Genomic DNA, 57,671 nt, shown 5'->3' on the forward strand with positions numbered 1-57,671 from the left:
ACCGCCTTCTCCTGCCTCCTCCCTACGCCGCATACACCACTTCCGACGATAACTCCGGTCCGTGCGCATCCACGACAGCGTCGCGTCGATGGCCGTCAGGTCGGACACCGTCCGCCCGAGCTGGTAGTTCCACCCGAAGATGTGGCTGAGCGTACGGCCGTACTCGAGCGCGGTGGTACCGACCAGTTGCTGGTACTCGGAATCGGACAGCGTATAGCTGAACGTGTTGCGGCCCCACGGAACCGCAAACGAGCCGACAAGGGCATTGCTCTCGAGGCTGTCGATGTAGTTCAGGCTCAGGACTTCCTGCAGGCCGATGAGGTTGTCGGCCTCGATGCCAGCCCGGTAGCGCGTGATGCCGGTCGCCTGTGCGCCGTAGGTATCCACACCGAGCGTGCCGTACACGCTGTCACCGGGCGGGTTGCTGATCGCGACCACCGAGTCCCCCACGGTCTGGCCGGGCAGGATCTGGACGCTGGCCTGGTTGCGCCGCATGCGGTTGATCTGCGCCACGCCCTGGTCGATGTCGGACAGGCGCAGCGGGTCGCCCGGATCGGAGGGAAACGCGGACTCGTAGCCTTCGTCGGTGAACCACCCTCCACCTGCCGACGGCTCGTTCGTCGCGAGGCGATGGACAGGCTTGCCGTTGACCGTGAAGGCTTCGATGCGGCCCACCTCGATGGTGACCGCCAGCGTACCCGAAGCGAGATTCTGTGGACCGAGCAGCGCGCGCGTGGTCACATAGCCGGCCGAAACGTAGACATCGGTCAACCGCCTGAGCAGCACGTTCACTCGCCGGGAGCCCAGTTCATGACCGGTAAATGCGGCGATGACGGCATCGAGCCTTGCTTTCGAAACAGCGGTCTTTGCGGGCGGTTCACCCTTCGGCCCGGCAAGCACGATGTGCGCGACACGGAATGTCGGTCCCGATTCGGCAATCTGGTCGACTGGTGTATCCAGCGGGACGTCGAGTATGTTCTGACTGCCCTGCGGCGCCACGCTCACCTGTGCCGGGGGCTGGGCCAGTTGCTGCTGCTGGGCGGCGGCACGCTGCTGGTCGATCAGTTGCAGGCCCGGGTCCTGGATCGGGCGCGGAACGGCGGGCGGTGCAACCGGCGGCGGCGTCTGGGCAAAGATATTCGTTGAAACGGCGAGCGCCGCAGGCAATGCGGCACGCCGCCAGACTTTCTTCGTCTGCATGCTCAGTACCACCACCACGTCGTAAGACCCAGGTGCTGCCCGATCACGACCGGCGTGGTCGACGGTGCACGCACGGTCGTGATGCCGCCCGTCGCACTCGTGCCCTTGCCGCCCGAGATGTAGCCGCCGTTGATGGTCGCGTCGCCTGTGAGCGTCACGAGACCGTCGGCAGTGAATCCGCCCCCGACGTCGGTCGCGATGATCTCAGCCCAGGTGCTGCCGAAGAACGCCTTGAAACCGTGGTCCTGGTTGATCGCCGAATAGCCCAGCACACCGGTTGCGTAGGTGACCGGCGCGCTTACCGCGAGATTGCCTTGCGCGTAGACGTTGCCGCCCGTGTTCGTCGCGCTCGTACCCGCCGTGATGGACACGTTCTGCCCAGACTGGATCGCGCCGCCGTAGGGCGTCACGTCGCTCGATGCGTTGCCATGGCAAAAAATGAAGCAGCTTTCCGAATAGCCCGCCTGACCGGCGAACACCGCCGCGTTAGTGAAGGCTTGCTGCGCGTTGATCGTGATGTTGCCGTCGTCCGACTGGATAATGCCGCCCGAGTTCGTGACGCTGCGGCCGGAGACCGAGACGTTGCCCGCCGTCGAGGCGATGTACGCGAGCTGGTCGGGCTCCGTGACGGTGCCGTAGTCGATGTTGAAGCCGCTGGACGTGTGCTGGAAGAACAGGAAGCGGCCGCCCTCGGACGAGTAGGCAACCGGCGCGCCGCCGTCGACTCCACCCGTGTGATCGATGACGTTGTTCACGTCGCCCTGGGCCGCGAGCGTGACTGCCCCGTTGGCCAGGATGCGGGCGTTGTCGTTGGTGATGTTGCCCTGGGCGTTCAGCGTTGCCGCACCGCTGGCGGCGAACAGGATGCCGAGGCTGGTCGCATCCGAGAGGTTCGTGATGCTGCCGCCGGCGTTCAGCGTCAGGTCGCCCCCACTGGCCGTACCGCTCGCCGAAATCAGTCCGGCCTGCAGCTCGCTGCCGGTATTGCTGATATCGCCGGAAGTGGTCAGCGCAAGAGCGTTGTCGGCGGTGATCTTCGACGGGCCGGTAGCGTCGTCGGCAATCGTGATGCTGGCTGCGTTAAACGTTGTGTTGTTCGACGCGCCCACCTGCATGCCCTGTGCCGACAGTGCGCCGGTCGCGGTGAGGCCGACGTTGCCATCGGCCTCGATCTGTCCGTCGGCCAGCGACATCGCACCACCCGCTGTCATCGAGATGTCGCCGCTCGCCTGGATCTGCGTTCCCTGCATGCCGATCGCGCCGCCTGCCGTCAGCGATACGTCGTTCGCCGCGGTGATGGAGCCGCCAGACGTCGTGATGTCGCCATTGGCCTGCACCGTGGCATCGCCCGCCGTGGCGTAGATCGCTCCCGCGCTGCGCACGCCGGCGCCCTGGTCCGTGACGATGAGTTGCACGCGGCCGGCCGTCAGGCCTCCCGCTGCGGTGATGTCCACCGCGATACCGGGGTTCGTCGCGCTGGACGGCGTCGAACTGGTGAGCCAGTCGTGGCTGTTGTCCGAAGGAGAATATGCCGTGTCGTAGAGACTCGTGCTGCTGCCGATGAGCGCGCGGATGCCGCCCGTCGAACTGGTGAAACTGTTGGTGACCGGGCCGTTGACGTTCAGTTGCTTTGCGATCAGGTCGAGATTGACCAGCGTGCCGGAGAGACCGCCCGGGCCAATCGTGATCGCTCCCCGGTTCGTGGTGAGCACAACGTTACGCTGGGTCTGGCCCGGTGCGGGTGTGATGTCGTTAAAGCTCACTTCGCCGGTCGACAGAACCACGTGGCCAGCGTTCACGAAGGAGCCGCCGTCTACCGTGATGCCGCTGGGATTCGCGATGATCACGTTCGCGCGCGGGCCGAGCACGGAAATCGCGCCCTGAATCAGCGACGGATTCGTGCTCGTGACCTGGTTGACGATTGTGTTGGCGTTCACGCCGACGTTGTTCAGGTCTGCGCCGGCTGATGAAACGTTGAACGACGAGTACGTATTGTTCGAGACGCCGCCGACAGCAGGCGCAATGGTGACTGTCTGGTGGCCGTTGGCCGCCGTAGAAATTCTCGTCGCGGTGCCGCCGCCGGTTACCATGCCGGTGGCCCAGGCCCGGCTGACGAGCAGCGCAAGCAGCGCGCCGGTTGCAAGGCGAAACCGAAACCGTGTACCCCGTAGTCGAAAGAAGCCGTATTTATACATTTTTGTAGTCCTACATTAACGGCGGTTTCATCAACGCCATGCTGCCGTTTCCATACCCAAAGTCGCCTCAGTTGCCTTGCGCAGCGAAGGCCCTGCTTTCCTTCCGGGCTTCAATAGTCACAAACCCACCATGCGACCCGGGCCGGATTTTCGGCTTTGATGCTCGCTCTGTTCCAGACGGTTCTGGACTGCCGCGGCCCGAATGGCTTGTCGTCCAGACCGTCGTATTCTGGCAATGATCTTTTCGTGCGCGCGGAGCCGCCGACCTCGCCAAGCCACGGACCAGTCTTGATTTGAGAGAACATCAACGTGTTGTTTGTGGCCGAAAACCATCGCTGACGCGACTTCATCGCGTCTACTTGCTCAATTAATCCGCGATTAGGTCAAATTTCGGCACCGTGAACACATCTCCGATCGGACCTCGCTGCAGGCGATCGTAACCTTGGCCAGAAACAAAGAACGCGTTACTGTCAAAGTGATCTTTGAAGAGCTTGCGGCGGGCTTTCACTATTGGATTGTCTTCGACAACGTCCGCCATCCTTTCGGTTAGCTGAACATAAACCATTTCTGGCCCTAGCTCCTCTACAGCGTAGGCTGGGGCAGATAACAACAGATCTTTCCCAAATAGCCTCACGTACGCTGGCCCAAAGACGGTGCCCCAGAAAACGTCGGGAAGCCAATGCCGTAAGAGGTGCGTCACCACCATAAAACGCTCGCCAAAGGGTGCTGATCCATTCTCGATAGCGAAGTCTCTGTCCTGCTCGGCCAGCACATCAACTAATGCAAAATCCGCATTCGCGCGCAAGCTTGATAGCTTCAGGTAAGCGACGAGTGCAGCTTGTTCGACCTGCCCAAGTTCGACGCTGAAACTGATATTCGAATGCGTATCGTGAACCTTGGGGGATTTGCTGTTCCATCGAACAGCGAAAGAACCTTCAGCCTTTGGTCGCTTCCTGCGCTGCCAATAGACTGTCTCACAGTTCCCACTGTCCGGGATAAGCCTATCCAGATCTTGACCATCGAAGTCCCTATCAAGGGGCTCCCACCAGCCCCACTTGTCGGGGGATATGCTGGGCAATAGTTCGTGAAACGTCTGCACGGCATAGAGGAAATCCTCTGGCCGTCTAAACGCCAGCGGACTCAGCACGTTGACACTCACCGGAAGCTTAAATTTCACACGGCACCTGCTATTTCGATATCCACGGGCTGAAAGATCCAGTTGCTGGATTGAAGATTCGAATCGATCCACCTGAGCTGTTGACGAGATTCTGCAACGGCTGCGAAATCGACTGCGTGTTCGGGCTAACAATGAGTTGAATCGGATTGCCTGTCGCTAGATAGCCTCTGAATTGGTTGGAATTCGACAGATTCGTAACATCTTTGACTTCCACTATCGTTGAACCGTCCAAGGCATCGGGAATAACCGTCACCGGGGAACCATTTGGCAACGTAACCGTAATACGATCTGTGTTTTCCGGCACCCCGAGCGCCGATAGTGCGTCATCTTGGAATTGTATCCCGCGCTGAAACGGTGTCAGCCCTTCTGTGCTTGTAGAAGGTCCTTGATCACTTGTCGAACCGCCTTCGTCGCCACTGTTTCCGCTCGACAATATCGGTGCGCCGGGAGTAACAACGGGACTCACGACCATCCCACACGCGCCCGGGCCAGCCAGACACGGTGCGGGCGTTACCACCGCACCCGCTGTCGGTGGGGTATTGTTACCACCGCCGTTCGAGCCGGATAGCTGATTATTGGGATCGGCCGGTGGCGTCTGCCCCCCGTAGTTCGCCCGGATCTTCGAAATCAGCCCTTGGACCGTCGAGGAAACACCAGAGCCGATTGCCTGTGTTGCCGGATTACCCGGTAACCACGGCATCAACGAGTAGGCTACAGCCAGCGCTGCGCTGCCGAGTCCACCATTTTGTGCCGCATAGGCCGTATGAGCGGCACTTGCTGTGTCGTTGTTCAACGCCTCGTTCTGCGCGGCCATTGCGCCAGCAGTCACGTTCTGGCCCGCGAGGCCGGCGAGGCCACCGCCCAGCAACGTAGCGAATCCAGCCACTGCCGCCTGCTGGCCTGAATCCAGCGGTGCACCAGTCGGATCGATTGCACTGATAAAATCCGACGAGAACGCTGCGCTCGCCGCCCCACCAATCGCCCCGCCACCGCAACCCGTGCCTTCGGCCGCGCTCGCGGCGCAGCCTAGAGCCGAATGCAGACCAACGTAGGCCAGTTCGCCACCCACCGGGCCGAGATCTGCCGTCAGCGTCGGCGCCTCATTACCAATTGCGTACGCACCAGCGGCAGACGCATCGCTGGCAGCGCTGCTTTCCAGGTTGGTCAGGAAGCTGCCACCTGCAATCGCCGTCTGTACCCCCGCACTGATCGTTGCGGTTGCACCTAACGCAGCCAGTTCTTCCGGCAAGCTCTGCGCTGTTGCCTCTCCCGCTTGCGACACGGTTCCCGTCAGGGCATTACCAACGTTGCTGATACCTGCCAGCTGCCCCAACGTGCTGGTGTTCTGCGGCAGGCTGTTCAACCCCTGATCGAGATTGCCAAGTCCAAACGAACCGGTTGAGCTGTTATAGGTGATGCCATCCGTCAGGCCAGCGGTGAGCACCCCTATCGCGCCCGCCTCCAGGACCGACCCGATGTTGATGCCATTGCCGGCAACAAACTGGCTGGCGAGACTTCCGCTCATGCCGCTCACACCAGCAACAATCATGGCCTGGCCCAGCGTCATCTGTGCCAGGGTCGTGCTCATTGCTGCCGCGGCACCACCGGCAGTAACGATCGACACCACCACCGCCGCCACCATCGCAGCGATCTCGCCCCCCAGACCAACGCTATTGGTGTAGACCATCGAGGTGGTCAGATCGTTGCTGACGGTACTCTGCGTGAAGCTGCTGCCGAGCTGGCTTTTCAGGTTCGTGAGGAGTTGCGCGGTGGCAGCCGTGTTCTCGCTGCCATCCGCGTTCGTGACTTCGAGCGCGCCGCCGATCTGGTTGATGGCGTCTGCGTTCAGGTCGTAGTTCGCGGCGGTCATGTAGCCGCCCTGCTGCACCTCGGTACCCGTGGTGGCCGCCAGACCGGTGCTCACGTCCTGGTAGATGTCCCCGACGTTGGTCGAGCGCTGCTCGTTCGTCAGCGTGCCCGTGTTGACCGTCAGTGTTCCGGAAGCCGAGATCGAACCGGTATTGAGAATGCTGTTCGCGTAGTTGAGCGTAACGTTCGTGCCGGTGATCGTCCCGTCCGCGTTCACCGTCGCGAAGTTCTGCGGCAGCAGCACCTCGGGCATCAGCGCCTGAACCGTCGGGCAGGATGCGTTACCCGTGGCCGTACATCCCGGCTCGGGGACGGTCTCCTCGACGTACCACAGCATCGGCGCATTCACGAGCGCGAGTTGCTGCTGGCTCAACTGCGTGCCCAGCGCAATGTTGTTCTGCTCGGCGTACTGGAGCGCCGCGCCATAGAGCGCCGCCGTATCCTGGTTGTTGATCGACGCCTGACCGGTGCTGTCGGTCGCACTGGTCGTGCTGTAGAAGCTCGACTGGCCCGTCTCCTCAAGCGCAGCCTGCTCGACCTGCTGCGCCTGCGTGTACGGATCGTAGTAAAACTGCGTCGTATCGGGTTGCAGGCTCGCGGGCAACTTCGCGAGGAGCGCCGCAGGCGAAACGTCATCCGTCACCGCCGAAGCCGGGCTGTTTACAAGGTACGTCACGTTTTCCGTCTGACTGCCGACGGTCTGCACCGCAGTGCCGTTACCCACACCGTTAGCCGTTTCCGCCTGTGCCGTACCGGCCTGGGCGCCGATGGGCGCGTTCACGGTAACGCTGCCGGGCGCGACCGGCCTGCCCACCGTGGTCGTACCCAGCGGCAGGTTCGCGGGCGGCCCTGCCGTGCCCGTCACGGACACCGGCTGCCCGGCCATGTTCGTCAGCAGCCCCGCACTGTTGACCGTCGTTGCAGCGCTGGCCGGAACGGCCGGTGGTCCCAGCGTAATCACCTGTCCCGAAACAGCGGGCGGCGGCGTATAGACGGTCGGGTTCGTCAGCCCGTTGACCAGCGTTGCGCCCGTGAGGCTGACGGTCTGGCCGATCACGTTACCCGTGTTGGTCAGCGTCGGCGAATTCACCGACAGCGCGTTGCCCGCCTGGATGGTCCCCGGCACGAAATCCGGCAGTCCCACCGCATCGGGCAGCCCCGGCGGATTCTGCGTGTCGCCGGACACGTAGGCGCTGCCGTAAAGCTGCTGGCACAGCGACGTGTTCCCTGCGCAGCCAAACGCGATCGACGCCGGGTTGTTCTTGTCGTACCCGCCCCGGTAATACGCGTACAGGTACTGGTTGCTGCTCGCGGCGCTGCCCGTCGCGTTGATCGTGACGTTGTTCAGCGCCGTCACAAGGCTGCCGGTATTGCTGAAGGTTCCGGCCGTCAGGTTGACGTTGTGGTTGGCCGTGATCGTCGCCGGACTGGCTGACTGCACGTCGACATATGCCTCACAGTTCAGCGTACAACTGGTGAAAGGCGTGGCGCTGCCATAGTTCTGGTGGATCTGCACGGGTGCCGCGATCGTGTTCGTCAGCGTCGCCGCGTTGAGGTCCACGTCGTTACCCGCTTCGATCGCGCCCGAGGTGTTCGTCACGCTCGCCGCCTGCACGAGGTTCGTCGGCGTCGCGGAGGTGTCGCTCGCTGTCGTGCCTGCGCCGCCGATCACGACGTTACGACCTGCGACCAGATTCCCGTAGGTGTTGCTGACCGTGTTCGCAGCGATGACGACGTCGTTGGCCGCCGTGACGTTCGCGTTGATCTGCTGGTAGCTGTACGTCTGCGAGTTGTTGTTGCTCGTCGCCCCGGCGGTGCACCCCGAATACCCCGACGCACAACCGGCCGTCGTGGTCATCGTCCCGGTGTTGGCCCCCTGGTTCGTGAAGCTGCTCGCTGTGATGTTGACGTCGTTGCCCGCCGCAATGTTGCCGCCATTCGTAAGACTGCCGCCCGAGAGATTCACGTTATGACCGGCCACGATCTGGCCCGTCGTTCCCTGCTGCGTGACCGAAGACGACACCGACGGAATCGCGATCGCGCTGACCGCATCGAATGTAAAGGACGCCGGTGGCGCGGCGGGACCCGAGTTGTAGCCGCTCGAGCGGGATCCGTACTGCCCGCTCGAATTCCCGCGCCCCCAGACCGAGATGCCGCCTGAGGCCTGCATCGATGCCAGGGCGTTCATGAACGCCGTCAGCGACGCGGAATCGACAGCATCGGTGACGGTCGTGGTAATCGACGTGCCGCTATTCTCGAGCGACTGCACGTTCAGGTTCGCATCGTTGCCGGCGCTGATCGTTCCGCTCTGGTTATTGAGGCTGTTCGCCGTGAGATTCAGGTTGTTACCCGCTGCGATCACCGAACTGGCCGCGAACGACCCGGTGGTCGTCGTGGTTTCCGTGACGGTCGGGATCGTCAGCGTCCGCGTCGCCGCGGCGCCGGAGATGTCGCTGTTCTGCACGAACCAGAGGTCGGCGCTGCCGCCCGCCACCAGGGTTCCGACCTGCTCGAACGTCACCGTTCCCGAGGTCGCGACCGGCGCGCTCTGGGGACCTTCCGGGAAACCGTCGGCGCCTCCCCAATCGGGGTTGCTCGCGATTCCGTTCCAGCCATTCGCGGGAATCTCGCCGGTGGTGGCGAGCAGCCCACCCAGCGTGACGGGCTGGGTCACCGTCACCAGTTCCAGGCCACCACCAAACTGTCCGCCCCCGCTACCGGCCCCGTAAGCGGTCTCCGTGCCGATCACGGTGGACATCAGCAGCGGTGTGTTGACGACGGTCGTCGTGGAGGTGGTCGTCGTGGTGGACGTCGCGGCCGAATTGATGACGTTGTTCGCGTTGATCGTGAGATTGTTCGTGGCCGAGATCGTGCCGCCCGCATTGGTCAGATCGCCCGAGAGATTGACCGTCATGTTGCCGGCACCAGCTGCACTGCTGCTGTTGCCAACCTGGGTCGTCCCGTTCGAGTTGTCGTAGCTCGTGCCGGAAATCGTGAGTTCGTTCACGGCTTCAACCGTGCCCGCGTTCGTGCCTGAGCCGTTGAGCGTGAAGGCGTCGCCCGCCTGGATCGTTGCACCCGCAGCGTTCGCGAGCGAACCGTTGATCGTCAGATCGTTCGCATTGACGGTACCCGAATTGGTCACCGCACCGTTGAGCGTCAGCGAGCCGGTGCCCTGGTTGATCGTTCCCGCGTTGCTGATGCCCTGCGACGCGGTCACGTTGACAGTCGTGCCCGGCAGCGTCCACGTGCCCGAATTACTGATAGCCTGGGCCGAGAGGTTGAACACGTTGCCGCCGTTGACCGTACCGAATACGCTGGATGACGGATCGATCGTCTGGTTCGGCAGGTTCAGCGTGACGCTGTTCTGGCCCAGGATCTGGCCATTCGTGCTGTTGTACGAGCCATTGCCGCCCGTCACCGTCACCGAGGTATCACCCGTCGCGGCCGTAGGATGGTTCACGTCTCCGGCGAAGATCAACCCGTTGGTGTTGCTCAGGTTCGCCGTGGTGAGATTAAGCGCGTTCGTTGCCAGCAGGCCACCGGTGTTGGCGGTGGTGCCCGCTACGGTGAGATTCGTGGTCGGGCCGTAGATCGTGCCTGAATTGTTCAGGTTCGCAGCCGTCACCGCCATCGTTTCGAGCGACGACAGCGCGCCCTGGTTCGTAACGTTACTTCCCGAGACAGTCAGAGTGCCCTGTGCCATCTGGGTGCCAACGTTCGTCACCGTGCCGCCGGCGAGCGTGGCGTTGCCCATGTAAGCGGCGGTGCCGCCTGTGGTCAGGTTCGCGGTGCCCGTCGCGCTGTACGTGCCGCCGATCACCGCGTTGGCGGTTGTGACGTTCGCCCCGTTGAGCGTGGCATTGCCGTTCACGCTCAGCGTTGGCGCGCTCGCGCTGTAGGCCGCGTTCAGTTGACCGGCCGACGTGTCGAGGCTGTTGATCGCGGTGGCACTGAGATTGCCGCCCACGGCCAGCCCCTGCGTCGTGATGATCGTGCCGGTCAGCGTGGCATCGTTCGATACGGTCGTCTGTGCGCCCAGCGTCAGGCTCTGGCCCGCGTTCAGCGTTACCGATCCCGCCGACGATACGGTTGCGTTCGCTGTGAGGTTGCCGCCGTTCGCATTCATCGCGAGGTTGCCCAGCGACTGCACGGTGCCCTGCGCGTTGACGTTCATGCCCGCCGTCACGCTCATGGCACCGCCCGAGAGCGCGTTGCCGAGCGTCGCGCTGCCGTTGGTGGCGGTGAGCGTTTCGGTGCCGACGGCCGTTGTCGCGCCTACCGTGAGGTTCTGGCCAGCCGTCGCCGCCAGGTTGTTGCCCGTCTGGATTGTGCCGGTCAACGCAATGTTGCTGCCGGCTGTGAGCGTCGTGTTGTTCGCGACATTGACGGCCCCACTGCCGGTGAGGCTGCCGCCCGCGTTCACCGTGGCATTGCCCGTGCCGTCCGCTTCGAGACCGCCATCCAGCGCCACGTTGCCGCCGGCGCCGACAGTCGTATCGCTGCCGCTATGCACCGCGCCCGAGACGGTGGCGTCCTGCCCTGCCGAAATCGCAATCGTACCGGGGCTAGAGAGCGTGCCTGCCACGGTGACGCTGCCCGCACTGGAACCGATCTGCGCGTTGCCGCCGCTGGTGACCGTGCCGCCCAGACTCACGCCCTGCTGGCCGTTTGCGTTGAGCGCGCCGGCCGTCGTGACCGTCCCGCCCGTAGAGAGCGTGCCGCCGCTCGCCGAGAGGCTCATGTCGCCGACCGAGGCGACTGAACCGTCGATGGCAGCACTACCACCCGAGGTCACCGTGAACGCGCTGCCGCTCGTAGCGCTGCCGCCCAGGGTCGCGTTACCCCCTGCGCTGACGGCAATCGCACCGGGCGCTGTGAGGGTGCCGCCGAGCGAAGCGTTGCCGCCCGCTGTGGCCGTGACCGTCGAACCGGACTGCACGGCACCCGTCAGGCCGATGTTCTGGCCCGCGGCGAGCGACACCGCGCCCTGCGAGGAAGCGACGTTGCCATTACCCGAGATCGAGCCCGACTGCGCGCTGACCGTCACCGCCCCCTGCGCCTGCGTCGTGCCACCCAGCGCGACGCCCTGTCCGGCCGTGACGTTCGCCGCACCGTTCGACTGCAGGTTGCCGCTCACGGTGGCGGTGCCCGTCGTCGCGCTGATCGTCGTGTTGCCCATTGCGGCGATGGCACCACTCACCGCCGCATTGCGGCCTGCGCTGAGCGCCACCGTACTGCCACCGCTGACACTGCCGTTTTCGTTCACGTCGCGTCCGGCCTGGACCGTGATCGTTCCGGGAGCAGAAACATTCGCCAGCGACACATCCTGAGCCGCCGTCGCCGACACGGCCGCACCGCCCTGGACGGCACCGCTGTACGCGATGTTCCCGCTCGCCGACAGGTTCACATTCCCCTGCGTCGTGCCGATGGCACCGGTACCGGTCAGGTTGCCGTTCGTCGCGGCAAGCGTCGCATCCCCCGTGGTGGTGAGCGCGCCATTGACGACGACGCTGCCGCCGCGGACGCTCGCCGTGGCCGCCTGGGTCTGTCCGCCCAGCGTCGTGGTGCCGCCGGACTGTACCGTGATTTCCCCGGGCGTCACCGCCGTACCTGACAGCGTGGCGTCACCGTTCGCGGCCGTCACGCTCAGGGTTCCCAGTGCGGATACGTTCCCGCCGATCAGCGCGCTTTGCCCGGCCGAGACGGACAACGCCGCATTGGTGACGACATCGCCCGTGATCTGCGCCGTACCCGTCGTCGCGGCAATCGACGTATTGCCAACACCGCTCGCCGCGCCATTCACGCTCGCGTTATGCCCGCCCGTGAGCGTAACGGTGCTGCCGCCCTGCACAGCGCCATTGATCGTCAGATCCTGGCCGGCGTTTGCCGTAATCGTGCCCGGCGCGCTCAGCGCCGAGTTCACCGTCAGGTCACCTGTTGTGGCCTGCAGCGCGAGGCTCTGGCCCGACACCGAGCCGAGCGTCATCGAGTTGCCGGCATTGAGTGTCGTGCTGCCATTCGCAGCCACCGACGTGGCGTTCAGATTGCCACCAGCGGTAAGCGACGCACTCTGACCCGCCGAGACGCTGCCCGTCGCGTTGATGTCCCCGTTCGCGCTGACCGTGTAGTTCTGGTTGGCCAGTGCCGTGCCGGTAATGTTCGTCGCACCTGCGCTCGTGAGACTCACGTTCTGGCTGGCATACGTTTGCCCGACCGTGATGTCGCCGTTCGCATTGACGACGGCGTTGCCCGCCGTGGCGGCAAGCGGCCCCTGCATGTTCACGCCCATGCCGGCGGCAGTCGAAACGATAAACACCTGCCCGCTGGTGACCGAACCGAACTGGCTCGCGTCGATTGCAACACCACCATTGCCGATGGCCGACGCCGTGTTGGTCGTGCCGTTGGAAGCGGTGTCGTACGTGGTACCCGTAAAACCGGTGGCGGTAGGCGTGACGAGCTGGTTGCCCGAGATGAGGTTGACGCGGTTGCTGGCCTGAATGGGCGCGTTGACCGCGAGGGTCTGGCCGATGAGGTCGATGTTGCCAACGGTACCGGCAATGCCAGGACCGGGCGTGCCGTTGTTGCCCGGTGGCCCGTTGATCGAGATGTTGCCGGAGTTCACGCTGTACGCGAGCGCCCCGGCATTGGCATAGCTTGTCGCCGTGCCACCCGCGGCCGTGATGAACTGCGGCGTGCCGGTCGTGAGCGTGAGGTTCGAGATATTGGTGAGCGCCGTGCCGCCCGGGATGGATATGCCGTTTGGATTACTAATGATCAGAGACGCGGTGTTGCCAAAAATCTCCAGTGGCCCTGATATCACGGAAGCGTACTGGCTACCGGTGGACGTCACCTGCGCCAGGATCGTCGAGGCGGCGCGCCCCGCAAGGTTCGGGTTGGCGCCCACCTGGCCGCCCGTGAGCGACGTGCCCGCCACGAGACTGTTATTGAAGATCAGCTCTTCGCTGCCCGCCGAGAGACTCTGGAACTGCGAGACGGACAGCCCCTGAGCATTGGGCGCGGGAATGTTGATAACGGGTACGCCTGCCGAACTCTGGGTGACGGCTGGCTGGAACGGAACCGGTGCGTGCGGGTCGACGATCGGCGCGGCGTGCGCCGTCTGGTCTGCGAGCAGCACGGCCGGCGCGAAATACATCACGCCCGCCATGACGGCAGCCGTGACGCGCCGCCACAGCGCCGTGCCGGATTGCCCCTACCCCCGCATCCATGAACCGCATCCGGTCCGCAGCCGCCGCGCGCTGCATGGCGCCACGGACGATGTTATTTACCCCGTTGTGCATCTTGCCTACTGCCTGTTTGTTCTTGTTGACCCCTTACAGCGAATGACGGGATGTTACTGGAAACAGGGACGCACCATTGTTAACGATCGGCAACATCAGCGATTTTTCGGCGAAAAAACCGCAGAAAATGCGAATTGCATATTCAAATGCTGATTAACTACCTGGATATAGACCCGTTGCCCTGGCTCGCGACACACAGGCACGAACGCCCAGGCGGTGCGGCGAGTGCATGGCGCCGGGAAGCTGCACAGCGTCACCCGTTGACGCACAAGCGAGGATCAGCACAGGCAATGCGTGACGCCTACATCGAGCTAACCCTGCGAGGGACATCCAACCACGAAAGCTCAACATCATTCATGCCGATAAAACCCGGCGCGCGAGTGCGTGAGAACTGCCGATGTACCCTGCTATGCGTCGTTTGTGCCAGCCGGTAGCGTCCTGATTTCTGCAATCTTCTTGAACATCGCCAGATAGTCCCGGCGATGTTCGGACAGCCACAGCACGATCCGCGCGTCCGCCAGCAAATTCTGGAGATAATTGGTCAGCATCATCAGTTGCAGCGTGTCGCGCCCATAGCTCTGATCGTAAAGATGGGCTTCCGCCTGCAACGTTGCTACTTCCTTTTCCAGACGGGCATTGGCTTCGGCGAAGCCGTTACGTTTTGGCACCACCTGACCGCTCTCCACGAGCTGGTCGGGTGGTGAAGATTCCAGCATGGCCTGAGCGAACTTCGACGAGTAGTTGTTAAAGTCGACCATCCGTGTTGCCGCATCGATCTGGCGGAACGGTTTCATCTTCCTCAGTGCCTGAAACACCCCGAGCGCACACTGCTTGTCGCCGAGTATGGTGGCGGCTTCGTCACAGACGCCGTCGAGCAGGCGAAAGCGCACCTTGATGGCATCCAGCGATATCCCGAGCGCGCAGGCGAGATCTTCCGCCGGAACACCATGGTCAAGGGCTTTCACGATCATCCGGTGAACCTGCACGGCGGCCATCCCGTTGAAGTGACGGTTATAGGTAAAGCTCTCGTCGTCCAGCGCGACGAGACATACTGCAAAGCCGACACCGCACTCCCTGAGCGCATGAAGCCGCACATGGCCGTCGATAACGAGCCAGGCGCCGGCTTCGGCGGGATGCTGCCTGACCACGACAGGTTCGACCAGCCCGATGGCCTTCACCGAAGCGAGGATCTGCGCGTACTTCACGCTTTTCCATACGCCCTCGGAGAGCGTCTTGTTCGGACGCAGACACGCGAGATCAAGCCGTACGCAATGTTGCTCGAAGCCCAATGCAACGGGCTTCGGGGTTTGCAGCATGTTCATGTACCGACTCCCGCTCCGTCCTTTCTCAGGGCTGCCAGCTTCAGAAACTCCGGCATCGAATTACGGCTCTCCTCTGAGAGCAGATCGACGAATTCATCGACCTGCAGCAGATCGCGAAAGGCTTCGATGACGCCGATCAGCCGCGACTGCGTGAATTCTGCCCGCTTGACGACGGCCCGATGCCGGGCGGCCTCCTGCTCATAGAGCCTGCGCAGCTCGTCCGGCTTGTAGGCTTTGCTACGCGAACGGGATGAAACGTTGTTGCTCAACGTCTTGCCGGACTTCGCACGCAGTTCGAGAAGTTTGCGGACGACGGCGACCTTCCTTCCCCGCAATTCATTGCGGTTATAGGCGTCCATGAGCAGGGTCTGGCACTCGGCGTCGGGCGCTCGCGCGATATCGACCGCGAGACTGAGCGGCATCTGGCCCGCCTCAACAGCCGCCAGCAGGCGCTTTTCACCACGATCAAGGAGTATCCCAATTTCCTTGACCCACTCAGCAGAGCAGCCGATCTTGCGGCCGATTTCCGCATTCGAATAACCACGGTGCCGCAGGATCGAAATGTTTTCCAGCACCTCCACAGCGCGTGGCTGGCGTCTGGCGATATTTTCAACCAGACTCTTGATCAGGCACTCGCGCTCGGGCGCAGAGATCACCAGCGCGGGAATCTTCTTCTGCCCGAGAATCATGAACGCTTCCAGCCGGCCCTGACCGCACACAAGGTCATAGATTCCTGTATGGGCCGTCTCGTCAGTCCTGCATACGGTGATCGGCCTTTTCAGGCCGACCGATTCGATGCTGCGCACGATCTCCTGATGAACCCGGCGGTTACGTTCACGCGGGTTTAGTACCCGGATCCGGTCGACGTCGATCAGCTCGACGGTTTCGCCCACTTCATCTTTCATGCCGCCTCCCTGCAGGGTGTGCGTGCGCTCAGTCCATAGAAGATCGACAGATCGTCATACCGGTAGGCCTCAAGGAAAAAGTGGTTCTCTTCCCTGAGCACCTGCACGTCCTCGGGGAAGTCGATGGATGGCAACACGAAATAGTCATATGCGAACGTGTTCGTGGAATCCATGCGCACAATGATGGTGACGTCAGGCATCAGGGCTCGATCGAGATGCACCGCCCAACGCCGGCGTCCGGTGCACGTCGACCGGCAGCGGACGACAACCACCGACACGGTGAATTCGCCATTCACCAGCAGCAGGTCTGCAATTTCGCCACGCGCGACCCATCCCCCTGCCGCTTCGATGCCATGCACAATCTCGTCGACAACAGAGGGATGCAGACGGCGTAGCGCCTCGTTGATCACAAGGTATCGGTAGTCATGCGCGGGCCGAAAACCGACCAGCGAATAGGCTCGCAGCAGACCACCGAAGCGCGAGGCATAGGCCCCGCTTGAAGGCATGTCCTCATGTTCGTCGATGACCCAGCCCGAGAGGAATCCGGTTCGCGCGAGCAGCGAACGCAGCGCATCAAGCATCTCGTCATCGGTCATGCGGGCGTGGCGCGCGGCGATGATTTCCTGTGCCGCCCTGAACAGCGCCAGCGGGACGACCGGCTCGAATGCGCCGTCGCAGCGTACCCATTCCTCTGGAGGATTTCGCCGATGCTCCATTTTCAACCGGAACGAGGTCCGGTTCCAGACGTTGTTGCCGATGTACTTTTCGTTCGTGAGAACCTGGTGGACCGTCCCCCGGGTCCATGGTCTGTCCAGATCGGTACGGATACCCTGTTCATTCAGGTAACCCGCGATCTGGCGCTCGGTCCAGTGGCTGCCGACGAACCGCCTGTACATGTTCAGAACGATCGACACCTCCTCTGAGGGACCAGGCACGAGAATGACCCGATCAGTCTGGATGCTCTTGTGCTGTCGCAAGGCAAGGATTTCCTTGGGTTGGCGTTGCGCATCAACAAGCTGACGACGTATGCCAAAGCCCGCTGTGCCGCCCTGCCGGACCCTGAGCAGCACCAGCGTGCGCTGTCCTGCAAACACTTTCTGGGACAGGTTGCGGCTGAAGTCACCTGATGCCATCCGGCGCACCTGGCGAACGAGCCCGGCGACCGGACTGCCATCGTTGGCAATATCGTCCTCGCAATAGATGATCCGGATGCCCGCCCTGCGGCAGAGCTGCTCGTAAAAGCTGCTTTCGTCGGCATCCTGGAACCGCCCCCAGCGGCTGACGTCATAAACAAGAACTGCATGGAAATCGGCCCGGCCCTGTGTCACATCCGCAATCAGGGATTTGAGGCCTGGGCGCCCCTTGAAGGTCAGCCCACTCCTTCCCTCGTCGACGTAGGTGCGTACAACACGCATGGCGTGTTTGTCGGCGTATTCGGAAATCGCGGCGCGCTGGTTCTCCGTTGAGTACTGCTGGTGATCGGTCGACATGCGCAGGTATTGCGCGACCGGTTCCAGATCGTCGCGACCGTCCCTGCGTATCTCGCGAACCGGCTCCAACGCCATCTTCTTCTCCCACCAGCCCTTACGGAGCCGATGCTGCGACTCATCGCGTTTCAGTGTGATGACCGTTTCTGGGCATTTCGAAGAATGTCGGGGTGCCAGCTCCTGGTTTCAGAGGACGCACCGCGTTTCTGATGAAACGGCATCGCCGCGCAATATGCAGTCGCCCACATAAGGAACCACGGCTGCACGATTGAAGATATGGAGTAGCAGACGAGGGATCGAGTGATTTGCTTGAAAGTGATCAACAGCGCGGCTGAAATAACGCCGGAACGTGGGAATTAGAAACGCGCCGACAGTGCTTGCCAGAATGGCGGTCAGCAGGAAAAGCTGAAAGTCGCCGAGCAGACCATGCTCCATGTGATGAGCGATATCGAGCTCAACCCGCTTCGCTATGAATGGTCCCTGAAAGGAATTTGCCGTCCGGGAAACCAAGGCGATGATCCCGGTTCGACGGACGTGGGCAGCGGAAGGCTACCTGGCGTGCGCTTCGCCTCAAGAGGTGCAGCGACAGCAATCGGCTTCACCGCTTACGATCCGAAGATGAGTGAACGATGAGCTGCGACGCCTGCCGCAACGCCCGCGGCCGATGCGAACGTCGCGTTTGTCCAGGTACTCGAAGCGTCACCGGCGGCAAACACGCCCGGCACGCTCGTCTGCTTCCATTCGTCCACACGGATAACGGGGCCCATCGGTCCTTCTTCGAACGCGCATCCGAGCTGTGTCGCGAGTGGGCTCGCCATTCGCGTCCGGGGCGCGACGAAGAGTGCATCGATAGCGACGACCCGGTCATCGGCGAGACGCAATCCGGTTATGTTGGGGGAAGCTCCGATTATGTCGATGACGGGCGTCCGCTCGATGAGCACGTTACGGGTGTCGAACAGAGCAGCCTCTTCGGGCGTCGGTTGGACGATGCCTTGCGTGAACCATGTCGTCGGTCCCCAATCAGAAACGAGCATCGCCTGATGGACTGAAAGCGCGTGTGTCGCCAGAACGCCGAGCCGTTTGTCTCCTACTTCGTAGCCGTGGCAGTATGGACAATGCAGTACTGAAAATCCCCATCGCTCTTCAAGGCCGGGCACGGACGGTAGTTCGTCGCGAACGCCCGTGGCGAGAATCAGGCGATCCGCGCTCAAAGTGCTCCCATCGCCTTGTGTGACGAGAAATCGATCACCGATACGTTCTGCCGTGCTGGCTTCCCTCGCGACGATCCGCGCGGTCGGATACGCCGCCAGTTGGGCTGTCGCTTCGCCGATGATCTCGGCTGGCGCCTTGCCATCCTGTCCGAGGAACCCATGCGAGTGTGGTGCGAAGCGATTGCGTGGACGCCTGTCATCAAGCACCAGTACACGCCGTCTCGCGCGCACCAGTTGCATCGCGGCGGAAAGACCGGCGAAGCTGCCACCGATCACGATGACATCGTAATGTGCTGACATAGGTTTCCTCCTTCTCAAGTAACTTGTCTGGTTGCATGATAGCGCCGTGCTACACTATCACGCAACTCCAAATGTTTCATGAGATAGTCCCCCAGGATGAAAACCGATAGCCGCATATCACGGGCCCTGCACGCGCTGATTCACCTGAAGTATGCGGATGGCCCGTTGACTTCCGAAGCGCTCGGCAAGATGCTGGATACGAATGCCGTCGTTGTTAGACGCTTGTTTGGCGGTCTGCGCGACATGGGTTATGTCACGTCAGAAAAGGGGCACGGCGGCGGATGGGTATTGGGCAAACCGCTTGAGAACATTACGTTATTGGACGTCTATCGCGCAGTCGGTGAACCACCGCTTTTCTCGGACCTCGTTTCGCACGATCACCCGGAATGTCTTGTCGAACAGGCGGTGAATGCGCAACTTTCAGAGACGCTCCAGGAAGCCGAGACCGTCATGCTCGCGAGATTCGCGAAAGTCACCATCGCGATGCTCGCGCGCGACTTCGAAGCCTCCACGTCCAGGTCAACGTCGACGAAGCGCCGGTCCCGGTCGACGAGTCGGTGACGTTCGCGTGCCAGCGAGGGTTGATGCCAAGACGGGCAGCGATCGTTGCTCCAACGCTAGCCCCGCCGCATGGGCGAAGCACAGTTGCGCGTCAGGCTTCTAAATCGGACGACTCACAGAATCACCGTCACACCTGATGCATCGCGTATTGCGAGCGGGCGATTCGTCTGCTCGTGGACCTGGACGACGCGAAAACGAGTCTTCGCTCTCTCGTCGACAATGTGAATTTCACGGCGCGGCATCACGGGTGCCGCTGTGCGCGAGTTAGTGGCGCGTCCAACTCGCAAACTCCTTGGCACGGGGGGCAGCGCCGGCTCAAGCATGTGCGCTAGCAGGACGTCCGTTCTCGGCGGTTGAGATGCCGCCTGAGCGTCTGGTCGACACGCGCGGCGAACGCCTCTTAATGGCCGCTCACAAGCATTTCGTCGGCGGCTGCGTTTCAAAAGACTTCGACCGAACACCAGTCGGGCACAAACCCTTCGAAGATGAAAAAATCGTCGATGTACGCGAGATCGAGCTTTTCCAAAGACCTCATACACGCGTCTGCGGCATCTCCGCCGAAAAACGGACCAAGCGAGATCAGATTGCTAGATTCGTCAAAGTATGTCCGCAAATTAAATTCCGCCATAACCGTCGAGAGATCGACATTCTTGGCCGTGAGTGCGGCTCGTCGGACAACGATTCCGAAATCTCGCGATACCTTCATCTGTAGATGGCCGGAGCAAATGTGTAGCCACGATTGTTAACGATCTACGTGTCGGTGTCGACTGGCCGTTGGTGGCGGCCGACTACCGCCCGATGCAGTTGGCCGTAGCCGACCCGCATCGGCCGTTCCACGCACGGCCTGACGGATGTCTCTTGACGATGCACAGCGGTCCCCCCCAGGCTTTCGCATCAGACGACAACCGGAGACGAACCCGGATTCGAGCGCGACCAGAGGCCATGCGCCACGTCGTCGATTGCACGCACGAGGTGGCCGATATCGTCCTCGCGTGTGGTGTCGATACGCATGGGTCCGCCGATGGTGTCCAGGGTCATTCGCAACGAGATTCCGCCCGGCGCGAGCACCGGCGAAGTAATCGCCCAACTCTCACGTCAACGCCTCAAGGCCCGTCGCCCCAACGAGGAACGCCACGCGCGCAAGGAAGCCGAGGATCTAGACCTTTATCCATGTCGCGTTCCTTCATGCCTTGTTTGTCGCGTCGTCGTGCACGTGCCGCGCTTCATCCCGCCAGTCTTGCCGCGCCCGGCGCATGGTCGCGATGGCCAGACGTGCGACCTTGTGCCAGGCGTAAGGCCGCGGATCGGCGATCATGCTGAGTGCCCGGGCATAGTCGAGCGTGAGCCCTGGCGTCCAGGCCATGGTGACGGCGCGCTTGCGAATCTGCGCGGCAACCCACAATTCCGGCGTCACGATCATCCTGAACAAGGCGCCCCAGCCCGCGCGTGCGCCATACAGGCGGCCCGCCGCACCTTCCAGTGCCGCTTCGAGCGCGCGTGACACGCTGCTGGAACAGTTTCGATGCGTGAGGTTATAGGTCGCATCTTCCTTGTAGATGCGCCAGAACCGTTCGAGTCGCAGCGGATCGTAGTTGCGAATGCGCACGCGCACAGTGGAAGGACACCAGGCCTTCGACTCGATCGTATAGCTTGGCTGAAACGTGCCGGGCACATCGTTTTCTCGTGTCGCGCGCAGCAGACGCGCGAAATCATCTGGAGAACGATCTATCTCGATTGCCGGATAAAGACTCACATATATACCGCCCGGCGATTCGAGCGCGGCGTGTCCCGTCGAAATCACGCCGTTCCGGCCGACGGCCGCGATATACCGATCCACCAGCAAGCGCCGCTGCACTTCCTGCTTCGACGAACCTACCGGCGTCCACACATGCACCGTCAGCGCCGGCTCGTCGTCGGCAGGCGGACCGTCCCATTCGTGTTTGTCGAACGCGGGAAGCGCCGGTGCATCGTGAGCATTTTCGAGGCTCGCCGTTGCGGCGTCAGCTTCGCCCGATAGCGCGGGGTTGCGGGTGAGCTTACGCACGCGCAAGGCGATAAGAATCAGATTCCAGCCCGCGAAAATGCACAGCGCGCCGACGCAATACGGCACCGTGCCGATATAGTGCGTCGGATAAGGTTGAAACATGAAGACGGCCAGTGCGACTTCGAAGATCGCAAAGCCGAGCGCGGTGCGCCAGCGCCGATAACGCACCACCAGGGCGGATGCCGCCTGCAATACGCCATCGCTAAGAAATACCGCGCCGATCAACACAGAAAGAATGAAATGGCCATGATGCGATCCCTCCAGGATCAGCACCGCCGCGACGACGAATGTGATTCCCTTCGCATACCGCAGCCTGCGCTGCCCACCCACGCCCGACCATGCCACCGAAAGCGTCACGAGCCCCTCGGCGAGCAAAAGCCAGCCAACCCATGAAATGGGAAAGCCCAGCGCGCCGTCCAGTGCATCGATGAGCACGCCGATCCCAAGCAACGACAACAGCACGCCCGCCACCATCAGGCTGCACCAGCGATTGCGCAGAAAGTCCGTGCCTAGCAGAATCAGGATCAGTTTGACCATCTTTCTCGGCTCTCACTATCGGATGCGGCTAGAAACCCTCAATACGACGTATGGTATTGCAGGACAGTTACATTGCGCCATTTTCGCGCGGTCATTCGAAATCACCGCCAACCCCGACACTTGACGATGAGGCCGTCATGTTCGATCGATACCAATGGATCAACGCCGGTCTGATGGTGCGCGAAAGCGCGGAACGCTGGGTGAAAGCGGGTGCCGAATACAACGATGGCGCCCTAACCTTTCCTGTTCGGCAAAAAGATAACAGGTTGGCGTCTGAGCAGGACGGCTTTCACTATTTTGCGAACATGGGCGCTTCCTCTTTGCGTGGCGACGCTGCTATCTTCGCCACCCAAGGAATGGCGATTCCCAAACGCTCAGCCGCCGTTCGAGCGTCGGTTTAGTCGGTTCAACCAGTGTCCACTCCTGGCCGCGCTGCGTCCCCCGACCAAGTACAACAATCGCATCATACGCACGGACGGGCTGCTGATGCAGCGCCGAGCGATTCCGCCTCGGCCGCAACATCGCCACGACGACAAGGTGGTCGTAGCGCACAGCAATCAGAGTTGGTGCTCGGACGGCTTCGAATTTCGCTGTGACAACGTCGAACCGCGGCGCGCGACGTTTGCTCTGGATTGCTGCGACCGTGAAGCGATGAGTTGGGTGGCCGCGACGGCTGCTCACAGCGGCGACATCGTGCACGACGTGATGCTGGCTGCAGTGGAAAACCGGTTTGGCAACGAGTTGCATACACCGTCCGAAATCGAGTGGCCGAGCGACAACGGTTCGGGCTATACGGCCGACGACACGTCGGTTCGCGGTGGCCATCGGCCTGAAGCCATTGGCCACGCCGGTGTGCAGCCCGCAAAGTCACGGAATGGCCGGGAGCTTTGTCAAGACGATGAAACGCGACTACGTCGCCTTCATGCCGGAGCCAGATGCAGCGACCGCGGCACGCAACCTGGCCATCGCGTTCAAGCATTACAACGAGAAGCATCCCCATAGCGTGCTGAAATACTGCTCGCCCCGCGAGTTTCGGCGCTCGATGGATTCGGCAACTTTAGTGTGACGCTGTGTCCGGGATTACAGGGTCAACTCCAGCATCAATCGCCGCGCTCCTACGGAGCCGACCATTCCCCTTCCACTATAAACCGGCCCGCCCTTGCTGCTGCAACATCAAGAACATTCACACCGCCCCGCGCCAGACGACCTTATCCACCACGTTAAGCATGGTTTAAGGATTGCTTAAGGATGGCAGACCATAACCGAACTATGGAGTCGATGCGCCCCGGCATCCTTCGACGCTGTGGACGTGGGGGAAATACCATGAGTCTCGTCCTTCCCAGCGCGGTCTTCGCCATCTCGCTGATCATTCCGGCCGCATCGTTCGCCGACCAGTCGACGAGTGTGTCCGCTGCGTATCGGCAACGGTGCGATCGATCATTCGCCCAACGGATCCTCAATGCCCGAAAACCTCGATACATCCTCTCGGGCAGTTAGCGCTGCCCGCGCCTACCGGTACGAAAATGGTCCCGTTCTCACTGGCAATCGAATGCGCGCCCTTTCCAGTGGGAACGTTGCCTATCCATCGAACTCGGCGCGCGTCAATGATCCCGACAACGGGTCCACCGGGGTTACCTACCGCAGCCAGTACATAATGTCCCGACGCCGGGTCATACCAGATCTCGTCGGATCCACCGACTTGCCCAAAGGTCCGGCTCACTTCGTCGGTGTCCACATTGAGCAATAACGTTCGTGCGGGAAAGCCCGCACTCACGGCATCATCACTACATCCGACAAGCAATTGGTTTCCCGGCCCCACAGCGAGTCCGGCCGGCATGCACTTCGATACATGATCCATTCTGACAAGCCGCCCTTGCCTCGGATCCAGCACTGCGACTCCTCCATCGGCGGGCTTATTGTCGAGCTTCGGAATCGCAACATAAACCATGCCGCTTCTCGCGTCCCAGACCGGCTGCTCGATCCCGTCGCTTGCCATGGGTAATGTGATTTTCGAACGGACGGCGTATGGTGGCCGCGATGAAATCAGCGTCACGAAAGGCGGTTCGTCGGCGTTGTTAGCGGCAATCACCAGATGATCTCGCGGATCGTACGCGAGTTCATCCACTCGTTTGACACCCTCGGTCGAAACCGATGTAACAGTGTGCGCAGCGATGTCGATAATCTTTGCACTACTGTTTCCGTCCCCCGCCCAGACTTGATGGCCGTCGATGAGGAGCACACCGTTAGGGCCGCCACGGTCATCACTTTGCGCTCCTTCAAATCCACCAAGTCTTGCCACGAACCTGTGATTTCGTGTGTTGACGAGGTCGACTGAGGCATTTGACCGATCAGCCAATGCGTATAGGCCACCAGTTGCAAAGCCAATATCAAAGCTCTTCAGTGGCACGCCGGGTAAATCGATTCGGCCGACGAAATGTTCCAGCCCATTCGCATGAGCGGTAACGACACACGTCGCAGAGAATATGAGTGCGCCGATAGTTGAGATGTTGAATGGCATATTTGCACGGATAGGTTGAACAGTGCATGCAGTTGTCGGAAGCCAACAGACCGGGAAGCAACGCATCGAGATATCGGATCAACCGGAAGCCGGGCGATATTCCGGAGGAATTGAGTCCGCAGTCCCCGACGAAATCGCAGAATCGCGACAGTCTAGACGATCAAGCCTTATCTCAACCTTAAGCGCTGCAAGACACAAAAATTACGAGAAAAACCGCTGAAAATCAGTACGTGCCATGCCCGAAAGCCAGTTACTATCCGGCGATTGATAGTGGGCGTGCGATGAGGTCATTGTTAGCCGCCTTGCGATTCCCCACACGACACTGTTCGTGCGACAGCATTACGAAACATCGTGAGAAAGATTTTTTCCAATCCGGCTGTATTTTCAATTGCACTAGTCATCTCCGGATGCACGTCATACCAGCCGTTGCCGCTAGCGCAACACGCCCGGCTTGCGGAGCATATCGAGAACATCCGGCATACCCTTCCCGCGCTTGCGGGCGAGACTGCTGCGACCGACATCGACATCACCAGACCGCTGACCGTCGCACAGATTGGCTTGCTCGCTATACTCAACGCCCCTGAACTACAGACCGAGCGAGGCGAACAGGCAGTTGCCGAAGCCCAACTGATCCAGAGCGCGATGCTTCCCAACCCATCGGTCGGCCTCGGATATGCTGCGTTGCTCGGTGGCCCCGGCACCACCGGCGCGTACACGGCGTCCCTTTCCCAGGACATTGCCTCGCTCGTAACCTATCGCCGACGCGTTGCCGCCGCGCGCGCCGGCGTGGAACAGGTCAATGCCAATCTGCTCTGGAAAGAATGGCAGGTTGCGCAAAAGGCACAACTTCTCGCTGTCGATCTGTACTGGGGAATCCGTTCGATCTCCGCCATGGAGGAGGAACTCGCCCTGGTATCGCAAACGACTTCCGACGTGCGCAACGCGGTCGCCGCCGGCGACATGGGCCTTGCTGATCTCGCCCCCGTGCAGGATTCAAAGGCCACGACCGAGCGGTCGCTCGAATCGCTGCGCGAATCACAGTCGGCCAACTGGCAGAGCCTCGATGCGCTTCTTGGCATGAAGCCCGAGGTCCGGTTTGCCATTGCCAAACCCAACCTTCCCGCCCTTCCCGCCGATTCCGACGCGCTGGTAGCCAATGTCCAAAGCCGACGCCCGGACCTGGTTGCACTTCAGCTTGGTTATCGCTCTGCCGACGAAAGCGTGCGAGCAGCCATCCTCGGACAGTTTCCCGCACTGGTGCTGGGAGGAACCTGGGGCTCGGATACGTCGGACATCAGATCAGCCGGCCCGGTAGTAACCTTCGACCTTCCCATTTTCGACCACAACCAGGGGCAGGTCGCACAGACACAGGCAACCCGCCTGCTCCTGCATGAACAGTATCAGCAACAACTCGACGATACCGTCAGCAGCATTCTCGGCCTCCAGGCGAAAAGTCAGCGCATCGCCGCGACTCTTGAGACAGCCAGGCAAGCAGCAATGTCCGCCCGATCTCACGCCAATACGGCAAGGAGTGCCTACGAAAGCAGAGATATCGACCAGCGTACGCTTACCGACTACGAAACGACCTCACTGCAGAGAACGACCGAGGTGTTCGACCTCGAACGCGGACTCGACGAAGCGCGCGTCGCGCTCGCACTGGAACTGGGTCTCGGACTACCCTCGGCCCGCATTGCTCCGCTTGATCAAACGAGGTAATCACGATGCCTCTCAAACCCCTTGCCATCCTCACATTAGTCATGTTTTCAGCGCGTTGTCTGGCAGATGCACCAGGTCCCGCGCCCAGTGTGCTCGTCACGACCACCACACTGCACCACGCGAGCTTGCCGCACACGATCGATGCCTACGGCGTTGCGCAGATCCCCGCGCAGGCAATCCATAGTGTAACGGCCACTACATCGCAAGCCGTGAAAATAATTTTCGTCCGGGAGGCCGAGCAGGTCGACGCCGGCGCGCCACTGGTGCAGCTTGCGCCAAGCCCACAGACGACAGCGGGCTACACGCAGGCTCAGTCGGCGGCACGCGTCGCGGAGCAATTAGCGTCGCGTACCCGCCAGTTGTTCGCTCAACACCTGGCGACAGCCCAGCAACTCGCGGACGCGCAGAAGTCCGCAAGCGACGCCCACGCAAACCTCGCTGCACTCACTGCCGACAGTGCCGGTGCGATTACGATCATAAGGTCACCTTACAAGGCGATCGTCGTGCACGTTGCGGCGACCGCTGGCACGCTCGCGTCGGCGGGTACGTCTCTGGTCGAGCTCGCCAGGCCCGACGGCCTCGTCCTGAAGGTCGGTCTCGTGCCGCCCGCCGCGGTCGAGGTCAACCCCGGGAACCCGGCACAGATATCGGCCACTGGCCCGGGGAGGACGTGTTCCGGCACCGTCCGGCAGCGCGGCGCACTGATTGATCCGGCAACGGGTCTCGTCCCGGTGGAGATCGCGGCAAGCGCGAATTGCCTCCTCTCGGGAGAAACCGCACGGGCCACCATCACAGTCGGCAATCTGGAAGGGTATGTCGTGCCACACGCGGCGATTCTGGTCGACGACAAAGGGCATCCGTATATTGTGCAAGCCAATGGCATGACCGCCCGGAAGGTGGCTGTGACGATCGTCGGCATTCACGGCAAGGAAGATGTCGTCGCTGGCGACGGGCTGAACGCTGGACAGCCAGTCGTGCTGTCCGGCAACTATCAGCTCGACGACGGCGACCGGATTCGACTCGCTCCGTCCGACGCGGGGGCCCAATGAGCTTTGCCACCTGGCTTCAGCGCTATCGGCTTCCGGTACTCTGTGTGGCCTTCGTGCTCGCGCTCGCCGGTGTGTATGCCACCGTGAATTTGCCGGTAGGACTGTTTCCCGTCACCAGTTTCCCCCGCATCCGCATCGAGGTGGATGCGGGCAGCATGCCCGCCAGGCAGATGCTCGTCGACGTGACGGAACCTCTGGAGACGGCCGCACGTGCGGTGCCCGGGGCCGTGGACGTTTCGTCGACAACCTCGCGAGGATCGGCTGAGATCTTCGTCGACTTCCCGTGGGGATTCGACATGAATCAGGCATTGCTGAGCGTTGACGCAGCCTTCGCGCAGCGCATGCCCGATCTTCCCCAGGGAACAGCCTATAGCGCGATCCAGATGAGCCCGAACATCATCATGCCGTTTGTATCGTACGCACTGGTTTCCGGAAGTATTCCGTCCTCTGAACTGCGGCAGATCGCGTACTACCAGATCAGACCGCTGTTGACCGGCATAGCCGGTATTCGACGCATCGGCGTGCTGGGCGGCAAGACACCCGAGGTGCAGGTCTCAGTCGAGCCGCAAACACTCCAGGCCTATGGTCTTACGCTGGCCGATGTCACCCGCGCCCTGTCGGATACCAACACCGTCACAGCGGTTGGCCGGCTGGAGGATGACGATCGGCTCTATCTTGCCGTCGGCAACAATGCGTACACTTCGCTCGACGCGGTACGCAAGGTGACGATCCGAACGGGTAAAGGGGGGGTCGTGCCCCTCGCGCAGATTGCGCGGATCAATATGGGATCGGAGCCTCAATGGCTGCTCGTGAGCGATAACGGTCATCCCGCAGTCACGTTCGACGTATTTCAGCAGGATCATTCGGATTCGCTGGGCCTCGCGAAGCAGGTGACGCAGCGCCTCGATGCGTTTATGAAAACGCAGTCGAAAGAGATTCACCTCTACAAATGGTACGACCAGACCCAACTTGTCCGCTCGTCGATTTCAGCTCTCGAGGAAGCTATCGCCATCGGTCTCGTCTTCGCCGCAGGCGTGCTTTTCGCTTTCCTCAGAAACTGGCGCGTCACCGCGGTGGCCATGATCATCGTACCGATGTCCGTGCTGTGCAGCATTCTGATCCTGTCAATGTTCGGGATGACCTTGAACATCATGACGCTCGGCGGCATAGCTGCCGCCATCGGACTGCTCATCGACGACGTAATCGTCATGATCGAGCACATTGCCCGCCGCGCCGGCGCCCCGGATCAGCAAAACCCCGATGCAACCGTGCTTAAGGCCGCACGGGAATTTCTCTCTCCCCTGCTCGGCTCGTCACTCGCCACCACCATCATTTTCATTCCGCTCGCCTTCCTTTCCGGCGTCACCGGTGCGTTTTTCAAGTTCCTGTCGTTGACGATGGCGGTGTCGCTGATCATTTCCTTCATGCTCACCGCATTCGCCTCGCCGCTGCTCGCGCGGATGCTAATCGACTTCAGTAAATGGTCGGATCCGGGCCACGGCAGACAGACGCGGGCGCGGCAAGTTCATGCGCGGCTGCTCGACCAGTTGTTTCGCAGTCCCTGGCTGATTGCTCCTGGCCTGCTCGTTCTCGCTGGTGTCGGTTATGTGGCTTACCATCACGTCGGCACGGGTTTTCTGCCCCGCATGGACGAGGGCGGCTTTGTGCTCGACTACAACACGGCACCTGGCACGTCGCTGAGCGAAACCAACCGCGAACTCCAGCAGGTCGAGGCGCTGCTCAAACAAAGCCCCTACGTGGATACGTACTCGCGCCGCACCGGAGGAGGACTTGGGGGCGATCTCACGGAAACCTATCAGGGCGACTTCTTTGTTCATCTAGTGGATCCTTCAAAACGCCCCGACATCTGGAAAGTCATGGATGGCATATCCGGTGATATTGCCCAGCTCGTGCCCGGAATCGATTTCGACGCCCACCAGTTGATGGACGACATGATCGGCGACATGGTGGGCCGTCGGCAACCCGTCGTGGTGCAATTGAGCGCAAAGGATCCGGATGTCCTCGGTGAAGTCGCGAAGAAGGTGGCTGACTCCATCCGCAAGGTTCCGGGCATCGAGCCGGCATCAGTGAATGACGGTGTGATCCCCGCTGGCGACGCGCTCGAGATTCACGTCGATCCAGCAGCAGCGTCCCTCAAGGGAATGACATCCGCCGATGTCGAGGCACAGGTCTACCATTATCTGAACGGCAAGGTGGTCACCCGTTACCTCGGTACGACACAGGATGTCGGGGTCAGGCTTTGGCTGGACGCGCCGCATGACCCGATCTACAGGGACCAGCTTGGCGAACTCCCGATCACTACGCCGGATGGTCAGCTGTTTCCGCTTGGCACGGTGGCGACTGTGCAGTTCGTTTCCGGACAACCGCAGCTGACGCGTGACAATCTCGCCCAGATCGTCGCCGTCACGGCGCAGATCGGCGGGTCGCATGACCTGGGTTCAACCATTGCCACCGTCAGGCAGGCGCTCGACCAACCCGGCATCATTCCGCCCGGCGTGACCTATACGTTCGGTGGCGCCTGGCAGCAACAGCAGATGGCGGCCCGGGGAATGATCAAGGTGTTCGCGGTGGCGGTCGCCGCGGAACTGGTTCTCCTGCTATTTCTGTACCGGGAACTGGCCATTCCGCTGGTCATCATGGCCACCTCGCTTATTTCGACCGGCGCCGTGTTCATCGGCCTCTGGCTGACCGGCGTCGAGCTGAACATCACGGCCATGATGGGCATGGTGATGATCGTCGGCATCGCGACGGAGATGGCGATTTTTCTCGTTTCGGAGTACCAGATGCTGCGCAGAGGGATGAGCGCAAGCGTCGCAATACAGGAGGCGGCGCTCAATCGGCTTCGTCCGATCCTGATGAGCACCCTCGCGATGATATTCGCGCTCGTTCCGTTAGGTGCTTCAATCAGCGGATCGGGCGATCAGATGCTGCAGCCGCTGGCTATCGCGATTATTTCGGGGGCGCTCGTGCAGTTGCCGCTCGTACTGCTCGCCATGCCTGTGACAATTGGTCTCCTCGGACGCAACCGTGTCCGGAAGGAGGAGTCGTGAACTGCGTACCTGATCGGGCGCCCAGAAGTCGGGCACCGCAAACGGTCAACGTAGGACGCCCCCTGCAAGCAGTGCCACGCGAGGCACTACGGGCTCTTACAAATTTAACGAACGCAGGAGAGGCTGCCAGCAACGACGCGATCTGAATCTGCCGACTAACGGGGCTATGTGCCTCACGACACGAGCTTCTCGCACGGCGCAATGAAAGGCACCTGGAGAGTAGCCGCCGCGCCGCGCGTATGCCGGCGGATTTACCTCGTTCGCCTTTCCGCCGAAAACCTCAACTCACCCAAAAAATGAGTATCAGATGGAGCGCAAGATCGCGGGACTGTCTGGCACACTGGCCGGCCTTGCCACCCTGGGAAGTACGGGTGCACACGCTGCGGCCGATGTCGCTGCACCGCAGGCACCCTTGTCGGCGGCGTCCTATCCGACCTGCTTCAACCCATTCCGAACGCTGTCGAGACACTGAAAGCCCACAACGCGGAACTGGCACAGCAATCACGTAGAGCGTCACCGGAAATGGAACAGGTGCAATGGTAACCTTTGCCGAAAGCGCGAAATGGTGGCCAGTTCACACCAGTTTCGGGGTTAGGGCCGAACCTCCCTTCGAAGACAAATTGACCATCACGGCGGCTGACCCGAACCTCGCTGTCGTGAGGATAGAAGAGTTCAATCCCGTACTGTGCGCCTTCCACGAACGGCAAACAACGCCAACCCTGCTCGTGAGAGCCATCCCGCCGCGACTCCTTCGTTCCGCCCCAACCCGGTACTTCGATCCGTGTGCGGCGCGGTGCCAGACGAGGTTGCTATAGCCTGATTTTGACGTTGACCATGATAGTGCTCTGGCAATAAAGAAATGGATTGATACAAATCCACCGGAGGGTGACGCCTACACGCATATCCCCCAATTTATATCATCGGGTTCGTGCCTCGCGCGATTGTGGGTTAATCATACGTATTTCTGAAGTTCTGGTTCGATCGCCTCCTGATACGTGAATCGGCGAGATTGCCAGGATCGATGTGGACCTCCCAAAGCGTCCCCACCGCGCCTCCGCAGCTGAATTCGGACTGGTTCACATTAAATAAACTTCACCATCCTTCGAGAAACTGGCATGTCCCGGCCCTCTCTAATCAGGAAGGAGAGACGCACAATGTACAAACTCGTTCTTGCGGCAGGAGTATCAATACTACTGGCGGGATGTGCGCTGGACCAGGGCTATGGATATGACTATGGATATGGCTACGACCAACCATGGTTCACGAACTATTATGGCGACGCACCGGGCTACGAACCCGCCTATGGCGGTGTTTGGGGCGGCGGTGGCGGCTACGATCATTATGGCGGCCGGTATGGCCACGGCTACTGGCACGGTGGCGATGGTTGGCATGGCGGTAGTGGCTGGCATGGTGACCACGGGGGTCCGTGGGGTCACGGGCCAGGAGGTCGGGGCGGACACGGTGGAGGTCACGGCGGGGGCGGCGGGCACGGCAGCGGCCACTAGCATCGCCCGGTTGTGTCGAAGACGGCGTTATGAAAGGAACAACAACTACCAGAGTTGAACAGGCGCCAGAAAATCCTTCTGTACAACTCTCAATATACCGAATCCATTCCCGGTGGGCGGTGCTTGAAACGTCGGCGCACCCAGTAATACTGCTCTGGAAGCCTAATGATCTGCTCCTCGAGAAACGCATTCATGCGTCGCGCGTCGACCTCATCATTCCCCGACGGGAAATCTGCAAGTGCTTCGAAAATTGTCAGCTTGTACCCCTGATACTTCGGAAGCACCTCCGTCACGAACGGGACAACCCGCGCGCCGCCCAGTCTCGCCAGCCGCGAAACAGCCGTGAGTGTGCACGCGGGAACATCGAAAAAAGGCACAAAGACCGAACCGTCGACACCGTGGTCCATGTCCGCTGCAAGCATGACGGGCTTACCGGAACGCAGCAAGCCAACAATCTTTCGTGCACTGGTCGCGCGTTCAATCATTTCGGCGCCGAACCGACCACGTTGCCGCCTGGCCACATCGCATAAGACCGTGTTCGACATACGTGTGTACAGTGAGGCCACAGGGTAGCGGGTTGAGTAGAGCATGCAGCCGACCTCAATGCCTACAAAGTGAAAGCCCATGAAGATGGTGGGTGGTGCAACTTCGTCATCAAGATCGATCCTGCTCTCGATTTGCACGATGTCCCGCATCGACTGGGCATTGCCAAACCACTGAATGCCTCTCTCAAGATAGCTGCGAACAACATGGCGAAAATGAGCTCTTGCGAGTCTCCGCCGCTCACATCCGCTCTTCTCCGGGAAGCAGAGATGCAGATTCACATGGACGATATGCTTGCGGCGGCTCGGCAGCGCATATAACGCAGTTCCAACACCCACTCCGAGCCGCGCTACGAACCCATAGGGAAGTACGGAGAGTAGGCGCAGCAACGTCACGATAAGCGCACGATTGAAGTGTTTCAAAGCCCGTCCCTTATTGATGGCAAAGTCTCGAACGCAAGGTCATACACGACGCAGACGAGCCTCCTGTCCATCGCTGTTTCATTCGCGTGCTTTCGTTCCAGTCCGACATGCCATAATCGAATCGAATATTTACCGGAGTGCATGTACGACTGAACGGACGCAACGGTCCGGGCAATCTCGTCGAACGCACTGCCGTGAAAACCACCTAGTCCCGGCTGCCCCCCGTCTGCCGGCCGACCGGCTCGCTTGACCAACCAGAAAGGCCGACATGGAGCAGCACAAGTCTGCGCCGCATGCAGTGCTTTGAAACGGATACAGTGGGTGAGGCACCGTCGTAAAAAACGGCGTCCCGGTTTGCCAAAGCACGATCAAAAGCCCGTCGAGCAACGATCTTTACCCACACCACCGAGGCCACGATCAGGGAAATAGCGTAGAGCCTGAACGACTCGGGGAGTTGAAGTCCTGTCGATTTATTTGAAATCGCTGCCGGGACGAAGAGGATTAACTGGATGCAAATCGCAGAAAGCGAAGCCACGAAAAGGTGGGTGCGGAAAATACGAATCAACCTGGCACTCTTGTCATAGCGCACGGACACTCTTCCTGATGCTTGTTCGGCGACCGGATGGCACAGCTCAAACCCCGGCTGCAATTCGCAGTTCGAAATATGCACTGGTATGAAGAAAAATCTTTCCCCAACGCATACCATCCAACGATAACACCGGAAGCTTAAGGTACGCTGAGCTGTATCCTCCGATCGAGTGATTGTTTTCTTACTGTTCCATCTGTTCATGTTGGCGTTCGCGCAGGCGCTTTCCGCGGACCGTCCATTTTTTATTCAGCATTCGCAGCACAAACCGCTCGCTTCATCCGAACCACTCATCGCCCAGACACGCCGCCAGATGGCGAGCCGAGGCCATCTTCGCATCGGGAATCTGCGGCAGCACACCTGCTATGACGCAAGTGGCCTTGTCGCGCTCAGGAATGCAGTACGTATGGCGAAGGATTGCTGGCCAGAAGTGAGAAGCGGACGTAATGCTTGCTCAATGCGTTGAGCCTCTTCTCTGGTGAACGTATTGTGAAGCAACTCTCCAAGAGGCGGTGCCCATGGGAAAGGCGGATTTTTCAGCAGAACATCCCACGACGTGGTGGGCGAAGGACCTACGTCGATATGAAATTCCATGTGGATGTCTGTAAACCCCGCATCCATGGCATAGCGCACCAGGTCTCGTTCGTTATAGTTGGTGACCGGATTCGCTGCGATACCTTCGTCGGTACCGGGAAGGTGCGTGATTTTCCAGCGATAAAGCAGACGGGAAATATGATCGTCAGTACCGGCCGGAAGCGCGTCGACCGTCTTCTTCAAGGCAACTACGTCGAGCGCGTCATCACGACAGATAGGCTCGGCGATGGAAATCCGCCCGCCAGGCTTCACGACACGGTAAAACTCGCGCAGCACGGCAGGTTTGTCGGGTAGATAGGCCAGCACCGCACGGGTCGTAACAGCATCGACACTGGCGTTTCCAATGCCCTCAAGCGCCTCGGCTGAGCATTGGGTAAAAGTGCACTGTTCTCGAACCCCGCATTGGATCGCGGTTGCTTCGGCATGCTGAAGCAACGTTGCGGAAATATCAATCAGGATCGTTTGCAGAGAGGGGCCGATGCGGTCTATCGAGCGAAACGCAACCAGTCCATCGCCCGTGCCAACGTCGACAAGGGTCATGCCTGCCCCAAGCCTGGCACCGTCGATGACACGATCGGCATATCGACTGATATCGGCACGGAAAGCCCGTTCGTGAGCGGGATCGCCGGCAAATCGCTCACGCAGAAGCCAATTGGCCCAGAGGTCGGATTGGATGCCTTCTCGCTTGGTGTTCATCGATTGCAGGTCCACTAGAATGCCTGGAAATTCGCTGGATAAGCTGATCCCATTCAGGACCGAAACAAAGCGTTGTTCGGAGGGTTGTTTTGTAAGCCTGAACTATATCGGCCAGAACTTATGGCAACCTTAAGGGCTCCGTCCGTATTGGCGATGCTCATACCGTGAGCTGCGCGCGGCAGCTTCGCCAGTCAGACAGCCACCGGGGAAGAAGCAGGTGCTAACCGGACAGGCCCGGGAGTAGTCGGGTCGGTAGAGATGGATGGAGACGCGGGAACCCTGATTTTTCGCCGTCTCGCTGATTCAACATGGGGGCGGCAGGTGAACCGCAAGGAACGCTGCTGGGAAAGCGGGAGTGAGAACGCGCAAGAAGCGAAGGGTGCCCGTAACGAGTGGCATAAGGATTCAAAATTTGCTCCGACCTGAAAGGGTGCTGACATGCGCGTGGTGCGGCTATCGTAGGCCCGCATCAGGGATTCACTGAAGGGATGCTGGTGAGAGACCGGTTGGGCCACGGTTCAGCACCCTTGTCTCGGTAGCGGGACGAATCAACGATGTGACACCAGCGAAGATTGCCGATGCACGAGGCAACCGGCATCGGTGAGATGCTTAATGCCGCGCGCGAGCCGTATGCGGCGAAACTCGCACGTACGGTTCTTCGAGGCCGCATTTCCGGAAGGAAGCGCGGCTACCCTCTCGAAGCGTGAACAGACGACAGCGGCAGCGAGGGAGAGCAACGCAACATGAATGTCGAGACGACGCTCGAAACGAATGCGCAGTTTGCCGAAACCGGCAAACCAGGCATGAGCGCGTTCGACGACCCAGCGATGCCGCTCCTTGCTCTCTCCCCCTTTGCGAGCGATACGAGCCACGATTCCGCGCCGCCTCAGGTAACGCCGACAGCGGGCAAAGTCGTAGCCCTTATTGGGGGGCTGGCCATTCAGTCCAGACATCGCCGGGATGGCATCGACTGTCCACTCAAACGCCATCGAGTCGTGCCGGTTGGCCTCTGTGACCGTGACAGCAAGCGGAATACCTCGCGCATCTACGACGATGTGCCGCTTCGACCCGAGCTTGCCCCTGTCTGTCGGGTTGGCGCCGGGTTCCAGCCCCAGGGAGCTGGAAACGCTGGCCGCATCAAGGCTCGCTCGCTCCCAATCAACCTGGTCGTGCTCACGCAGTCGGCGCAGCATTGCCAGGTGCAACCGACCCCATACGCCTGCATGCTGGGCGGCGTCCCGGTCGGTCGTACAGGCATGCCCGAGGAAGTAGCGGAACTGACTGCATTTCTTGCTTCGGAGCGGGCAGGCTTCACTTGCGGCGTCGACTACGTCCTCGATGGCGGGACCATCCAGACTGCCTGACTAGCGATGCGAGGCAAAATCGTGCGAGGCGTCAGGTGAGCCATTCCTCGCTCAGGGTCCATAACCGCCGAGCCGCCTCCGTATCCCGCGCCCACGGCAGCACGCCGTTCAAGTCCGTGTGATCTGCATCGACAGCTACGGCAATATCGCAGTCTTCGCAATAGACTCCCCCCTTGCCGTCGAGCATCGGGTTCGTGGCGCACCATACCGTCGTCGCAGCACCCTGCGCGACGCTCTTGTATAAATGCCGCTGTTCGGCCGGAATCTCGCCCTGCTCGTTTCTGAACCCCAAGGCCTGCAAGTCGGCGAGGCTGATATGCCGCTGCAGGCCGGTCTCGATCCGCCCCGGATGGACCGAGAACGCCCGAATACCGTCAGCCGCGCCGCGCCGATCGAGTTCAACGGCGAACAGCGCCGTTGCCGTCTTGGCCTGTGCATAGGCGATCCACCGGTCGTAGGCGCGCCGATGGAAATGCGGATCGTCGAAATCGAACGCGGCCCTGCGATGCGCGCCAGAGGACAGCGCAACGACACGGGCACCCTGCGCGCGCTGAAGCACGGGCCACAGACGCGCGACCAGCCTGAAATGCCCGATATGGTTCGCGGATAACTGTAGCTCGTAACCCTTACCGTCCCGCGCAAACGGCGAAGCCATCACCCCTGCGCTATTGACCAGCAAATGCAGCGGACGGCCACTGCTCAGGAATGCCTCGGCAAAGGCATCAACCGAGAGCGGATCGAGCAGATCGAGCGCCGCGAATTCCAGGCGGTCGATACCGTCGAGTGCCTGACGCGCTTTGTCCAGATCGCGTGCGGGAATGACAACCGTGGCACCGGCCTGCGCGAGCGCCCGTGTCGTTTCCGTTCCGATACCCGAATATCCGCCCGTCACGATAGCAATTTTCCCAGTCAGATCGACGCCCTGTATGACATCGGCTGCTGCCGAATGGAATCCGAACCCAGAGTTCAGCGGTGCCTGCATCGTGGTCATTATCAAGCTCCTGTCTGTTCGGTCGAAGAAAGCACGGCAGCCGGCTCGTAGTATTCGGTGACAAGCCCATCCGGATGTCGGGCAAGCAGGTTGCGACCACCGGCGGCACTCTCATGAATGCCCTTGACGATCTCTGCACCCTGCGCCTCGAGCACGGAGGCAATATCGTCGAGCGAATCGACTGTGAGCACGGCCTGAACCGGACGTAACGGCTCAAGCGTAGCGTCGTCTCCAGCCAGCAACACGAAGCTGCCAACGACGGCGACATGGACTCCGGCTTGCGGCATTGCGATCCGGCGACGGCACCTAGTGGATTGAATGGCTTCGTAAAAGGTCACCATGGCGTCGAGCTGGTCGGAGGTCACATCGACGGAAGGCATAACTCAGGATGCTCATGCTTGCTCCTGATTCAGCATCACGACACACTCGAAACTGCCTGCCTTGGCCGCCATCCGCATCCCTCGGGGGAGTTCGTTGAACGGCAGTGTGATCGCCCGGATCGCGCCGAGATCCAGCAGACCGGCACGCACGAGATCGAACAAACGGCGGTACGCGCTGCGCGGATACATGAAGTTGCCGATGATCTCCCAGCCATTGAACATGACTTCCAGATAGGAGATCGGCAGCGGCACGGTCATCGAGCCCATCAGGACCAGACGCCCTTCGCGACGCAGACTGCGGAGCACGGCCAGCGTCATGTCCGGGCTGGTCGCACCGCCGACCATATCGAAGGCCAGGTCCGCGCCGCCACCGGCTTCGCGGATGCGGGCCGTGTCGGCCGCAGCATCGCCGGTCGCCGGCACCGTCACGACACGTGCCCCGCCCGTCCTGGCGATCGCGGCGAGCGCATCGGCATTACGACCAACCGCTACGACACGCCCCGCGCCCATCGCCAGGCCGAGCAACACCGCCGCAGTGCCATAAGCGCCCGTGGCGCCTGAAACCACCAGCGTTTCTCCAGCAGCAAGGCGGCCGCGCAGCAAACCACCATAAGGCACGATATAGCGCATGCTGCTGGCCAGACTGGCCGCATCGTGATCCTCTAGCCCGTCGATCGGCGTGACGGTCGTTGCCGGCAACAGAGCATATTCGGCCAGCGTGCCGTCCGACCAGTCCCGTTGCATGTCTTGTGCGACCGCACCGAGCGCCGTCACTCCCAGCAGAAACTGCCCGGGTTCGGCGACGTTCTCCTGCGCCACGACATGCGAGGAAACCACCACGCGCTGACCGGGTTTCAGGTGCCAGACGTCCGATCCCACGGCGTGAACAACGCCGACGCCATTGCCGCCCGGAATAAACGGCCGGTCGGGTGCATGGTAGATCGGCAGTTGTCCTGCCACGTAGGCATCCATATAGGACATCAGCACGGACGCTTCCATGCGAACGACCACGCTTCCCGCACGCGGTTCGGGCGTCGGAAGATCAACCTGCTGCAGCGTCGCGCCCAGTCTCTCGAGTTGCCATGCTTTCATCGCCATCTGCCCTGAAAAGGAACAGACGGCATGATGATCCGATTTGGTCTATATTTATATAATTAAAAATGCTATTTTTCTATTAGATAGTACAGATATGGATGCACTCTCGGACGTCCTCTCCACGCTGCGCGTCAGCAGCATGCTCTCGACCCGTTTCGAGGGACGCGGCGCCTGGGCCATGCACTTTCCGGCCTACGAGCACATCAAATTCGGCAGCGTGCTGTCGGGCCGCTTCTACTTATGGCTGGAAGACGGTACGCCGCTGGCCCTGGAAACTGGCGACTTCTATTTGATGACATATGGGCAGCCGTTCTATTCGGCCAGCGATCCGACGTGCCCGCCGCAAGACGGCGTGGCGGTCATTCGCAGCTCGCGCGGTGAAGACGGCATTGCCCGCTACGATGGCGGAGGCGAAGCCGCCGAGGTCAGCCTGGCCAGCGGCCGATTTACGTTCGAGGACGACGCGGCCGATTTGTTGTTAAGACATCTGCCGCCGTTGATTCATCTGCGCGCCGCCGATGTCGGGACATCTGCCCTCGCCTGCATACTCGATCTGCTGCGGCTGGAATCCAGTAGTCTGCATGTCGGCGCCGATGTCGCGAGCAGCAGCCTCGCTGCGCTCGCGCTGGTCAACATCCTGCGCGCGTGGCTGAATACGACGCCCCGTTCCGCCGGCTGGCTCGGCGCGCTGTCGGATGCGAAGATCGGCAAGGCCCTGTCCGCCATGCATGCGGAACCGGGCAGGCGATGGACGCTGGAAAGTCTCGCCGATCACGTCGCCATGTCGAGAACGGCGTTTGCCAACCGCTTCCGCAACCGGGTCGGACAACCGCCGCTCGACTACCTTCAGCATTGGCGCATGACGCTCGCGCGCGCGGCGTTACGCCATACCGACATACCGTTGCCCGAACTCGCTGCACGCTTCGGCTATCTGTCCGATACGGCCTTCAGCAGCGCGTTCAAGCGGCATACCGGCGTCAGTCCCGGTCGATTCCGAGCAAAAGAAAAGCGGGAGCAGCCGCGCCACCGAACCGGATAACTGCGAACCTGTTCAGGCACGCGCCGCAAGCGCTGCCGCCGCGATGCCTTCGACCCAATCCTGATGCGAATTCAGTGCGGGACGCGGCCGAAGCCGTGCCAACTCCCTGGCCGCAGGGCCGATCAGCGACTCTTGCCAGAGAACGCGCACGCGAGCGTCAGGCAGATCTTCAATCACCCAGCCGCAATGCGCGTCAACGATCTTCCGGCCGTCGTTCTCGACCCAACCATGCCATGCGAGGCGGCCTGGCCCGCCATCGGTCGGCGTAGCGTATTCGACGATCTCGGCCTGTACCAGCGCGCCACCAACGACAAACTGAAACCGCGTGCCGAAGCGCAGCTCAGACCCGCCGCCATCATGGAAGCGGATCTGCCAGATCTCCGCAGAACTCTCGGGCCAACGTGCCGTATCGGCCAGAAACGGCCATGCATGCGCGGCGCTCAGGCTCGCCACGACCGTTTCGTTCGACACGAAATAGTCGGTTGTGCCCGGCAGATAGCTCTCGGGCCAGATTACTTCGCTCATAACTGCGATTCCTGTAAGGTGGGTCGGATGGCGATGTTCCGAAGCGCGTGACCGCTGCCACGCAAACGCATCACTCGTGCGAAAACAGCTTGTCGCCAAACATGAAAAACACCAGGCCCGCCAACATCACGCCCAACCCGGTGAACTTCCACCAGGGCAACGGCCGCAATGGCATCTGGATCAGGCCCAATCCGTCGATGAACATCCCCGCAGTCAACTGTCCAACGATGAAAAGAAACATCGCGTTCGTCACGCCGATCCGCGGGGCAAGAAACACCGTGGTAAATACGAATGCCGCGCCAATGGCACCGCCCAACCAGCGCCACCACACCTGCTGCCCGATGTGAACAAAGACAGCGGGCCAGTCGGCAAAGCAGGCCGACACGCCCCCAAGACACAGCGCACCGATCGCAAACGAAAAAAAGGATGCGACAAGGGGTTGTCCGCCAAGGCCAGCACTCAAACGGCTATTACCTGCCGTGGGGAAATTGCAGGGGTCGAGGTGGAGTTAACCGAAAAATACAGCCATCTCCTGCACAAGTTCGTAGACGATGTCACCATGCAGCTATACATGGACGAAGCCCAAACGGGCCACTCCCCGCTGTTCACCAAGTTGATCATCGCAAGTACCAGCGAAGGAATCCTCAAGCAGTACCGGACAGCGTTTGCGCCGGGTCTGGAGACCCGGCAACCGGTCAAAAATGAAGCTGGCCGCTGGGTTTCCCGGCCAAGCGGCTGGAAAATCCCGCGCGACATCGATGGCAAAATCTCGTACCGACTCCTCGACTAACCCGGAGAAAACCGGCGCCTTCCGTGGTAAGCCGAGGATTAGTTACCTTGTCAATTCGACGCGCATTTGACGTTGACGAATTGCCCGGAAAGCCTTACTCCACGGTCGATACAGAGAGGTTCGAATCCTCTCACCCCGACCAGAATTTCGAAAAAACCGCGCAAGCATTGCGGGGTTTTTTTTCGCCTGCTGTCTTTTGCCAGGTACCGCGTGCCCGATAAGCGAGCACCACGGCCCGGCCTCAACCAGCCGTCGAAGGGCTGACAACGCCCCTCTGCTATAGTCTCCCCATCCGTTTCTCTCACTTTCGCGACGCGTGGACCACCTCCCGTTATGGGCGCAGATTGGCGCCGTCTTCGTCCTGCTCATCTGCTCCAGCTTCTTCTCCATTTCCGAAACGGCGATGATGGCGCTCAACCGCCATCGGCTGAAACATCTCGCCAACCACGGCACGCTTGGCGCGAAGACCACCCAGAATCTGCTCGGCCGCACGGACCTGCTGCTCACGGTCATCCTGATCGGCAACAACCTCTTCAACACGATCATCCCGGTTCTCACGACCTCGATCGCGCTGCGCACTTTCGGCCATAACAACCTCGTGCTTTCGGTCGCGACCGGCATCGTCGCGTTCCTGATCATCGTGTTCGCGGAGATCACGCCGAAGATCGTCGGCGCAACCTTCCCCGAGAAGATCGCCCTGCCCGCCAGCCTCCTGATCGCGCCACTCATGCGCGTAACCAAGCCGGTCGTCTGGTTCGTCAACCTGTTCGCCAACAGCGTCCTGCGTCTTTTGCACATCAACACGGCCAACGCGCACAACCAGCGCCTCTCGACCGAAGAGCTGCGCAACATCGTGCTCGAGTCCGGCAGCTTCATGCCGACCAAGCACCGCAGCGTCCTCCTGAACCTGTTCGACCTGGAGAACATCACCGTCGACGACGTGATGATTCCGCGCCGGCGCATCGAGGCGCTCGACTTCGACGCGCCGCTCGACGACATCCTCCATCAGCTCGAGACCTGCTATCACAACAGGCTCATCGTCTATCAAGGCGACATCGACCGCGTGCTGGGCGTCCTGCACGTGCGCAAGACGCTGTCCGCGCTGCACAACCAGGAGCTGGAACGAGAGACGCTGCGCGAGCTGCTCGACGAACCGTATTTCGTGCCCACCGGCACGCCTGTCTTCCAGCAGCTTCAGTACTTCCAGGAAGGCCGGCACCGCGTCGCGCTCGTGGTCAACGAGTACGGCGAGATGGAGGGCCTCGTCACGCCGGAAGACATCATCGAAGAGCTGATCGGCGAGTTCACCACGACCCTGCCGCGCAGCGGCGCGGGCCGCGGCGGCTGGAACGAGGATGGCGAATGCATCGTGCCGGGCAGCATGCCCTTGCGCGAGCTGAACCGCTGGCTGCATCTCACGCTGCCCACCGACGGTCCCAAGACGCTCAACGGCCTGATCCTCGAAATGCTGGAGGAGATTCCCGAAGGCGACGTGTGCCTGCAGATCGGCGACGCGAAGCTCGAAGTGCTGCGCAGCGACGACCAGGCCGTGCGCACGGTGAAGCTCTTCAAGCCCGGCGCGAAGCCGCGCGCCAGCACGCTGAAGAAGACAAAAAAGCGCTTGCCGGGCCGTTAGCCATCTGGCCGAGTGGCGCACGAGTCGCGCGTCGCTGGATGATGGAAGCCGTCCTCCATGAAGACGGCTTCGGCCGGATACCCATGTTTCGCATTCCCTACCGTGAGGCGGCGCGCCGTGCGTGCTCGTCCGCGCTGGCGACGGCCGGCGGCGGCGGTATCGCTCGCCCGGCGGCTCCCGCATCGCTTGCCGCTACCGACGTCGACGACGCGCCCGCGGTGCGACTCCTCACCGACACGCTGCGCGAAGCCGCACGACGCAATGCCTCCGATCTCCACGTCGAGCCGCTCGAGCGTGGCTGGCGTATACGGCTGCGCATCGACGGCGTGCTGCACGAAGCGGCGCGGCCGCCCGCCCATCTGCGCGATGCGTTCATCACACGCGTCAAGGTACTCGCGCGTATGGACATTGCGGAGCGGCGCATCCCGCTCGACGGACGGCTGCGTCTCGCGCCGCCCGGTTCGGCCCAGGCCGCCGAGGACTATCGCGTGAATTCGCTGCCCACGCTCTTCGGCGAGAAGCTCGTGCTGCGCCGGCTCGAAGCCTTGCCCGCGAATCTCTCCCTTGCCGCGCTCGGGCTCGACGAACTGCAGCAGCAGGCCGTTGCCGAGGCGATCGGCGCGCCGCATGGCCTCGTGCTCGTCACCGGTCCTACCGGCAGCGGCAAGACGCTCTCGCTCTACTGCTTCCTGCAGCGGCTCAACAACGATTCGCGCAATCTGTGCTCCGTGGAGGATCCCGCCGAAATCCAGCTCGCGGGCATCAACCAGGTCAACGTGCGCGAAAAGGCGGGGCTCACCTTTGCGGTCGCGTTGCGCGCGCTGCTGCGCCAGGATCCGGATGTCATCATGATCGGCGAGATCCGCGACGAGGAAACCGCCAGCGTTGCGGTGAAAGCGGCGCAGACCGGGCACCTCGTGCTTTCCACCCTGCATACCAACGACGCGCCCGCCGCCGCGGCGCGGCTGATCGATATCGGCGTCGAACCATATAACCTCGCCGGTGCAGTGAGGCTCATCACCGCGCAGCGGCTCGTGCGCAAGCTCTGCTCTCAGTGCCGCACGAGCGCCCGCGAATCGGCCGCGACGCTGCGTGCCGCCGGACTGGACGCCAACGAGGAAACCTGGAGCGCAAGCGGCTGCGAAGCGTGTCACGGCATCGGGTATCGCGGACGCATCGGGATTCATGAGGTGATGCCGGTGTCGGAGGTGCTGCGAGATCTGATCGTCGCGAAACAGGGGGCGCGAGCCATCGCGCGGCAGGCGCGTTCGGAAGGTGTCGCGACACTGCGCGACGCCGCGCTCGCCCGCGTGCGCGACGGCACGACGAGCCTCGCCGAAGCACTCGCCGCGACGGATACGCCATGACGCCCGCTCGCGAGGTCCACACCCGGCCACCAGCCGAGTGGCGCTACGCGTGGCAAGGCTTCGATGCTTTGGGCAAGCCGCAACGCGGCACGCTGATCGCAGTCGACGTGACTGCCGCCCGGTACGCGCTCAAACGCGAACGCATCACCGTCACGGCGCTCGCGCAGCGACGGCCCGCGCCACGCCCGCGGGCGAGCCACGCCGACGTCACGCGCTTCACGCGCCAGTTGTCGAGCCTGCAGCGCGCCGGCCTGCCGCTCGCGCCGTCGCTCGAACTACTCGCGCAATCGCCCGGCCCTGGCGGCATGCCGCGTATCGCAGGCGCACTCGCCCGCGACATCACGGCCGGCATGCGCTTTTCGGATTCGCTCGCGCGTCATCCCGCCCGTTTCGGCGTGCTCTACTGCCAGCTCGTCGCGGTTGGCGAGGCGTCCGGCACGCTCGCCGCCGTACTCGGGCGTATCGCCGACGACCGCGAGCGCGCCGCCGCACAGCGTTCGAAGGTACGGGCCGCACTCACCTATCCGGTTGCCGTCCTTTTGCTTGCCGTGGCCATCACGGCGGCGCTGCTGGTCTGGGTCGTCCCCACCTTCAAACAGATCTTCGACGGTTTCGGCGCTGCGCTGCCCGCGCCCACGTTGTTCGTCCTGATGCTCTCGGCCGCCGCGGCACGCTGGAGCGCGCCTGTCGCAGCATGCATCGCGGCGGGCGTTGCCGCAACACTCGCCACACTGCGCCGCTCGGCACGAGCCCGCATCGCTTTCGGCCGCGTCGGGCTCAAGCTGCCGGTCACGGGCTCGCTGCTCACGGCGCTCTGCGCGGCGCGCTGGAGCCGCGCGCTCGGGACCCTGCTCGCAGCGGGCACACCGCTCGCCGATGCGTTCGATTCGCTCACCCACGCGAGCGGCAACGCCTTCTTCGACCACGCGAGTGCAGGCATCAGCGCGCGCCTGCGGCGCGGCGAGCGGCTCGCGTCTGCAATGCGCGCCACAGGCTGCTTTCCCGCCGACGTCATCCAGCCTGTGGCCGTTGCCGAGGAGTCCGGAGCGCTCGACGCCATGCTGCTCGACGTCGCCTCGCTCGCCGACCGTCAGGTGGACGAAAAGATCGGCCTGCTTTCGAGTCTGTGCGAGCCGCTCGTGATCGTCGTGCTCGGAGCGCTGGTCGGCGGGCTCGTCGTGGCGATGTATCTTCCCATCATTCAACTAGGCAACGTGGTGTAGCATCGCTGCCAGATTCCCGCTCCGACCATGCCTCTTCATTTCCTGCCCGCTCCCGACCTCGCGGCCACCGGCCCGGCCAGCGCCATCGACGCCGCGCTCGCCACACTGCCGCCCGCCGTGCTGATGGTTTTTGCAATCGTGCTCGGGCTCGTCATAGGCAGCTTCCTGAACGTGGTCGTGCACCGGCTGCCCATCATGGTGGAGCGTGCATGGCGCGCGGACGCCGCCGAGACGTCGAGCCAGCTATTCGCCGACGACGGCCTGCCCGAACGCTACAACCTGTGGCTACCGCGCAGCGCCTGCCCGCATTGCGGCCACGTTCTACGCGCCTGGGAGAATATCCCCGTGCTTGGCTGGCTGGCACTGCGCGGTCGCTGCTCGCACTGCCACGCGCGCGTGAGTGCCCGCTATCCGCTCATCGAACTGGCTGGCGCCATCTGCGCGGTGCTTGCGCTCGCTGTGTTCGGCCCTTCCGGCAAGGCGCTGGCCGCGTTCGCGCTGTGCGCCGCGCTCATCGCCGCGAGCGCCATCGATCTCGAACATCAGATGCTCTACGACGAAATCACGCAGCCGCTGCTTTGGGCCGGACTGATCGTGAATCTGTGGGGCACGTTCGTCACACTGCACGAGGCCGTAATCGGCGCCGTCGCGGGTTATCTCGCGCTCTGGTGCGTGTACTGGCTGTTCCGGCTCCTTCGCGGCATCGAAGGCATGGGCTACGGCGACTTCAAACTGCTCGCGGCGCTCGGCGCCTGGCTAGGCTGGAGCGCTTTGCCGCAGATCGTCGTGATCGCCGCCGTCGCGGGCGCCGCTGTCGGCCTCGCTGCCACCTGGAGCGGACGCATGCGCTTCGAGGAGCCCTTGCCGTTCGGCCCGTATCTCGCCGCGGGCGCGCTCGTCACGCTGTTTGCGGGTACGCCGTTCTATTTCATGTGGGGGAACTGAGCGATGTTCTCGGTCGGATTGACAGGAGGCATAGGCAGCGGCAAGTCCACGGTCGCCGACCTGTTCGCGGCACACGGCGTGCCGATCGTCGATACCGACGTGATTGCCCACCGGGTCACGGCGCCGCATGGCGTCGCCATGGAGGCGATCCGCGAGCAATTCGGCCCTGAATTCGTCGCAGCCGATGGCTCGATGGATCGTGCCCGCATGCGCGCGCTCGTCTTCGGCGACGAAACGGCCCGCAAGCGCCTCGAGGCGATCACGCATCCGCTCATCCGCTCGGAGACCGAACGCGAATCGCTCGCCGCGCGTGGCCCGTACGTCATCGTCGTGGTACCGCTGCTCGTCGAGTCCGGCACGTGGAAAACGCGGGTCGACCGCGTGCTCGACGTCGATTGCAGCGTCGAGACGCAAATCGAACGCGTGATGCGCCGCAACGGCTTCACGCGCGAGCAGGTGCTGGCCATCATTGCGCGCCAGGCCACGCGCGATGCGCGCCTCGCGGCTGCCGACGACGTCGTCGTCAACGACGGCGCCACGCTCGAATCGCTGGCGAGAGACGTGGACGCCCTGCATGCACGCTACCTCGCACTCGCACAATCCGCCGGCACGCAAAGCTGAACGCCGCGGCGCGCAGGGTTGACGACAGGACAGGGATCACACCGCCCGCCGCTCCCGGGCGAGCCGCGGGCGTCACGCGCGAACGGGGCGCTTTACCCGCGATTGCGACCGTAGTCCCACGGCATTAGAATGTCCTGCAATCCTTCACCGACCACGCCCGAGGCGAGCGCGCTTGATTCTTTACGAGTATCCCTTCAACGAGCGAATCCGTACGCTGTTGCGCCTCGAAGACCTGTTCGAGCGCTTCACGTTTTTCCTGACCCAGGAGGATCCGAGGGAACATCACGTCGCGCTTACGACGCTGTTCGAAATCGCGGAAGTTGCGGGCCGCGCAGACCTCAAGTCGGACCTCATGAAGGAGCTCGAAAGACAGCGCCAAACGCTCGCGCCGTTCCGCGGCAATCCCGGCATCGAGCAGAACGCGCTCGAAACCGTGCTCGGCGAGATCGAGCAGACACTCGCGGGCCTCACGCAGATGCAGGGCAAGACCGGCCAGCACCTGGCCGATAACGAATGGCTCGCCAGCATCCGCAGCCGCGCGATCATTCCGGGCGGCACCTGCAAATTCGACCTGCCCTCGTACTACGCCTGGCAACAATTGCACCCCGACCAGCGCCGCCAGGACATCGCCAAATGGGTCATGCCGCTCCTGCCTCTGCGCGATGCGGCCGCAATCGTGCTGCGCCTCGCGCGCGAATCGGGTCAAGCGTCGAAGGTGATGGCGATGCAGGGCAGCTACCAGCAAATGCTTTCGGGCCGAGCCTATCAGTTGATGCAGGTGCGCGTGGCACCGGATTTGCGCGTCATTCCGGAAGCGAGCGCCAACAAATACATGCTGTGGGTACGCTTCACGGTGCAGGATGGCGATCTGCGGCCGCGCGCCGTGGACGTCGACGTGCCGTTCCAGTTGACGCTGTGCAGCCTTTGACGGCTCGAAGCGCAGATTTTGCCAGCAGCGTTTTACCAACCGTACCGGCGCCTCGCAGAGCGCGCCCGACTGATTGACCATTCAACCGCATGACCACTGTCGTCAAATGTCCGACCTGCGGCAAGGATGTCCGCTGGGTACCGGAAAACCGCTTCCGCCCCTTCTGCTCGGAACGCTGCAAGCAGATGGATCTGGGCGCCTGGGCCGCCGAAAAGTACCGCATCGGCGGCAACGACGAAGACACGCCCCCCGATGACGAGGCGCCGCCTACGGACACGCGTCAATAGCCGGTAGTCCAGGCCCGGCCGCACCAATGAAAAGGCCGCCGGGCGCAAAGCGCCGCGGCCCTTATAGTGCCCCCCCCCCCGGCTCCCCGGCGCCCGCAACCGTCCCGGCTAAAACCCCGGCTAGCCCGCGCCCGCCCCCACAAATAAACCGCCGGCGGCGCTACGCGCGCGGCGGCCTTTCTCGTCCCGGCCTCCGCTCAACCGCACCAAGGAGGGCGAGCGGAGAAGCCGCTCCGTTTCACCGTATCACTCGGCGGCCAGCCATTCGAGCACCGGAATCGTCGCCGGCAACAGCGGCTCGACGCTCGCCGGCAGCGACTGCCAGACGAACGCCTGACCCTCGCGCCCATGGGGCTCGCCGCTCCACTCGGTCACCTTGCAGAAATAAAGCCGCACGTAGGCGTGCGGATAGTCGTGCTCGAGCGTGTGCCAGAGATGGCACGCCTTCACGTCGATGCCCAGTTCCTCGTGCAGTTCGCGCGCGAGCGCCGCCTCGACCGACTCGCCGGCCTCCAGCTTGCCGCCCGGAAACTCCCAGTAGCCCGCGTAGGGCTTGCCTTCGGGGCGCTGCGCGAGCAGATAGCGGCCGTCGGGCTGCACCAGCACGCCCACGGCCACCTCGGTCACCGGGCGCGACGGCGTAGCCATGTTCTCCGCGTGCACGCTCATGCCTCTTGCGCCTTCTTGCCCGACCAGTCGCGCGCGAACTGCCACGCCACGCGGCCCGAGCGCGAGCCGCGCTCCAGCGCCCAGACGAGCGCGTCGCCGCGCGCCGATTCCACTTCGGCATCGGCGCAGCCGAAATGACGCAGCCAGTGGCCGACGATCGTCAGGTAGTCGTCCTGCTTGAACGGATAGAAGCTCACCCAAAGCCCGAAGCGCTCCGAAAGCGAGATCTTTTCTTCGACCACCTCACCCGGGTGGATCTCGCCGTCCGGCATGTGCTTGTACGACTCGTTGTCGCTCATGTACTCCGGCAGCAGATGGCGGCGGTTCGACGTCGCGTAGATCAGCACGTTGTCGCCCTGCGCGGCCACCGAACCGTCCAGCGCCACTTTGAGCGCCTTGTAGCCCGACTCGCCTTCTTCGAACGAAAGGTCGTCGCAGAAAACGATGAAGCGTTCGGGCCGGGTCGCGATCAGGTCGACGATGTCGCCCAGGTCGTGCAGGTCGTCCTTGTCCACCTCGATGAGACGCAGGCCGTCATTCGCGAAAGCGTTCAGGCACGCCTTGATCAGCGACGACTTGCCGGTGCCGCGCGCACCCGTGAGCAGCACGTTGTTAGCGGGCTTTTTCAGCACGAACTGGCGCGTGTTGCGTTCGATGAGGTCCTTCTGGCGGTCGATGTTCTGCAGGTCGTCGAGCGAGATCGACGACACCTGCGGCACCGGCTGCAGATAGCCGCGGCCCTGGCGCTTGCGCCAGCGAAACGCCATCGCGGCATTCCAGTCGACGTCGGGCGCGGCCGGCGGCAGCACCGCTTCGAGGCGGCCGAGCAGCGCCTCGGCGCGGGTCAGAAACTGTTCGAGCTTGTCCATGGGCTTGAAAGCGAAATCGGGAACGAATCAGGAGCGGTAGTCCGCGTTGATGCTCACGTAGTCGTGCGAAAGGTCGCAGGTCCAGACCGTGGCCTCGGCGTTGCCGCGGCCCAGCAGCACGCGGATCGTGATCTCGCTGTTCTTCATGACGCGCTGGCCGTCTTCCTCGCGGTAGTCGGGATTGCGGCCGCCCGCCTTCGCAACGAGCACCTCGTCGAGGTACAGGTCGATCTTGCCCACGTCGAGGTCGGTCACGCCCGCATAGCCGATCGCGGCGAGGATGCGGCCTAGGTTGGGATCGGAGGCGTAGAAAGCCGTCTTGACGAGCGGCGAGTGGCCGATCGCGTAAGCGATCTGACGGCACTCGGCCACGTCCTTGCCGCCTTCCACCTGCACGGTCATGAACTTCGTCGCGCCCTCGCCGTCGCGCACGATCAGTTGCGAAAGCGTCTGTGCGACTTCCGTCACGGCGTCGCGCAGTGCCGCATACGCGGGCGAATCGGTGGACGTGATGGCCGGCAGGCTCGACTTGCCCGAGGCGATCAGGATGAACGAGTCGTTGGTCGAGGTGTCGCCGTCGATCGTGACGCAGTTGAACGAGCGGTCGGCCACGTGCTTCACGAGCTCGTCGAGCACCGGCTGCGCCACGTTCGCGTCGAATGCGAGGAAACCGAGCATCGTCGCCATGTTCGGCTTGATCATGCCCGCACCCTTGCTGATGCCCGTGAGCGTGACCGTATGGCCGTCGATCGTGACCTGACGCGAAACGGCCTTCGGCATCGTGTCGGTGGTCATGATGGCCTGCGCGGCGTCGTACCAGTTCGCGGCCTTGCGGTTCGCCAATGCGGCGGGCAGGCCCGCGATCAGCCGGTCGACCGGCAGCGGCTCGAGAATCACGCCCGTCGAGAACGGCAGCACCTGCGAGGGCTCGATGCCCGCGAGGTCCGCCAGCGCGTCGCAGCTCGCGCGCGCGTTGGCGAGGCCCGGCTCGCCCGTGCCTGCGTTCGCGTTGCCCGTGTTGATCACGAGCGCGCGGATGCCCTTGCCGCCCGAGCGGACCTTTGCAAGATGCTCGCGGCATACCGTCACCGGCGCCGCGCAGAAGCGGTTCAGCGTGAACACACCCGCGACGCTCGCGCCTTCGTCGACGGAGATCACGAGCACGTCCTTGCGGTTGGCCTTGCGGATGTTGGCTTCGGCCCAGCCGAGCGTCACACCGGCGACCGGATGGAGTTGTGCGGGATCGATCGAGGGGAAATTGACAGCCATGGTGGCGACCTGTCGAAAAGGCAATGCCGGCCGAGGCACATCGGGCCTGGCCGGCATTGGGAATCAAAAGGCAGGCCCGGAACGCTTTCCGGGCCACCGGAATCAACGGCAGGACCGCATGCGCCACGCGGCGAACGAAACAGCGCGCGCGCCGCCCGACATCACGAGATCTTGCCGTGGCACAGCTTGTACTTCTTGCCGCTGCCGCACGGGCACGGATCGTTGCGGCCCACCTTCGGCACATTCTGGCCGTCGGGCGTTACACCTGCGTGGCTCATGGCCGCGCCGACCATTGCCGCCGCGGCGTCGGCCGCGGGCGCTGCCGCCGTGGGCCCCGCAGCCGCATCGGCTTCGGCGAACTCCGCATGGCGGAACTCGACGTTCTCGAGATGGCTGCCCTGCTCTTCCAGTTGCTCGGCGGCCTCTTCGAGCTGCTCCGGCGACTGGATCTGCACGTTCATCACGATACGCGTGACTTCGTGCTTCACGGCGTCGAGCATCGCGGCGAACAGTTCGAATGCCTCGCGCTTGTACTCCTGCTTCGGATTCTTCTGCGCATAGCCGCGCAGATGGATACCCTGGCGCAGATGGTCGAGCGCCGCGAGGTGCTCGCGCCAGCTGCGGTCGAGCGTCTGCAGCATGACCGAGCGCTCGAACGCGCTGAACGACTCGCGGCCCACGAGCGTGACCTTCTGCTCGTAGCTTTCGTCAGCGGCGGCGAGCACGGCTTCGAGAATCTCGTCGGCGTCGATCGAGGTCGACTCGTTGATCATCTCCTGGATCGCGAGGTCGAGCTGCCACTCGTTGCGCAGCAGTTCCTCGAGCTCGGGCACGTCCCACTGCTCTTCGATGCTGCCGTGCGGCACGAACTGACGCACGATCTCGGTGATGACGCCGTGGCGCATCGCCCCGATCGTCTCGGTGATGTCGTGCGCTTCGAGCAGCTCGTTGCGCTGCTGGTAGATCACCTTGCGCTGGTCATTCGAGACGTCGTCGTATTCGAGCAGTTGCTTGCGGATGTCGAAGTTGCGCGCTTCGACCTTGCGCTGCGCCGACTCGATCGAACGCGTAACGATGCCCGCCTCGATCGCCTCGCCTTCCGGCATCTTCAGGCGGTCCATGATCGCGCGCACGCGGTCGCCCGCGAAGATGCGCAGGAGCGGATCTTCGAGCGAGAGATAGAAGCGCGACGAGCCCGGGTCGCCCTGACGGCCTGCGCGGCCGCGTAGCTGGTTGTCGATGCGACGCGACTCGTGGCGCTCGGTGCCGATGATATGCAGACCGCCGGCGGCCTTCACCTGGTCGTGCAGCGTCTGCCACTCGTCGCTCAACTGCTGGATGCGGCGCGCCTTTTCGTCGGCCGGGATCAACTCATCGGCTTCGATGAACGACGCCTGCTTCTCGGCGTTGCCGCCCAGCACGATGTCGGTGCCGCGGCCCGCCATGTTCGTGGCGATCGTGATGCGTTGGGGGCGCCCTGCTTCGGCGACGATCGCCGCTTCCCGCGCGTGCTGCTTCGCGTTCAGCACTTCGTGCGGCAGACCGGCCTTCGTGAGCAGATGGGAGAGCAGTTCCGAATTCTCGATCGACGTCGTGCCCACCAGCACCGGCTGGCCGCGCTCGTAACACTCGCGGATGTCGCGGATCACGGCGTCGTAACGCTCGCGCGCGGTCTTGTAGATCTGATCCTGCTTGTCGATCCGCTTGGGCACGCGGTTCGTCGGGATCACCACGGTTTCGAGGCCGTAGATCTCGTTGAATTCGTACGCTTCGGTGTCGGCCGTGCCGGTCATGCCCGAAAGTTTCGCGTACATGCGGAAGTAGTTCTGGAACGTGATCGAGGCGAGCGTCTGGTTCTCGCTCTGGATCTTCACGTGCTCCTTCGCCTCGACGGCCTGGTGCAGGCCGTCCGACCAGCGGCGGCCAGCCATCAGACGGCCGGTGAACTCGTCGACGATCACCACTTCGCCGTTCTGCACCACGTAGTGCTGGTCCTTGAAGAACAGCGTGTGGGCGCGCAGCGCGGCGTACACGTGGTGCATCAGCGTGATGTTCTGCGGCGCGTAAAGGCTCTCGCCCTGGCCGATCAGGCCCCACTCGGCGAGCATGCGCTCGGCCTTTTCGTGGCCCGATTCCGTGAGGAACACCTGGCGCGCCTTTTCGTCGAGCGTGTAGTCGCCCGGCTTTTCCACGCCCGTGCCGTCGGCCTTCTCTTCGCCGATCTGGCGCTCGAGCAGCGGCGGCAGCGCGTTCATGCGCACGTAGAGTTCGGTATGGTCTTCGGCCTGGCCCGAGATGATGAGCGGCGTACGCGCTTCGTCGATCAGGATCGAGTCCACTTCGTCGACCACCGCGAAGTTCAGCGCGCGCTGCACGCGCGCCTCGGTCTCGTAGACCATGTTGTCGCGCAGATAGTCAAAGCCGAACTCGTTGTTCGTGCCGTACGTGATGTCCGACGCGTAAGCCTGCTGCTTCATCGCGTGGTCCATCTGCGACAGATTGATGCCGACCGTCAGACCGAGGAAGTTATAGAGACGGCCCATCCACTCGGCGTCGCGCTGCGCGAGGTAATCGTTCACCGTGACGACGTGCACGCCGCGCCCGGAGAGCGCGTTCAGGTAGGCCGCGAGCGTGGCGACGAGCGTTTTGCCCTCGCCCGTGCGCATTTCGGCGATCTTGCCGTAATGCAGCACCATGCCGCCGATCAACTGCACGTCGAAGTGGCGCATCTTGAGCACGCGCTTGCTTGCTTCACGGCAGACCGCGAAAGCCTCGGGCAGCAGCGCGTCGAGCGAAGTGCCCTTCGCGACGCGCTCGCGAAACTCGGTGGTCTTCGCGCGCAGTTGATCGTCGGTGTATTGCTCGATCTGCGGTTCGAGCGCATTGATCGCCGCGACCGTCTTCTGATATTGCTTGATCAGGCGCTGATTGCGGCTGCCAAAGATTTTCTGTAAGAAACCGGTGGTCATCGGATCGGTGTCTGCGTCGCGGCTTCGGCCAGGATTCCCGCGCGGGTTTTGGCGCCGCTTTCGGCGTTTAGCCTGCGCTACGCACCCGGATCGGAAGGACCTCGGCGGCTTAAGCCCAAATTAGTGGATTCGAATCGGACATTTTAGCACGCGCCCTTACCCCCGCCTGTGTCAGAGGCGAGAACGGACGCGCGCGCGCAATGCCCGCGCGGCAAGCCCGCCGGCTGCTTGCGCCCGGCTCGCGCCCGCTTTGCGAGCGCGGCCTGGCTGAACGGCCGGAGAGGCGTGGAAGCGCACCGGGCCGGCTACAATGGCACTATCTGTCCGCGCCCTCACGTGTGCGCATCCTACGCCTATCCGACATGAGCCGTTTCTCGCCGTTTTCAAGGCCATCTGCACCGCGCTACGCCCAGGCGGTCGCCGAAGTGCTGAGCCGCACCGACGCTTTTGCGCCACTGCGCGCCGGCGTCGAGCAGATGGCGGCGATGCGGCGCGATCTGCAGGCGCTCCTGCCCGACTATCTGGCAACCAGCGTGGAGCCCGGCTTCATCAAGGACGGCAAGCTTGCGCTCTTCGCCGCACACAATGCGCTTGCGGCACGGCTGCGGCATCTGGAGCCGCGCCTCGTCGCCGACCTGCAGGCGCGCGGCTGGGCAGTCGACGCGGTGCGCATCCGTGTGCGTCCGCAAGCGGTGAAAGAACCGAAGGCGCCCAAACAGGCGCGCATGACGCCCGTGGGCGCGGCAGCACTGATGGCGCTCAGCGAGGACCTGCCACCCTCGCCGCTCCAGGATGCGCTGGCACGAATGGCTGCGCGCCATCTGAACAAGCGCTGACCGGCAAGTGGCCGGAAATAAAAAAGGGTGGCGTCAAGCCACCCTTTTTCTTTGCCATTCCGGCCGCCCCTCTTGCAGGCGGTACCTCGTCCTCAGGCAAATGCCGTCTGCGCTTCGTAGCCGAAACCGCGCGGCGCCTTCTGCGTGTCCTCGAAAGTGACGATTTCCCAGGCGTCTTCGTGCGCCAGCAACTCGCGCAGCAGCGCATTGTTCAGGCCGTGGCCCGACTTGTACGCCGTGTAGGAAGCGAGCAGCGGATGCCCCACCACATACAGGTCGCCGATCGCGTCGAGCATCTTGTGCTTCACGAATTCGTCGTCGTAGCGCAGGCCGTCGTTGTTGAGAATGCGGTACTCGTCCAGCACGATGGCGTTGTCGAGACTGCCGCCGCGCGCCAGCCCCAGGTCGCGCATCATTTCGAATTCGTGCGCGAAGCCGAACGTACGGGCGCGCGCGATTTCGCGCACATACGACGTATTCGCAAAATCCACTTCGAGCACCTGGCCCGTCTTGTCGACGGCCGGATGACGGAAGTCGATCGTGAATTTCAGCTTGAACCCGAAATACGGATCGAGGCGCGCGAACTTGTCGCCATCGCGAATCTCGACGGGTTTCCTGACCTTGATGAACTTCTTGGGCGCGTTCTGCTCTTCGATGCCTGCCGACTGGATCAGGAACACGAACGAGGCCGCACTGCCGTCCATGATGGGAATTTCTTCGGCGGTCACATCGACGTAGAGGTTGTCGATGCCCAGGCCCGCGCACGCCGACATCAGGTGCTCGACGGTCGAGACGCGTGCGCCGTCCTTCTGCAGCACCGAAGCGAGGCGCGTATCGCCGACCGCCAGCGCCGATGCGGGGATGTCCACCGGGGTCGGCAAATCTACGCGCGAAAACACGATGCCCGTATCCGGGGCGGCCGGACGGAGCGTCAGATCGACCTTGCGGCCCGAATGCAGGCCGATGCCGACCGTCTTCACGATCGATTTGATGGTTCGCTGCTTCAACATGGTTCTCTGCTCATTGAAAATCCCAATCGGGACTTTTTAATTCATAGCACGAATTATACTCCAGAAGCGCGGAGTCCGTTGTTTTCCGCAGCGTGACAATCTGTTTCCCGTTGTTACGCCATCAGGACGAACGACGGGCCGATGACCGAAACGGAGGCGTTTCCGGTCATCAGCCCGCCCGGTGCCACGTAATAACCCGTCACATTTACGTCATCTGTCCGTTGCGTTGCGGCAACGTGACACGGGCATGAACGCTCATGCGGGACTCAACGTGGCGAGGATGCTCGCCGCATCGCTGACTTCAAACTTGCCGGGCGCTTCGACGAAAAGCGTCTTGACCACGCCGTCGTCGATCACCATCGCGTAGCGCTGGGAACGGATTCCCATGCCGCGCGCCGACAAGTCCTGCTCCAGACCAAGCGCCCGGGTGAAGACCGCACTTCCGTCGCCCATCATGCGCACCTTGCCCGCGGTACGCAGATCGCGTCCCCACGCGCCCATCACGAACGCGTCGTTGACGGATACGCACCAGACTTCGTCGATGCCGGCGGCGGCAAGCGCCTCAGCCTTCTCGACATAACCCGGCACGTGCTTCGCGGAACAGGTCGGCGTAAATGCGCCCGGCAATCCGAAGATCACCACGCGCCTGCCCGCCGTCTGTTCGCGCACGCTGAAGCTATTCGGCCCCAGCGTGCAGCCTTCGCGCGCGTCCTCGACAAACTCGTAAAGGGTCGCGTCGGGCAGCGCTTCACCCTGTTTGATCATGGCTCGTCCTTCGCATCAATGCGCAAGCATGTTACACGCGCAATCTCACAATTATCCGCCACCAGGCTTACAGGATTGTCAGGCGGCACACCGCCCTTGCCGCACGCCGAAGCGTTGCGGACAACGGTCCCTGCCGCTGATCCTCGCGGATGCGGCCCTGCTGGCCTTCATTGCGGCGCCACGCGCGCACAGTCCGTCTGCGAGCGGGCGCCACACCGGCACCGCGCCGCAGCCAGATGCAGACCGTGCTCAGTCCGCCTGCTTGCGCAGGAACGCCGGGATGTCGTACGTGTCGACGCCCTTCTCCTGCAGCGCCTGCACATGCGAGGCCGCGGTGTCGCGCGACGTGCGCCAGACAGCCGGCGTATCCAGCGCGCCGTAGTCCGCCGTCGTGCCCACCGACGGCTGCGGTGCATACGCCTGCATCGTCGGGATCGGATGGTTGTCCGTGCCGGTGCGCAGAAGCGTCATCGGCGCGGCCGACTGCTGCTTCTTCGCGGCGCGGCCAAGGCCCGTCGCCACCACCGTCACGCGCAGGGCGTCGCCCATCGCGTCGTCGTACACCGCACCGAAGATCACCGTGGCGTCTTCCGCCGCGTAGCTCTTGATGGTGTTCATCACTTCGCGCGTTTCCGAGAGGCGCAGCGAACGGCTCGACGTGATGTTGACCAGCACGCCGCGCGCGCCCGACAGATCGACGCCTTCCAGCAGCGGGCTCGCCACGGCCTGCTCGGCCGCGAGGCGCGCGCGATCGACGCCGGCGACCGTCGCCGTGCCCATCATCGCCTTGCCCTGCTCGCCCATCACCGTCTTCACGTCTTCGAAGTCGACGTTCACGAGGCCGTCGACATTGATGATTTCGGCGATGCCTGCGACCGCGTTGTTCAGAACGTCGTCTGCGCACTGGAAGCACTTGTCCATCTCGGCGTCATCGCCCATCACGTCGAACAGCTTGTCGTTCAGAACGACAATCAGCGAGTCGACGTGATCCTCCAGTTGCTGCGAGCCGGCTTCTGCCACGCGCATGCGCTTGCCGCCTTCGAACTCGAACGGCTTGCTCACGACGCCAACGGTCAGAATGCCCATTTCCTTGGCGATCTGCGCCACGACCGGGGCTGCGCCCGTGCCCGTGCCGCCGCCCATGCCCGCGGTGATGAAGACCATGTGCGCGCCGAGCAGTGCGTCGGCGATGCGCTCACGCGCTTCTTCAGCGGCGGCACGGCCCATCTCCGGCTTCGCGCCCGCGCCCAGACCCGTGTTGCCGAGCTGGATCACGGACGATGC

General features: G+C 62.5%; 43 protein-coding genes and 5 pseudogenes (1 of these 48 running past the window's edge). 20 read left to right on the forward strand and 28 right to left on the reverse strand.

What is annotated here, in order from left to right; genetic code table 11:
* The 4 genes from V8683_RS20460 to V8683_RS20475 form a co-directional block, all read right to left on the reverse strand.
* On the reverse strand, positions 1–1,200 hold a 1,200-nt coding region (locus tag V8683_RS20460; RefSeq protein ID WP_462880672.1), incomplete at its 3' end, for a ShlB/FhaC/HecB family hemolysin secretion/activation protein.
* Positions 1,201–1,202: 2 nt separating this feature from the next.
* A complete protein-coding gene (locus V8683_RS20465) occupies positions 1,203–3,395 on the reverse strand; it encodes a two-partner secretion domain-containing protein (RefSeq protein ID WP_411188447.1) in 2,193 nt (730 codons plus the stop codon).
* A 367-nt stretch (positions 3,396–3,762) separates the two neighbouring features.
* Positions 3,763–4,572 carry a hypothetical protein gene (locus tag V8683_RS20470; protein WP_411188446.1) on the reverse strand — a complete coding sequence of 270 codons (810 nt, stop codon included), beginning with the start codon at positions 4,570–4,572 and terminating at the stop codon, positions 3,763–3,765.
* A 10-nt stretch (positions 4,573–4,582) separates the two neighbouring features.
* A complete protein-coding gene (locus V8683_RS20475; RefSeq protein ID WP_411188445.1) occupies positions 4,583–13,609 on the reverse strand; it encodes a two-partner secretion domain-containing protein in 9,027 nt (3,008 codons plus the stop codon).
* On the opposite strand from V8683_RS20475, the gene V8683_RS20480 reads away from it, so the two are divergent.
* Positions 13,608–13,895: a hypothetical protein gene (locus tag V8683_RS20480; protein WP_411188444.1), complete on the forward strand. Its 288-nt coding sequence runs from the start codon at positions 13,608–13,610 to the stop codon at positions 13,893–13,895. The genes V8683_RS20475 and V8683_RS20480 overlap by 2 nt on opposite strands.
* A 254-nt stretch (positions 13,896–14,149) precedes the next feature.
* On the opposite strand, the gene V8683_RS20485 is transcribed toward V8683_RS20480, so the two are convergent.
* From V8683_RS20485 to V8683_RS20505, 5 genes and pseudogenes are all read right to left on the reverse strand, one after another.
* Positions 14,150–15,064 (reverse strand): plasmid partitioning protein RepB C-terminal domain-containing protein, encoded by a 915-nt coding sequence (locus V8683_RS20485; RefSeq protein WP_411188443.1) that lies wholly within the window; start codon positions 15,062–15,064, stop codon positions 14,150–14,152.
* Positions 15,061–15,969, reverse strand: a complete 909-nt coding sequence (locus tag V8683_RS20490; RefSeq protein WP_411188442.1) for a plasmid partitioning protein RepB C-terminal domain-containing protein — start codon at positions 15,967–15,969, stop codon at positions 15,061–15,063. Before V8683_RS20490 ends, V8683_RS20485 begins: the two co-directional genes overlap by 4 nt.
* Complete coding sequence (locus tag V8683_RS20495) at positions 15,966–17,534, reverse strand: recombinase family protein (RefSeq protein ID WP_411188441.1); 1,569 nt, start codon at positions 17,532–17,534, stop codon at positions 15,966–15,968. Before V8683_RS20495 ends, V8683_RS20490 begins: the two co-directional genes overlap by 4 nt.
* 177 nt (positions 17,535–17,711) lie before the next feature.
* Positions 17,712–17,978 (reverse strand): annotated as a pseudogene (locus V8683_RS20500) (lipid II flippase family protein); the annotation flags it as partial.
* Between the two features lie 83 nt (positions 17,979–18,061).
* Positions 18,062–18,967 (reverse strand): NAD(P)/FAD-dependent oxidoreductase, encoded by a 906-nt coding sequence (locus V8683_RS20505; RefSeq protein ID WP_411188440.1) that lies wholly within the window; start codon positions 18,965–18,967, stop codon positions 18,062–18,064.
* A gap of 96 nt (positions 18,968–19,063) precedes the next feature.
* Here V8683_RS20505 and V8683_RS20510 point away from each other — a divergent pair, with 96 nt between their 5' ends.
* The 3 genes and pseudogenes from V8683_RS20510 to V8683_RS20520 all read left to right on the forward strand — a co-directional run bounded on the left by V8683_RS20510 (position 19,064) and on the right by V8683_RS20520 (position 20,240).
* Positions 19,064–19,528, forward strand: coding sequence for an Rrf2 family transcriptional regulator (locus V8683_RS20510; RefSeq protein ID WP_411188439.1), 465 nt, complete (start codon positions 19,064–19,066; stop codon positions 19,526–19,528).
* A 75-nt stretch (positions 19,529–19,603) separates the two neighbouring features.
* Positions 19,604–19,731: pseudogene (locus V8683_RS20515) on the forward strand (LysR family transcriptional regulator); the annotation flags it as partial.
* Positions 19,732–19,886: 155 nt separating this feature from the next.
* On the forward strand, positions 19,887–20,240 hold the full coding sequence (locus V8683_RS20520) for a hypothetical protein (protein ID WP_411188438.1): 354 nt from the start codon (positions 19,887–19,889) through the stop codon (positions 20,238–20,240).
* Positions 20,241–20,422: 182 nt separating this feature from the next.
* Here the strand turns inward: V8683_RS20520 and V8683_RS20525 are convergent, their stop codons facing one another.
* Positions 20,423–20,566 carry a hypothetical protein gene (locus tag V8683_RS20525; protein WP_411188437.1) on the reverse strand — a complete coding sequence of 48 codons (144 nt, stop codon included), beginning with the start codon at positions 20,564–20,566 and terminating at the stop codon, positions 20,423–20,425.
* Positions 20,567–20,711: 145 nt separating this feature from the next.
* Positions 20,712–22,109 (reverse strand): HdeD family acid-resistance protein, encoded by a 1,398-nt coding sequence (locus V8683_RS20530; protein ID WP_411188436.1) that lies wholly within the window; start codon positions 22,107–22,109, stop codon positions 20,712–20,714.
* A 137-nt stretch (positions 22,110–22,246) separates the two neighbouring features.
* Here V8683_RS20530 and V8683_RS20535 point away from each other — a divergent pair, with 137 nt between their 5' ends.
* Together V8683_RS20535 and V8683_RS20540 are read left to right on the forward strand one after the other, a co-directional pair.
* Entirely contained in the window at positions 22,247–22,510 is a 264-nt protein-coding gene (locus V8683_RS20535) for a hypothetical protein (RefSeq protein ID WP_411188435.1), read from the forward strand.
* A gap of 58 nt (positions 22,511–22,568) precedes the next feature.
* Positions 22,569–23,175, forward strand: a pseudogene (locus V8683_RS20540) (DDE-type integrase/transposase/recombinase); the annotation flags it as partial.
* Positions 23,176–23,565: 390 nt separating this feature from the next.
* On the opposite strand, the gene V8683_RS20545 reads toward V8683_RS20540, so the two are convergent.
* The gene (locus tag V8683_RS20545) at positions 23,566–24,627 is read right to left on the reverse strand and encodes a YncE family protein (protein WP_411188434.1); all 1,062 of its coding nucleotides are present in this window, start codon (positions 24,625–24,627) and stop codon (positions 23,566–23,568) included.
* A gap of 351 nt (positions 24,628–24,978) precedes the next feature.
* On the opposite strand from V8683_RS20545, the gene V8683_RS20550 reads away from it, so the two are divergent.
* From V8683_RS20550 to V8683_RS20560, 3 genes are all read left to right on the forward strand, one after another.
* A complete protein-coding gene (locus tag V8683_RS20550; RefSeq protein WP_411188433.1) occupies positions 24,979–26,343 on the forward strand; it encodes a TolC family protein in 1,365 nt (454 codons plus the stop codon).
* Between the two features lie 89 nt (positions 26,344–26,432).
* On the forward strand, positions 26,433–27,392 hold the full coding sequence (locus V8683_RS20555; protein ID WP_411188432.1) for an efflux RND transporter periplasmic adaptor subunit: 960 nt from the start codon (positions 26,433–26,435) through the stop codon (positions 27,390–27,392).
* Positions 27,389–30,463, forward strand: coding sequence for an efflux RND transporter permease subunit (locus V8683_RS20560; RefSeq protein ID WP_411188431.1), 3,075 nt, complete (start codon positions 27,389–27,391; stop codon positions 30,461–30,463). Before V8683_RS20555 ends, V8683_RS20560 begins: the two co-directional genes overlap by 4 nt.
* Before the next feature lie 1,594 nt (positions 30,464–32,057).
* On the opposite strand, the gene V8683_RS20565 is transcribed toward V8683_RS20560, so the two are convergent.
* From V8683_RS20565 to V8683_RS20580, 4 genes and pseudogenes are all read right to left on the reverse strand, one after another.
* The gene (locus V8683_RS20565) at positions 32,058–32,933 is read right to left on the reverse strand and encodes a lipid A biosynthesis lauroyl acyltransferase (RefSeq protein ID WP_411188430.1); all 876 of its coding nucleotides are present in this window, start codon (positions 32,931–32,933) and stop codon (positions 32,058–32,060) included.
* Positions 32,934–33,138: 205 nt separating this feature from the next.
* A complete protein-coding gene (locus V8683_RS20570; RefSeq protein ID WP_411188429.1) occupies positions 33,139–33,522 on the reverse strand; it encodes a hypothetical protein in 384 nt (127 codons plus the stop codon).
* A gap of 360 nt (positions 33,523–33,882) precedes the next feature.
* Positions 33,883–34,809: a class I SAM-dependent methyltransferase gene (locus tag V8683_RS20575; RefSeq protein ID WP_411188428.1), complete on the reverse strand. Its 927-nt coding sequence runs from the start codon at positions 34,807–34,809 to the stop codon at positions 33,883–33,885.
* Between the two features lie 698 nt (positions 34,810–35,507).
* A pseudogene (locus tag V8683_RS20580) lies at positions 35,508–36,038 on the reverse strand (IS5 family transposase); the annotation flags it as partial.
* On the opposite strand from V8683_RS20580, the gene V8683_RS20585 reads away from it, so the two are divergent.
* Positions 36,033–36,173 (forward strand): SDR family oxidoreductase, encoded by a 141-nt coding sequence (locus V8683_RS20585; protein WP_411190489.1) that lies wholly within the window; start codon positions 36,033–36,035, stop codon positions 36,171–36,173. The pseudogene V8683_RS20580 and the gene V8683_RS20585 sit on opposite strands and share 6 nt — an antisense overlap.
* 31 nt (positions 36,174–36,204) lie before the next feature.
* On the opposite strand, the gene V8683_RS20590 is transcribed toward V8683_RS20585, so the two are convergent.
* From V8683_RS20590 to V8683_RS20600, 3 genes are read right to left on the reverse strand one after another with little or no spacing between them, the layout of a single operon-like run.
* Complete coding sequence (locus V8683_RS20590; RefSeq protein ID WP_411188427.1) at positions 36,205–37,164, reverse strand: oxidoreductase; 960 nt, start codon at positions 37,162–37,164, stop codon at positions 36,205–36,207.
* Between the two features lie 2 nt (positions 37,165–37,166).
* Positions 37,167–37,544: a VOC family protein gene (locus tag V8683_RS20595; RefSeq protein ID WP_411188426.1), complete on the reverse strand. Its 378-nt coding sequence runs from the start codon at positions 37,542–37,544 to the stop codon at positions 37,167–37,169.
* A 12-nt stretch (positions 37,545–37,556) separates the two neighbouring features.
* Positions 37,557–38,636, reverse strand: coding sequence for a quinone oxidoreductase family protein (locus V8683_RS20600; protein ID WP_411188425.1), 1,080 nt, complete (start codon positions 38,634–38,636; stop codon positions 37,557–37,559).
* 97 nt (positions 38,637–38,733) lie between these two features.
* On the opposite strand from V8683_RS20600, the gene V8683_RS20605 reads away from it, so the two are divergent.
* Positions 38,734–39,678 (forward strand): AraC family transcriptional regulator, encoded by a 945-nt coding sequence (locus V8683_RS20605; protein WP_411188424.1) that lies wholly within the window; start codon positions 38,734–38,736, stop codon positions 39,676–39,678.
* Between the two features lie 12 nt (positions 39,679–39,690).
* On the opposite strand, the gene V8683_RS20610 is transcribed toward V8683_RS20605, so the two are convergent.
* Both V8683_RS20610 and V8683_RS20615 read right to left on the reverse strand, forming a co-directional pair.
* Positions 39,691–40,203 carry an SRPBCC family protein gene (locus tag V8683_RS20610; RefSeq protein WP_411188423.1) on the reverse strand — a complete coding sequence of 171 codons (513 nt, stop codon included), beginning with the start codon at positions 40,201–40,203 and terminating at the stop codon, positions 39,691–39,693.
* Positions 40,204–40,273: 70 nt separating this feature from the next.
* A pseudogene (locus V8683_RS20615) lies at positions 40,274–40,672 on the reverse strand (DMT family transporter); the annotation flags it as partial.
* A gap of 102 nt (positions 40,673–40,774) precedes the next feature.
* On the opposite strand from V8683_RS20615, the gene V8683_RS20620 reads away from it, so the two are divergent.
* The 8 genes from V8683_RS20620 (at position 40,775) to V8683_RS20655 (ending at position 48,000) form a co-directional block, all read left to right on the forward strand.
* Positions 40,775–40,993: a hypothetical protein gene (locus V8683_RS20620; protein ID WP_411188422.1), complete on the forward strand. Its 219-nt coding sequence runs from the start codon at positions 40,775–40,777 to the stop codon at positions 40,991–40,993.
* Positions 40,994–41,309: 316 nt separating this feature from the next.
* Positions 41,310–42,629: an HlyC/CorC family transporter gene (locus V8683_RS20625; protein ID WP_411188421.1), complete on the forward strand. Its 1,320-nt coding sequence runs from the start codon at positions 41,310–41,312 to the stop codon at positions 42,627–42,629.
* 83 nt (positions 42,630–42,712) lie between these two features.
* On the forward strand, positions 42,713–43,996 hold the full coding sequence (locus V8683_RS20630; protein WP_411190488.1) for a GspE/PulE family protein: 1,284 nt from the start codon (positions 42,713–42,715) through the stop codon (positions 43,994–43,996).
* Positions 43,993–45,219: a type II secretion system F family protein gene (locus tag V8683_RS20635; RefSeq protein WP_411188420.1), complete on the forward strand. Its 1,227-nt coding sequence runs from the start codon at positions 43,993–43,995 to the stop codon at positions 45,217–45,219. The genes V8683_RS20630 and V8683_RS20635 overlap by 4 nt, the downstream gene beginning before the upstream one ends.
* Positions 45,220–45,246: 27 nt before the next feature.
* Entirely contained in the window at positions 45,247–46,164 is a 918-nt protein-coding gene (locus tag V8683_RS20640) for a prepilin peptidase (RefSeq protein WP_411188419.1), read from the forward strand.
* Between the two features lie 3 nt (positions 46,165–46,167).
* Complete coding sequence (coaE, locus tag V8683_RS20645) at positions 46,168–46,785, forward strand: dephospho-CoA kinase (protein ID WP_411188418.1); 618 nt, start codon at positions 46,168–46,170, stop codon at positions 46,783–46,785.
* A gap of 172 nt (positions 46,786–46,957) precedes the next feature.
* A complete protein-coding gene (zapD, locus tag V8683_RS20650; RefSeq protein ID WP_028228657.1) occupies positions 46,958–47,713 on the forward strand; it encodes a cell division protein ZapD in 756 nt (251 codons plus the stop codon).
* Positions 47,714–47,802: 89 nt separating this feature from the next.
* Positions 47,803–48,000, forward strand: coding sequence for a DNA gyrase inhibitor YacG (locus V8683_RS20655; RefSeq protein WP_027794401.1), 198 nt, complete (start codon positions 47,803–47,805; stop codon positions 47,998–48,000).
* 246 nt (positions 48,001–48,246) lie between these two features.
* Here the strand turns inward: V8683_RS20655 and mutT are convergent, their stop codons facing one another.
* The 4 genes from mutT to secA form a co-directional block, all read right to left on the reverse strand.
* Complete coding sequence (mutT, locus tag V8683_RS20660; protein ID WP_411188417.1) at positions 48,247–48,669, reverse strand: 8-oxo-dGTP diphosphatase MutT; 423 nt, start codon at positions 48,667–48,669, stop codon at positions 48,247–48,249.
* The gene (locus V8683_RS20665) at positions 48,666–49,538 is read right to left on the reverse strand and encodes an ATP-binding protein (protein ID WP_411188416.1); all 873 of its coding nucleotides are present in this window, start codon (positions 49,536–49,538) and stop codon (positions 48,666–48,668) included. Before V8683_RS20665 ends, mutT begins: the two co-directional genes overlap by 4 nt.
* Positions 49,539–49,565: 27 nt before the next feature.
* Positions 49,566–50,807, reverse strand: coding sequence for a bifunctional glutamate N-acetyltransferase/amino-acid acetyltransferase ArgJ (argJ, locus tag V8683_RS20670; protein ID WP_411188415.1), 1,242 nt, complete (start codon positions 50,805–50,807; stop codon positions 49,566–49,568).
* Between the two features lie 161 nt (positions 50,808–50,968).
* The gene (gene secA / locus V8683_RS20675) at positions 50,969–53,776 is read right to left on the reverse strand and encodes a preprotein translocase subunit SecA (RefSeq protein WP_411188414.1); all 2,808 of its coding nucleotides are present in this window, start codon (positions 53,774–53,776) and stop codon (positions 50,969–50,971) included.
* A 362-nt stretch (positions 53,777–54,138) separates the two neighbouring features.
* Here secA and V8683_RS20680 point away from each other — a divergent pair, with 362 nt between their 5' ends.
* Entirely contained in the window at positions 54,139–54,612 is a 474-nt protein-coding gene (locus V8683_RS20680) for a DciA family protein (protein ID WP_411188413.1), read from the forward strand.
* Between the two features lie 92 nt (positions 54,613–54,704).
* Here the strand turns inward: V8683_RS20680 and lpxC are convergent, their stop codons facing one another.
* The 3 genes from lpxC to ftsZ form a co-directional block, all read right to left on the reverse strand.
* A complete protein-coding gene (gene lpxC / locus V8683_RS20685) occupies positions 54,705–55,622 on the reverse strand; it encodes a UDP-3-O-acyl-N-acetylglucosamine deacetylase (RefSeq protein ID WP_411188412.1) in 918 nt (305 codons plus the stop codon).
* A 255-nt stretch (positions 55,623–55,877) separates the two neighbouring features.
* Entirely contained in the window at positions 55,878–56,387 is a 510-nt protein-coding gene (locus V8683_RS20690) for a peroxiredoxin (protein ID WP_411188411.1), read from the reverse strand.
* Positions 56,388–56,636: 249 nt separating this feature from the next.
* Positions 56,637–57,671, reverse strand: the 3' portion of a protein-coding gene (gene ftsZ / locus V8683_RS20695; RefSeq protein ID WP_411188410.1) for a cell division protein FtsZ. 165 nt of this gene lie beyond the right edge of the window; the window shows 1,035 of its 1,200 coding nt (coding positions 166–1,200); its start codon lies off the right edge, out of view; its stop codon occupies positions 56,637–56,639.

It is taken from the genome of Paraburkholderia sp. AV2 (genome assembly GCF_054968425.1).

What these genes read in the sequence shown, in the direction of transcription:
- V8683_RS20465 (WP_411188447.1), bottom strand. Translation starts at nt 3,395, where the DNA reads ATGTATAAATACGGCTTCTTTCGACTACGGGGTACACGGTTTCGGTTT.
- V8683_RS20480 (WP_411188444.1), top strand. Translation starts at nt 13,608, where the DNA reads ATGACGGCAGCCGTGACGCGCCGCCACAGCGCCGTGCCGGATTGCCCC.
- V8683_RS20475 (WP_411188445.1), bottom strand. Translation starts at nt 13,609, where the DNA reads ATGGCGGGCGTGATGTATTTCGCGCCGGCCGTGCTGCTCGCAGACCAG.
- V8683_RS20485 (WP_411188443.1), bottom strand. Translation starts at nt 15,064, where the DNA reads ATGAACATGCTGCAAACCCCGAAGCCCGTTGCATTGGGCTTCGAGCAA.
- V8683_RS20490 (WP_411188442.1), bottom strand. Translation starts at nt 15,969, where the DNA reads ATGAAAGATGAAGTGGGCGAAACCGTCGAGCTGATCGACGTCGACCGG.
- V8683_RS20495 (WP_411188441.1), bottom strand. Translation starts at nt 17,534, where the DNA reads ATGGCGTTGGAGCCGGTTCGCGAGATACGCAGGGACGGTCGCGACGAT.
- V8683_RS20505 (WP_411188440.1), bottom strand. Translation starts at nt 18,967, where the DNA reads ATGTCAGCACATTACGATGTCATCGTGATCGGTGGCAGCTTCGCCGGT.
- V8683_RS20510 (WP_411188439.1), top strand. Translation starts at nt 19,064, where the DNA reads ATGAAAACCGATAGCCGCATATCACGGGCCCTGCACGCGCTGATTCAC.
- V8683_RS20520 (WP_411188438.1), top strand. Translation starts at nt 19,887, where the DNA reads ATGCCGCCTGAGCGTCTGGTCGACACGCGCGGCGAACGCCTCTTAATG.
- V8683_RS20525 (WP_411188437.1), bottom strand. Translation starts at nt 20,566, where the DNA reads ATGACCCTGGACACCATCGGCGGACCCATGCGTATCGACACCACACGC.
- V8683_RS20530 (WP_411188436.1), bottom strand. Translation starts at nt 22,109, where the DNA reads ATGGTCAAACTGATCCTGATTCTGCTAGGCACGGACTTTCTGCGCAAT.
- V8683_RS20535 (WP_411188435.1), top strand. Translation starts at nt 22,247, where the DNA reads ATGTTCGATCGATACCAATGGATCAACGCCGGTCTGATGGTGCGCGAA.
- V8683_RS20545 (WP_411188434.1), bottom strand. Translation starts at nt 24,627, where the DNA reads ATGCCATTCAACATCTCAACTATCGGCGCACTCATATTCTCTGCGACG.
- V8683_RS20560 (WP_411188431.1), top strand. Translation starts at nt 27,389, where the DNA reads ATGAGCTTTGCCACCTGGCTTCAGCGCTATCGGCTTCCGGTACTCTGT.
- V8683_RS20575 (WP_411188428.1), bottom strand. Translation starts at nt 34,809, where the DNA reads ATGAACACCAAGCGAGAAGGCATCCAATCCGACCTCTGGGCCAATTGG.
- V8683_RS20585 (WP_411190489.1), top strand. Translation starts at nt 36,033, where the DNA reads ATGCTGGGCGGCGTCCCGGTCGGTCGTACAGGCATGCCCGAGGAAGTA.
- V8683_RS20590 (WP_411188427.1), bottom strand. Translation starts at nt 37,164, where the DNA reads ATGACCACGATGCAGGCACCGCTGAACTCTGGGTTCGGATTCCATTCG.
- V8683_RS20595 (WP_411188426.1), bottom strand. Translation starts at nt 37,544, where the DNA reads ATGCCTTCCGTCGATGTGACCTCCGACCAGCTCGACGCCATGGTGACC.
- V8683_RS20600 (WP_411188425.1), bottom strand. Translation starts at nt 38,636, where the DNA reads ATGAAAGCATGGCAACTCGAGAGACTGGGCGCGACGCTGCAGCAGGTT.
- V8683_RS20605 (WP_411188424.1), top strand. Translation starts at nt 38,734, where the DNA reads ATGGATGCACTCTCGGACGTCCTCTCCACGCTGCGCGTCAGCAGCATG.
- V8683_RS20610 (WP_411188423.1), bottom strand. Translation starts at nt 40,203, where the DNA reads ATGAGCGAAGTAATCTGGCCCGAGAGCTATCTGCCGGGCACAACCGAC.
- V8683_RS20620 (WP_411188422.1), top strand. Translation starts at nt 40,775, where the DNA reads ATGGACGAAGCCCAAACGGGCCACTCCCCGCTGTTCACCAAGTTGATC.
- V8683_RS20630 (WP_411190488.1), top strand. Translation starts at nt 42,713, where the DNA reads ATGTTTCGCATTCCCTACCGTGAGGCGGCGCGCCGTGCGTGCTCGTCC.
- V8683_RS20635 (WP_411188420.1), top strand. Translation starts at nt 43,993, where the DNA reads ATGACGCCCGCTCGCGAGGTCCACACCCGGCCACCAGCCGAGTGGCGC.
- V8683_RS20640 (WP_411188419.1), top strand. Translation starts at nt 45,247, where the DNA reads ATGCCTCTTCATTTCCTGCCCGCTCCCGACCTCGCGGCCACCGGCCCG.
- coaE (WP_411188418.1), top strand. Translation starts at nt 46,168, where the DNA reads ATGTTCTCGGTCGGATTGACAGGAGGCATAGGCAGCGGCAAGTCCACG.
- V8683_RS20655 (WP_027794401.1), top strand. Translation starts at nt 47,803, where the DNA reads ATGACCACTGTCGTCAAATGTCCGACCTGCGGCAAGGATGTCCGCTGG.
- mutT (WP_411188417.1), bottom strand. Translation starts at nt 48,669, where the DNA reads ATGAGCGTGCACGCGGAGAACATGGCTACGCCGTCGCGCCCGGTGACC.
- V8683_RS20665 (WP_411188416.1), bottom strand. Translation starts at nt 49,538, where the DNA reads ATGGACAAGCTCGAACAGTTTCTGACCCGCGCCGAGGCGCTGCTCGGC.
- argJ (WP_411188415.1), bottom strand. Translation starts at nt 50,807, where the DNA reads ATGGCTGTCAATTTCCCCTCGATCGATCCCGCACAACTCCATCCGGTC.
- secA (WP_411188414.1), bottom strand. Translation starts at nt 53,776, where the DNA reads ATGACCACCGGTTTCTTACAGAAAATCTTTGGCAGCCGCAATCAGCGC.
- V8683_RS20680 (WP_411188413.1), top strand. Translation starts at nt 54,139, where the DNA reads ATGAGCCGTTTCTCGCCGTTTTCAAGGCCATCTGCACCGCGCTACGCC.
- lpxC (WP_411188412.1), bottom strand. Translation starts at nt 55,622, where the DNA reads ATGTTGAAGCAGCGAACCATCAAATCGATCGTGAAGACGGTCGGCATC.
- V8683_RS20690 (WP_411188411.1), bottom strand. Translation starts at nt 56,387, where the DNA reads ATGATCAAACAGGGTGAAGCGCTGCCCGACGCGACCCTTTACGAGTTT.